The sequence below is a fragment of the Vibrio sp. 1159 genome (assembly GCF_033340395.1).
Lineage (GTDB): Bacteria > Pseudomonadota > Gammaproteobacteria > Enterobacterales > Vibrionaceae > Vibrio > Vibrio alginolyticus.
Window position 1 is genome coordinate 1 of the sequence record NZ_JAWOWL010000034.1, and the last position, 57671, is coordinate 57671.

Consider the following 57671-nt stretch of genomic DNA (forward strand, 5'->3'; position numbering starts at 1 on the left):
AGAAATACCTTGTAAATTAGAATACTCTAATTTGACGAAGTCCCTTTAAAAATGGGCATGTTTATGCGATTTCCCTGATCAGGATCTTAGCTTAAAATACTTTGTGATCCAGCAGGCCCAGCAGGTAATCACCGTAACCGGACTTGCGCAGTGGTTCGGCAATGCGGCGAATTTCTTCTTCACCGATAAAGCCCATGCGGTAAGCCACTTCGGCCGGGCTGTTGACCTTAAGGCCCTGGCGCTTCTCAATTGCGCGGATAAAGACCGCCGCATCAAGCAGGTCATCTAATGTGCCGGTGTCGAGCCAGGCGGTACCACGCCCCATAACTTCACCGTTAAGAGTGCCGGCTTGCAGATACTGCTCAATCAGGTCGGTGATTTCCAGTTCGCCACGTGGTGACGGCTTGACCCGTTTGGCGTACTCAACAACATTATGATCAAAGAAGTACACACCCGGTACTGCGTAGTTGGATTTTGGCTGCTGCGGCTTCTCTTCAATCGACAGTACTTTGCCATCGCAATCAAACTCGACCACGCCATATGAGGTCGGATCTGCCACGTGGTAACCAAAAATGGTTGCACCGCTGCCATACGCGTTGGCATTACGGAACGATTTAGCTAAATCATGGCCGTAGAACAGGTTATCACCCAGGATCAGCGCCGCTGGTGCGCCCGCCAGGAACTCCTCTGCCAGAATAAACGCCTGTGCTAAGCCGTCCGGCGAAGGTTGCACCACATATTCCAGCGATACACCCCACTGCGAACCGTCACCCAACAGGCGCTGGAAGCGGTGCTGCTCTTCCTGAGTGGTAATAATACAGATCTCACGGATACCGGCCATAATCAGGTTCGCCAGCGGGTAGTGGATCATCGGTTTATCATACACCGGCATCAGCTGTTTGCTGACCACCTGAGTAAGCGGGTAGAGACGGGTGCCTGAGCCACCGGCCAGAATAATCCCTTTACGTCCGTACGGATTAATCGGCGATTCGACGTTTAAATTCATAGTCCAACTGTTCCTTGCATGATTTTTTCAATGTCTTTTTTGGGGGAATTATTTCAGTTCGCGGATAGTCGAGACGATGATATTGCCAATGGCAAACAGCATCGCGGCGAGGGCGGCAAACAGAGAAATATTGTAAAATGCATCGGGGTATTTGTTGTCTTCCGGCTGTGTGGCCGCTTCGACCACCACCAGATACTTCAGCTGACGATAGGCTTCGATGCGTGATTTTTCCAGCGAGACCTGCGATGAGGTGTACGCTTGCAGTGCCAGCTCCATTTTGACTTTTAAGTCGGTATAGCTGGCTAGGATTTCACTCAGCGGCGTCACTTTGCCGTCTTCTTCAGACAGCTTGGAACGCTCTTTAATCAGCTGCGCTTTTAGTGCTGCCAACTGGTTTTGAGCCTGCACAACCTGCGGCGCATGCGCGCTCATGATTGCTGACAGTCCTTTCAATTCCGCTTCTTTGCTTGATACCTGCCCTTCCAGTCCGTAGGCAATCTGTTGCATTGCAATGCCTTCTGCGGTCGGATCCAGCAGGTTATAGCGCTGCTGAAAGTTCATCAGTTTGATCTGCGCCTGCTCCAGCCGCTGCTCGATGTTCTGATGCTCATGGGTAATAAATTTGAGCTGCGCTTCCGCCAGCTGGTGGCCAATCGAGTTAATGTACCACTCGGCGCGCTTGACGATGGTTTCAGTGAGCAGATGAGCAAACTCTTTATCAAACGCCTGGCTGTAGACATGTACGATGCTTGATTTAGAGTCAATATAAACCGTCAAATGATCCTGATAATACTGCAGGAAATCTTCCCGGCTGGCTTCATCGGGCATACTGCTGAACAAGTCAATAAAGGGCTGAGTGTAATGCTCACGCAGATTGAGCTTATCATCCAGGTAGCTCAGCATGTCGTTGGACAGAATGTACGCTTTCACCAGCTCAGTGTCTGACACCCCGCTGTTGGAAACCCCCAATCCGGATAGAATCACCATGGAGGCATCCATGGTCGCCATCCCATCCGGCTGCTGCACTATCACCTGTGCCTGGCTCTCATAACGATCAGTCGCCCAAATCAGCTGATAAAAGGCAAACAGCAGGGTCGGCGTCACGACTAACAGGAAAAAATGCGATTTCTTCAGCGCATTAAAGCAACGGCGCCAGAGCGGCAGTTCATCCATATCTTGCGCAGCGCTCTCCTTCTCACTGCCGTCTGCTTGTTGCGCCGAGCTCGATGCTTTATCTGCACCATCATTTTGCGGTGTTAATTTCGCTTTGGGCTCACTCTTTTCTGCCTGCTGCTTTTTCAGATTAGCTACCCGAAACAGAATTCTCTTAGACAAAGCCGGATCACTCGCTTCCAGTTGCTCCGCTTTTGCTGTCAGAAAATCGATACTGTTAAATTCTTGCTGCGTCAGATCTTGCTGTAATTGCTTAAACTTCTGCGCTGTAGTCTGTTCGCTCATTGATACTTCTTATAAAGTTTAACTGCGCCCGACGGGCGCTATCATTTATCATTTGCCATTTACGCCTGACGGCTGGTTATTCACTGGCCATGAGACAGCGACTAAAAACATATCGTCTACGATTAGCGGCTGATGGCCTGCTTCCAGCTGACGTGATAACACGCCAAAGCGAAAAAGGTCAGCACCAGAGTGGAGATATCGAGATAAAAATAGCTCACCCCTGCATACCCATACTGCGGATAAGCGGCATAGCGTGCCAGCTCCACTGCATGCAGTAGCGGGTTCCAGGTCAAATAAGGCCAATAGTCACGTGGAATATCCTGCAAACTGAAAAAGATACCAGAGATAAAGAAGATTGGTCTCATTGCCAAAGTGCGTAATTTATCAAGCTCAGGCACATAACACGCAGCCAGGGCAAATAACACGCCAATACTGGCTGAAATTAACCATACCCTAATCAAGATCATCATAATCTCTAGAGGGTCATTAATCTCAACGTCTAAGCGTAAAAAAAACGCAATAATCGCAATTACTAGTATCACAAACAGTTTGATCAAAATTTCAAAACCGGCAATGGCAATTATTGAGCTGATGGGCTGCACCTGCCGAAACGCATACAAAGGTTTATTCTTTTTAATTGACGCTGCCACAGAACCAACACAACCGAGAAATAACTGCACCAGGATCATACCGAACACCATAAAATAGAAGGTCGGTATACCATGGGTTTCACCACCATCCATTCGGCCGCGAATATAAGAAAGCATAAAGATAAAGGCCACCGGTGAGACCACACTCCAGGCCACGCCAAGCTTATCGTTCGATCTACTTTTAATTTCGCGTAAAAATATGGCGAAGATGACATCGCCCCACACTTTGAGCGTGGAGCGTTTTTCAACCAAGGCCATCGTTATCTGACCGCCACGTTGGCCGCCACTGCGATCTGGTAGATGATCTGCGTGATGTCTTTAACTGCCTGCATGGTTTTGGTTTCCACTTTCGGCAGCACCAGGATCTGATCACCTTTTTCAATCGGGTCTTTACTGTCAAATTCAACCAGACCGTTGGCGCGCACAATTGCGATGCGTTTGTCTTCCGCACGGTCGGTAAAACCGCCCGCCCAGGCCACGTAGTCATCGATGGTGGCATCTTTATTAAATACCACCGCCTGCGGCATCAGCACTTCACCGCCGATTTGTACCAGATCGGTTTTGTACGGAATAACAATCGTATCGCCCTGCTCGAGCAGGATATTGGCGATATTGCCATCATCAGAGACAATCACTTTACCCAGCGGCTGCACCTTACGGGCGCGCTCGGTAAACTGCATCACCATCTCCGCTTCTTTGGCGCGAATCGCCGCTTCGCCATCGGAGGACGCCGGCGCGGTAAACACGCTGCGCTCTAAACGATCCAGTGATTCATTGAGCATCTCTTTCTGCTTTTGCGCGACACTTTTACGCAAAATATAGATTGAACCATTATTGGTCAGTTCCGGGTCGATCGGAATATAACTGAGCAGTTCGTGCAGACGGGTACGTTTATTGACGGAAAAATAAGACGGGCCGAGGTAACTGCCGGTGACCTGAATGTCAATCACCTGCGGATGCAGATCGTCATTAAACATCACCTTATCGCCATCCTGTAATTTAAACTTCAGGAACTCTGAATAAGGCATATAGAGCGAAAACGGCCCCGTTTTCCGGTTACCCATTACACCAACGTGGCTCACTTTCGCCAGCGGACGTGAATACTGAGTCAGCATTTTGCCCGGCGTGACCGGTTCTTTGAGCTCAAACCGGAACGGGTTACGCACCCCGCCGGATACAGTAATCGCAGCCTTCTGCGGCTTGACCAAAATGACATCGCCATCTTTAAAGCTGACTTTGGGCATTTTACCGGTACGAATGAAGTCATATAAATCAATATCTTCAATCGGCTGATTGTCGCGTAGGACGACAATTTCACGGTAACTGCCACGCTCAGGGTCAATGCCACCCGCCCGGTTGAGATAATACAGAATGCTGTCGGATGCCATACCGGCATACTGGCCGGGACGAATGACCGGCCCGGAGAGGTAAATACTGACCGGCGTGGACGTTAATAAATTAACGTATACGCTGACATTATTGGTATAGACTTTCTTTATTTGCGAAGTAACATATTGATTCACTTCACTGGCACGTAAATCCTGAACTTTAATCGGACCGATATCTGGAATAAATATATTTCCCTGATTATCTACGGTGACCACGCTGGAATAATTAACTGCACCCCAAATCCAAATATTAATTTTATCACCGGCTGCGATCAGATAATTATCATTTAATCCGTCTGTCCGCTCAGTTTCATATCCGCCGGCAAATAAGTTTGCACCATAAGGGGGAGGCATATTCTCACCACTTGAGGGCAATAATTTACGTACGTCGGTTTCACCCGGTAGTAATAAGTTGGTGCGGTTTTCGCTGGAGTAAGTGCCCATCGCCAGCGCTTCATTCGGCGCTTGCTGGCCTTGTGCAGAAGTCGGAGCGATATAAGCAGATGGATCTGCCGCACTGCCACTTTGGTTGGCGGCATTCATCAGTAACGGGGATGCGGCAAAGGCAGCCATCGGCAGTAACGACACTGCACACAGCAGTCGTTTACTAAACAATGAGAGATTCATAATCATAACTTAATTGAGGACGCGTGCTGGACAATGTTCGGGACGAGGTACCAGGCGCGGATTTGCTCCGGGTACTGTTTTTTCTCAGCGCAGGCAACGCGCTGAGTCTTATCACCGGCTTGATCGTAGATGGTCAAGTCACGACAATCCTGGCCCAGGCTAGAGGTATAGCGGGCTCCGAGCTGAATGGAGTAATCGGAATTGTCGAGTTGGGTGCTGTCTGCCTGTTCCAGCTGGGAACGATATTTGGCGGGTAATTTTTGTCCGAGAGGCTGAATAGTCGCTGCGACTAAAGGAAGGCTTGCCTCAACCTGACGTGGCGCGCTGCTGCACGCCGTTAATCCCAGCATGCTTAGACAACATAGCACTATACTTTTGCAGAGAGTGCTTTTAGAGAAGGTTTTTTTATACATGGTTGGTCTGTACATGCTAATTACTGTGCGCAGGCACGCTACCGCCCATTGGCTTTTAGCGTTAACCACACAACGCACATCTCCATATCTTTTGTATTATTCCGTATTGCGTCCTAATGCGCTGCAAACCTTGAAGCATTAATCAAAGACTGCCTGCGTATTAGTGACGCTTCTATGAATAAGCCGTGAATCTTTGTTTACTAATTAGCAACTGCTCAATATATCGGCAATCACTAATACAAATATGAATAAACTGATTCATTCATAGGGGTATAACTATACATTTTTCCGCGCGAGAGTATAGCTTTTGTTTAAATTTTGACGCAAGATTGAACGTAAGTTGAACTGGGCTAACGCAAATATTTATTTTTACAAGGACAACCAGGATCTGATGAATGATCTTGAGAAAGAATACTTCCTGAATAAACAAGCTCTGCGTCAAGAGCATGAGTTAATTATCAGTGAAATTGCCAAGACTGCGGCACAGGATAGGGCTGACTATGAGCGTGAAGTGACCCAGGAGAGTTTGCGCAGTTATCAAAGCTTTGTCTCGGGTCTGGGCACTGTCTTTAGTCAGATTTCGACCATGATGTCGCAGTCTGGTGAAGATTCTAAAGCTCTGTTTTATGCCAACCAAGCTGTTGCGATTGCCAATGCGATTGTGAGTACAGAATTAGCAGCAACCAATGCTCTCAAATACAGCGAGAACATGACCCTAGCTCAAGCTCTTGTGTCTCAGGCTGCAGTTAGAACTGTTGGTTATGCTTCTGTCGGTATTATTGCAGGCCAGACGATTGCTGGCCAAGCTCATGACGGCATTGGTTATGTTCCTAAGAGCAATGAGGGTACGTGGCTGCTAAAAGAAAGTGAGATGGTGCTTAATCCAGCTCAAGCAGATAATTTTCGTTGGATGGTCGATGCTATGAGTGAAATGAGAAAGTTTCAAGGTAGCATTGCTGCTTCTGATACAAAACGACGTGAAAAGTCTATAAACGTTAACGTTTATGGAATAGACAAAAGTAGTGTTACAACGCAAGCTTCCGAAAACGAAGAATCAATAGATATTGATATTGTTGTCGAACATGCGGTTAAAAAGTCTCTTCAAGCTGTCTACTCTGATTTTGATAATGGAGGGCCAATTTCATCTTCATCGCGCGCGAGGTCTTGAGCCCATCTTGATTTTGAGTAGGTAAAAAAACAACTACTTTTATGAAGCTGACTCGCCAGCTTCCGTACGATTTACGTTTACTCACAGCCTAAAGTTTTTCCGCTAATACCCTTATTTCTGAGCCAGTGTAAGGGTATATTTTCCAGCCGACTAACTCTATCAATTTGACTCTATCTTCTTTAAATCTGCGGCCTGATCCTTCTACGCCCTTTTTACAAAAAAAATCTCTATCATTTTCCTTGAGAATTTCGAGTGAATATTTCTTTTGCGCGATGCAGGCCCCATCTGTGCCCAGTAGATACTTTACGAGGTACCTTGGTCCTGTAGTCCAAGACGATATTCTTTGTACCCCGCCATGCCAGGAACACGCCCCAGCCCCCAATGCGGAAGTATATGAACCATCATTACAAGTAGACCCCTGTGATTCATATTCAGGAGAATAAACTACAACTAAACCGACTACATTTGCATCATCATCTAGACCGAACTGGTACCTAACCGCATTGTAATCAGACCAATTAGGAATATCTGGCGGGTATACAAGTCCAGCTGACCTTAGCAAAGAGCACCCGGCTAAAAATAATGAGGTTGCAGCGGCAAGATACTTGAGCCTGTTTGTCATGTAGGTTATTCCCTGTGAGCGCATACAAGGAAACAAAGGTACCATATCTGTGATAATTTAGAGCTAACTTGGTATGGGAAGATGTACTGGGGAGGCTGTAGGATTGGGGGGGAAACCCGTGACATATGGTTCTAATGAACTATGGCGAGAAGATTTATCAACTGCTGTAGATTGAGCTGTGTATCTTACTGGCTTTGTTGCTTAAATCGATGGAACTAAATCAAGAAGCTACGATCTGATCGGCTACATCCATTAATCGTCGTAGCCTCATGCCTAAACCTCGTTACAAAACAACCAACTGGAAACAGTACAACAAAGCGCTAATCAACCGTGGTTCTCTGACCTTTTGGATTGATGAGGAAACGATAGCCGAGTGGAAGCAAAACAAACAAGGCAAACGTGGTAGACCACGCCGATTCAGCGACTTAGCCATTACTACTGCACTGATGGTAAAGCGCGTGTTCTCTATGCCATTGAGAGCGCTGCAAGGTTTTCTAGACTCAGTATTTAAACTGGCTAACATCCCGCTTGTAAGTCCGCATTACACTTGTATAAGCCGCCGAGCTAAGGATGTTGAGGTTTCATTTAAAACCACAACCAGAGGAGCAATACAACATCTGGCCATTGATGCCACTGGTCTCAAGGTTTATGGAGAAGGTGAATGGAAGGTCAAAAAGCATGGTACTGACGGGAAGCGCAGAGTCTGGCGTAAGCTGCATATCGCAGTAGATACAAGCACCCACGAAATAGTCGCAGCAGAGCTGAGTTTATCTAACATAACCGATGCCGAAGTGCTCCCCAACCTACTTAAGCAGACACGTCGTAAAATCATTGAGATATCAGGCGATGGCGCTTATGACACAAGGAATTGCCATGATGCTATACGAGTCAAGCGAGCGGTTCCGCTCATTCCGCCACGAGAAGGGGCAGCCTTCTGGGAACAAGGACACCCTCGCAATTTAGCAGTAGGTTGTCAGAAGATCTACGGCTCTAACAAGAAGTGGAAACAGCGTTATGGCTATCATAAGCGCTCGCTATCAGAGACAGCAATGTATCGAGTGAAGCAGTTGTTAGGTGGGAAATTAAGCCTGAGGAACTACAACGCTCAAGTTGGCGAGACTTACGCCATGATCAAAGCGCTGAACAAACTTACGAGGCTAGGTATGCCTGAAACTCAGTATGTTGTTTAAGAGTTAAGCACAATGGCGCAAGTATGTCTTATCTCTGAATTAAGCAACAAAGCCAACAAAGAAGGTAAACAAGGCACCAATCCGGAACAGCTGTTTGCAATGGGTTATGCCGCTTGTTTTGACAGTGCGATGAACCACGTTGCCCCAACGCTTAATTTAAAACCTACCAATTCTAGCACTAGCGTGGCAGTGGGCATCGGTCAAAAACCAGACGGCGCGTTTGGTTTGGATTTGGACATTACCATTACCGTTGAAGGCTTGAGCGAAGCAGAAGCGAAAACCTTGATTCAAAAAGCTCACGAAGTCTGCCCTTACTCGAATGCCACTCGTGGTAATATCGATGTACGTTTGCACGTTAAAGTGGTCAATAGCTTTGATTTATAATCTTTAGGGCACTGTTGCAAATAGAGATTTGAGTCGATGAAGTTCCTTTTTAAAAGTGCTTAGAGACCGAAAACCCTGTTGATTAGACACACAGGGGCCAATTCTACTTGATATCATAGATCAGCAAAGCATGACTGGTTCAATACTCGTAACGAGCCAGTTCCCGACTGACAGATGGTATGATCTATTTAACGCTCCCACGATTGCAGATGCAATTCTAGACCGACTTTTTCACAAGGCTCATTTCATTAAACTTAAAGGTGAGTCGATGCGAAGAAAAGGCCGATTAATACCGCTTAGTTAACTCCGACTTTTAAAAGGAGCTCAACAGCTCCTTTTTTCTAATTCCAACATGCTAGCAACCATATATAAAAATATATGATAAACGGGCACTTTTTATAAAGTTTGGGTGATAACTGCAACTAGTGGTACATGAATTTGAAAGTAGTGGATAATCAGTGAAATTAGTGGTCCACAGGTTTTGAAGTACTGGATGATTTATGAAATTAGTGGTCTCTAGGGGTGACAGTTGTGGTTCAGTGAAAATGCAACGAGTGGTAAGAAGAAAGTGAGCGTAGTGGTAAATTAGGGCGCGTTTTTGCAGTCGTATTGCTCACCTAAATCGACCTTTAGCTCACCAGCTCTTCGAAGGCCGGTCTTCCAGTAAACCGTAAACTCACCATCAATCTGCTTTGTTAACAGGGTTAATACCATCATATTTGTTTCTCCTATTGGTTATCTATTTTTCATTCTCCATGTTTTTTCAAATATGCAAGGCGCAAAAAAAGGGGCCGAAGCCCCTTGGATCAGACATGAACTTTCGGAAAGCCCATGGCACCGTAAACATTCAGCACATCATTCCAATCCCAACTTTTCACGCCAAGTGACGTTGGTATCGGAGGGATCAACACTTGTGTCAGAATGCCTTTTTGCCAGGCTTTTTTCTTGAGTTCATTCGCTGCATTCAGGCCGGTCTCAGAGAGATCGTGATCTGCCCAGATGTACAGCATTTTCACATTACTTGGTGGTTCAAACCTAGCCAGTAGCGTTGCATTCACAACCGACCAACATGTTTGTCCCGTAGCTCTGGTAACCGCTAGAGCTGTTTCGATGCCTTCAGAAACACCTAATACCTCACCAGGCTCACCTATCGGAATAGCACCACCAGTGATTGTTCTGTCACTTGGTATCGGCATCATCTTTTTAGGCTTTTCAACCGGCGCTTTGAATCCATCTTCACTTAGGTAGATCCGATGAAACGTGGCCGAACGCCCTTGCTGAGTAACGATTTTACCTAGCAGCGCTGGGTAGCTATCGATAAACAAGCCATCTTCATCATGGTAAGGCAAGTTTGGATGATACCTCAGCACCGAATCCCATTCAGGACGAAGCCGGATAACAATGCCACGACGATGCATGTAGTTCCAAACTGGTTGCGCACGAGTATCTGCAAGAGAAAACGTTTCTCCCCAGGTTTGATTCAAGCGATAGATAATCGCTTTGTCCTCTTCCTGCTTTTTAGCCTTCCAATCAACAGCGTTACTCGGTATTGGCCGAGTAGGCGCTTGTATTTGTCCGGGTTGAATACCTAGAACTTGGCCGATTGCTTCAATAGACTGAGCAAAGTTCCATCCATTAATCCAAGACAACAGTTCAAAGCCATCATGAAAGATACCGCAGGTGTTACAAACGCCACCTCCGGTATATTCAGCATCTTTGAACAGCCTAAAGCCATCACGACCGCCATGAACAGGACACGCCACATGACGGCCTTTTCGAGCAATAGCGGCATCAAGTTCTGGCACCAACGCCGCCAGTATTTGAAGCCATTGGCCATTAAGATATGGCCTTACTGTTTCAATTTGTAAAGGTAACGCCATATAACCTCCTTAAGTAAAAAGCCGACTCCTACCACAAGTGATAAAAGTCAGCTTAGGTCCTGCATTAGCCGTTCGGTTAATACAGGAACGTTAGTCAAGCTGGATACCATGTCGTCTTAATAGCCACATGATGGAGTCACGAAGCACATCAGGATCGACAACCGCAGCCATTGCGCAAACACGAAAGCAAAATGGCGTTAATTCGTCATTTTGAATCCACGACAACACATCCTTTCGCAATCGAGTACTGACACGACCGTCTAGCAATACACGGATCGCATCCAATAGAATGCCTTCGCGTAACTGCCAGATTTCCGTGTCAGACCAAGTGATAGGGGCATCATCAAACTCAAATAGAAATTCGAGCTGTGCTGATGTGTGCTGATGGGAATGCTTTTGTGATGTAGGAGAATGGGCAATGCGCCCATTCATTAAAGATAACCGCGTTCGGCAAGCGAAACGCAGCCCTCGGATGCGACCACAACATGGTCAAGCGTTCGAATATCAACAAGTGACAAGGCGTCACGGAGTCGATGAGTAATGCGTTTATCAGCTTCACTTGGCTCAGGATCACCCGATGGATGGTTATGAACCAATATCACTGCTGCCGCATTAAGTTCTAGCGCTCGTTTTGTTACTTCCCTTGGATACACGCTCGCCGCATCTAAAGTGCCTTTGAACAACTCTTCAAATCGAATGACGCGATGCTTTGTATCAAGAAACAGCACACCAAAAACCTCGTGCTCATACTCGTGCATCAGTGTTTGCAGGTATGAGAACGCCGACGATGGCTGTTCAATTTTGCGACCTTTACTCAATCGACCACGAGCAAGCTTGAGCGCCATATCTAATATATCCGCTTCGGTCACCTGCTCAGGAACGATGTAAGTACCGGCTTCTTCGCCAGCTAAGAACTTTCTGTTTTTCATAGGAGTCTCCAAAAAAAACGGAGACGAACCCATGCCCTGACGGGGACGGAATCGTCCCCGCAGGGTGGTAAAGTTGATGTGGTTACTGAACTAACAGTTGTTGTGTTACTTCGAATAACTCACGCTTCAGATCTTTGACGTCGTTAATAACGATGCTTTGAGGAAAGAATTTCTCAACACTGCGTGTTTGAATCCCGATCCCCAGCAGCTCAAAGCCACTTCGTCTGCAACGGTCAACAATGTCATGCGTAGCAGCCCAGTCATCTGGGTCACCATCGGTTAGCACTATCATTAGCTTTCGCTTCTGTTTTTGTGCCAACAGACTGCTTGCCGCAAACCACATCGCTTGTGCCATAGGCGTACAACCTCGTGGTTTTTGGTCAAAACAGGCGGCCCGATGTCGAACCGATTGCTTGGGCAATAACGCGATAGAAACTTCCTGATGAATACCAGGAAAATAACTGACCGCAGGTACAACACCCGGTATGCCTTCCAGTGCCATGGCCAAAGCCAAAGCGGCTTCATTAGCAACATGAAAGTACTTTCGATTACCTTCGCCAATGGGCTTACCCATTGAGCCCGATATATCGACAAGCAAGTGCACAGCAGCATTGGGCGCAATGCGAGGTTGCCTTTGAATAAACAATCTCGATTCACCTGCTTGTGAGGCGGCAAGACGATGGGTTGCAACTCGAATACCGTGCCGTTTGGCATGATTCCGATTGTCCTGACTGGACTGAACCATACCTCTAAGCCGGGCTCGAATTTGAGCCGACTCAGACGCCGATAAGGTCAAGATAGCCTCATCACCCAACATAGCCTGCTCTGCTTGAGGCAAACTGAGTGGTGTGACGCCCTGATGTCCTTCAGCTTGTTCCGACAACACTTCTGCCACTTGGGCAAAGGTATCGGGTTCAAACTGAGCGGCACTGGCCTCTAAGGCTTGTCGCAAATTGTCAGCTTGATCAGAGTTATCTGAATCCCCCGTTTCAGCAGCATCCCCCATTGCAGACGAACCTGTTTCTGGGGTTTGACTGTCACTACTGTTATTGCTGTCATTACTCGCATCTTGTCCAATGTCATTACCGCTATCAGCATCCGACTCATCCTGTGGTGGACGAGATTCTTCTTCCAACATGGCAACGATGGCATCGACAAGTTTCAGCACTTCACCTGTAGATGCCAGGCTAGGCACTGCTGTCAGCATGGCGCTTAACCGGCTCATCGCTGCGGCAGGAAAAAGTTGTCTCACTCTTTCATCAACCGCTTGATACAAAGACGTCAGCGCTTTCTGACCCAGAAAGTGGCATCTCAAGCGAAACAACAACCATGCTTGCAAATTAGATGCAGGCTCAAGCTGTTCAGGTACACACATTTGCTGTGTGTCCACCATGTACTCAATCACTTGCGAAATACTGCGCCGGATTCCGGGGTAATCCTTTGCCAATTCGTTTTCAATGCGAACGTCCTCAATGATATTGAGAAGTGCCTTACGAATCGGCTTGGACGACGCCTTCTGCACCATGTCAAAATTGGTATGCCGAATATGCGCCGCTTCATGAGCCAGATAACCCCAAGCTATCTGTTGATAGTGTGGGTCGTCTGGGTTTGCTGTTGGGATCACAATCCGATCACCATCGGTAAACGCATCTTGTCCTTGAATAAGCACCTTCACACCAAACTTTTCGCCATAAGCGGCGGCAACAATTGGCAGTGCGTTTTTTAATGGATGATTCATGGGAGTCTCCTAATCATTAGGGGGAATACTCCCTCAGCGGGAGCGTTTCCCCGCTGGGAATGTAAGTGTTTAAACCTGTGCTTTTAGCTTATCTAGGTCGTATTTTTGACCTAACCAAGCCACCAATTCAGCTGGACTCTCGTGCTGCTCAAATGACGTTTTAAGCTGGTCTAAACTCAGGATGTCATCCAATGTCAGACCGTACTGGTCTTGTAACTGAGTAGACACCTCGTGTTGATATTGCAGCCAGGCCCGCTCGTGAGCGGTTTGCTGCAATGCCATGTTTGGAACAAATACCATGGCCGTTACCCAAACACCTTGTGCGTCCGCATCTGCGATCAGCACAGGGTTCTTGGGGATCACGACACTATGTGTTGAGTACGACCGTTGTACTAACGTTCGACAACACGCCACTTCTGGTATCGATTCACTTTCAACAGCATCAGTCACACCACGAAAATGCGGTTCAAACTGGTTCAGTTGGCTGGGGTTATGGATGGTTGATTGCATAATTTCCTCTTACATAGTTCAGAGGACATGCGCCCTTCAGGGCAACATGCCCTCAAGGACGTTAGAAATAAAATGAGTTTGGTACAGTCGAACCAAGGTTTGGTCTGACGGTTGGTTGGGGTATTGCACGCAAGTTATCTGCCTGAGCAGATACTGGCTGTGCGGGTTTAGGTTCAGGTTTGGGCATCAGTTGTCTGATATCCAATTGACCTTCACCGTGCATTCTCATCTTGTCTGGATCAGACAAAATTAAAATGGTCGCCATTAGTTCGTGATAGAGATTGTCTGTCACAGGGCCGGTCTTCGGCAGACGAACAAATAAATTGTCCATCGCTTCAACCATCGGCTGAACTCGATGATCCAGAAATGACAAACCATCCAACTTGTCTCTTAATCGCTTGAGCGGATTAAGGGCTCGCTGACTGATTTGATTCTTGCCTGCAACGGAACGCTCAAACAGTTCATTGGCATCACGAGCCACCTCCCTAAAGAGGGTGTGTCCCATACCATTGACCTTGTCATCTAAGCCTCCAGCTTGTTCAGCTGGTTGCATTCGATAAATGGCATAATCGAACTGAAGCCGTTGTTCCACGTCTTCGACGGGTGACAGCGCACGCCGGATTGCATCTGCAAATTCCGGGTGTTTTGCAACCCAGTCAAACGTCACCTGATCATAGTTGTCCAAGAACAACTGCTTGCACTGCGCAAACTCCTGACCTATACGGTCAAGCTCTGGAATAATTTGATCAATTCGGTCTTCAGGGACGGCATAGCCACCTAAGAACCGCACACCGACTTGCTCACACAAACGCTGCGCTTCTTTCTTAAGCCTTTCAAAGTTCGCCAATGCCTCAGGGTCGCAAATTTTTTTACTCCCTAAGCTGGCAACATCCTTCGGTGGAAGTTGGCTGCCATTGGCTAGTCTGAAATCTTCAGGCCTTAGTTTTTTTCTACCGCTCCAGATGGAACAGTCGATGTGACAAATCAAAAGTTTGTCGAGGGTTTGAATACTCATAGTGCATCCTCATGCGAGATGGGGACGCACCACTCCCAACAGGAGCAATGGCCCCCGTTTGGGTGGTAGTAGTTGACGCGCTAATGGCAATACCACTATCAGAAATAGTAATTTTGCGAATCAGGCGACGATTGGTTGAGATCGATTTTCGCAGGCATTAAGTCCAGTGCTTCAGCTATCGGGCGAACCCGCTCTAAATCACTGCCTAACAGCCTCAATACATCTTTTTCCAACTTCAGTTGGTCAGATACTTCTATCCCTTCAGGACTCGCTACTGTGAGCGAACACAGTGGTGGTAATTGACGCTTAAAAGCCAGTAACAGCAACAATGGCCACGGGCCATCATCAGTGTTAACAATGCCAGCGCCTTCACCTGACACCATGCTGATTTGATTGGTACTAGGTAATCCGCTTTTGCAAAACCCTAATGACCATTCTCCAATCCTGACTTGGTTATCATCAATAACAGCCAAGCCATAGGCTTCAAGCAGCTTTGCCATATCGAACAACGCTTTTTGCGCCAGCGAGATTTGGCCATTGACGTCCTTGCGAGTACGAAACTCCCAACTGACGTTATTGGCGCACGCGACGCTATCAAGCGCATTTGATAGTTCAAATGGCCGCCCTTGAAGATCAATGCCGACTTGTCCAACAAATCGATAACCCTTGTTGATTTTCTCATTGATTCTTCGGTCTGCTTCTGCGTTAGGATCAGTCGAGTCAATCAATCGCTGCTGCGACAATTGACCGGCTTTTCCAAACCGAACTTCAATCTCCTTGGTATCTGATCCAACGTAAATGGCCCATTCTTTGGCTGTCCCATCAGAATGACGGCAACGGTAAAGAGCAAAGCACTTTTCCATCATCAATCCTCCCAGTGGTCACCGAAGACATCAGCGGCAATACGGTGAATGGCTTCACGTTGCTCCAACTCAGCACGAGCCGTCAAAGACCGAACCAGTGCATACTCCACTGCGTTAGGAGCGCCTTTAAAAGCAAGTGTTAACTTTGCCCAGCGCACCAAGGTCCGAGTGGACATGGTGATACTAAGTTCTGCACCGCCATCCGCGCCCCCAATAAAAAGACGACGAATGTCACCAGCCACTTTCACCATTTTTTGGCGAAAGACTTCTGGCAAGCCCGGCGCAACATTCTCCAGAATGGCTTCCTCTACAGAAGGCTCTGCATAGGTCGCTTCGATGATTCTAAAGCGATCAAGAAAAGCCAAATTCTGTTGGAGCACACCTTGATACAAGCCCGTTTGATCACCGCTGCCCGCACTGTTGCCGGTTGCGATAAAACGAAACTTGGTATGTGGCATGATGATCTCTCCGCCATTTTGTGCGATGATCAATGGGGCACCTTCCAAAATGTCATTGAGCCCAGCTAGTTCAGCAGGCTCAGCAAGATCCATTTCATTAATGATCAGCAAATGGCCATGCTTTACAGCCAGTGCTAGCGGTCCATACACAAAGGTCATGTTGCCATTAACCAGCGTGTGGTGACCGATAAGATCGGACAACTCCAATCGACCGTGCGCAGTAATTTGCTGAACAGGCCAATTCAATCGAGAAGCAACTTGGCAAATTAGCGAGGTCTTACCGCATCCCGTGGGGCCTGTAATATACAAACCGTCACCGTCAGGGTGAGACAAGAACGCCAATACGTCACGTAAGTCTTCTTTTCTAAAAACATACTCGTCCTTGCGAACGGGAATGTTTGGATGGGTAGTGTCGGCACCAAATCCTTCCAGAACGAAAGCATCAGGAGCCGGGACATTAAATGCTTGATTCACTTGAACCAAAAATAGAGATTGTTCAGTCATGGTAAACCTCATCTGTTTTGACGAGGCCCCATGCCCCAACAGGGAATGAAGTCCCCGTCGGGTAGTGTGTTGATTGTGGTATGGCTGTGTATGTAAGAGTTCAGCTCGCTCTATCATTCGTACCCAGCATTGGCTACGAGTGAAACTGCTTTCTGATGCACTCGATGTAAGTACATGAGAAAGGAGCCGAAATCGGCTCCAAGTGAACGTTAAAAGTAAAATGAGCTCGGCGAGTCACCAGGCAGAACCAGGTTCTCTTGCTCAAGGCTGATTTTGATTGGTGTTTCAACGGGCTGATCTGGCTTATTGGTGCTGATGCGCAACCGCTCTTGTGGCGCTTTTCGGTAAGCGGCTAAAACCTGTTCATCCAGCTCGCCTAATTTATCGGTGGCCAATTGCTTATAGTCCACCGTACCTGCCATCATGTAGCGGCTGAGTTTGACCCCAGCATAGTCGGCATGAGCGTAGTTACCCATCATAGCGACCAATTTCGACTGGGCGTCTCGCATTTCCTCTTTCAAAGATTTAATGTGATTTTCCAGTCGAACCACTTCGGCATGTGCTGAGCAATACTGGCGGGACAGCGATGTCCAGCGGTATTGGGCTTCACCCTTGGGAACAAAACAATCTTGTTCAGGGCATTTTGACGGTTCTTTTTTGGTCTGTACTAACCCCCAAAACTGAAGCGCTGTTTCTTGCAATTCAGTTAAGAACGCCGCGTCTCGTTGTATTTCAAACTCAATCAGTTGATCCTCATAATAGAATACCAACCAACCACGCGTGCTATTGGCGACCAGTATTTGATGCTGTACTTGTACCCAATACAACTGGTACGCCTCGCTTTGTTCTCGGTGAGCTTGCACATCCTCAAAAACTGACTGGCAAGGACATTTCAGTTCAACGGGTTCGCCCGCATCGTTGATGCCATCAAAGCTGGCTCGAAAGATTGCGTTATGATCGGCTTCTGCACATAACGGCAGAAGAAAGTCATTATGCGCATTCTCAAATGCTCGCCTTGCTTGAGGCTCCAACCGTATACCGCGAAGTACATTAGGATTATTCGACAGGTCTTCCGGTAATACGAATCCGGTTTTTTCTGCCCATAATCGCCAAGGTGTTTTGTAGGGTGAACGCCCCATAATAATTGGGGCTTCAGATGCCGTAACCCCTGCAATGCGCCACTGGTGCCATGCAGGAGTACGTTGTGATAGGTCGATAACCTTCATATTGCCTCCTTTGAGGGGAGACTCCCCCTAAGGAGAGAACTCCCCTTCAGGGTTAAGTGGTTACTTTGCAGCTTGTGCTAACGCTGTTTGGTGCTGAACAACACTTGCTTGAACCGAATCAATTGCCGCTTTACCGGCTTGAATCGAACCTAAGACAAGGGCAACAACCAATACCAAGCGAAAAAGTGAGGCTGATTTAGTCATGGAAGATCTCCAAAAAAAGACGAGACCTTCCCCCTGACGGGAGAATAATCCCGCCAGGGTTAGTAAAATGAATGCGTGGCGCTAAGAAGCTAAAGGCTGTGTGAGCGCTTTGGCTGCTTGTTGCTGTGCATTAAATATTTCTTGTTTCGCAAACGTCAGTTCAACACCTTGAAAATGTTCATTGGCATATTCCAATGCACTATTCCAAGCGTTTGAAGCTTCCGCCCGCTCGATAAGCTTGTAAACAAGCCCTCGGGTACGATCATCAACTTGCTCGGGTGGAATCACCAATGGCTCAACAACGTGTGTTGCTTGGCCTTCGATAATTCGCTCCGCTTCGTCTTGATCGAAAATTCCCACAAAGCCAAACGCAATGCGGGAACACTGGATCATGGATTTATGCCTTAGCATTCGCTTAGTGTGCGTCTGCCATGGACCATCCACACGGTAAGGGCCATTTTTGCCGTTACCTTCAAAAGGCGGTCGATAGACTTCATCCAGGTACTCAGTGATTTTGACTGGGTGCGAACGGTCGCGCCGATAGATAATGCATTCCATCCATTCCGGGCATTCTTTCGCGCCATCCAGTGAGACTTTGGTTTCTGAAGTCTTGAACTCCATGCCATCAAACTGGTCGTGTTGATTGATGATGCGAGACCATCCATCGACACCTACCACTGGAATAATTCCAGCTTGTTTATCAGGGAACGCAAAAATCTCTTTGGTGAAAGGGTTCAAGCCGTACTGATCTGCAACCACCAAGAGCGCCATCATCTGCTCATTGGTCGGTGCACTACCGTCACGTTGCTTGAATGCTGTTGCTTTTAGGGTATCGAACAGTTTGTTTGGATCGACACTAAAGCGCTCAGCAAAGCGTTGGATTAGCTTTGGTTTTTCCATTATGGACTCCGACAATCAAAGTGGGAGTCTGCCCCTGACGGGAAAGTACTCCCGGCTGGGTTAAAGCGTTCTTGCTCGGTTAAAAATCTGGTTCAGGATAAGTTTGTGCCCAATTAGCTTGGGAGCTTGCATCATCCGCCGCTGATGGCTCAGATGCTTTGTTCACACTATCCAGAAGCAGAAACTCGTCCGCGTCCACTTCGGTCAATCGATGCTTAATGCCATCTTTCTCCCATGAGCGCGTGCGCTGAGGCCCTTGAACAAAAAGCTTCGCTCCTTTTTGGATTAAATCTTTTGCCCTTAGCCCTAACTTAAATCCACCACGATCTCGAAAAACGACCCGATGCCATTCCGTATGCTCTTTGAGCTCATTGGATTGACGGTCGCGCCATTTCTCAGAAGTGGCCAGCGAAATGCTGGTCACCAAATCACCTGATGGATAGGCTCGCGTCTCTGGCTCAGCGCCAACGTAGCCTATGAGTGTTACTTGGTTTTTCATGATGCTCTCCTCGTCTTAGTTGAACTCTGTGCACACATTCGCTTCTACCCTGCTGGGCAAAGAAGACTGACGACGCAGATAGGTTGGTATTTCGAGTAAAGCCATGTCGTACTGATGTGGCTCTTTGTAAAACGCAGATGTCAAACGGGGCATACCAGGAGCTTTAGGCACTGCCATTGGACGACGTTTTGGTGTTGGTGTGAGCAATCGCTTGATTTGAGTAAGTACAAATCGAAACGAGCGCACGCATTGACGAGCAAGCAATCGCAAAAGCGACCAGCTCAGTTTTGCAAGCAACATAATGCCTGCGATTTGGATAATAAATCCGAAGATATATTCCATTGGTGACTCCTTAATTTGGTTGTGAAGGAGTCACCCCCAACTGGGGAGAACTCCCCCAGTTGGGTGGTGAAAAGACGAACCGCAAGGCACGCATGGTTAAACATGTAAAAACATGCAGGCTATTTGTTTAAAGAGGCTAGCTACCTCTTAGTACCACTGAGAAAACTCAACGGCGGGCTTCCTTTGAGCTCATGCTCTCAGGCGCATATATCACTGAAGCAGATCAGCAATATTTGATAGTCAGTGTAACCGTCTTATCCAGACAGGATAGTCAGAAAGATGCTCAATTCTTCCACCTAGCTGAAAGGCCATCACCGCACAGAGGATTAGGCTAGGGACTGATTATTGTCATATCAGGAGCAAAATCTTATGGCCCAAGCAAAACCTAATTACTCAAAACCCATCTTTGAACAATCATTCACAATTAATAGCTTACAGGCGCAACGTGTCGTTGACCGTGTTTTTAGACGGACGGTCAGTGCGCTTTACGGAATCGATGTCATCCTGCGCATCATTGGCGATGAGAACGAAATTGATGAAGTGGAAGATATCATTAGCCAGTTGATCGAGGATTGCGCTAAGGCGGTAGACAACGAACAAGCTCGTTTGGACAAATTGATGGAGTCCAACGGCATCGATGAAGTACCTGACTACACCGACCCGATTACCTTCAACGCAAAAATAAGCTCGCCTCAGGTTGGCCAGTTTGTCGGCTTAGTTCGCAAACTCGATGCGTTAATGATCTCAATGGACACACTCTGGTTATCGAGCGTGCTTAGCAACAAGCAACGCGTTGATGGCAACTACGCATGGCAACAGCGCATTATCAAACTGGCTCGACGCATTATTGATATCGAAATTCGAGCACGAAAATCAGCCCAAGCTAAGGGTAAAGAAGCAGAAGTTGAACAAGCGGTGCCGTCAACCGATGACGATATCACTGAAGAGGAAACAGATAACCCCACCAACTAGCCAACCAGGCTCCCATCACACAGCCCCTCTTGAAGGTAACACCGATCAGTTAAGGCATTGATCAGTTGAACGATCCTACGGATGGTTAACAATACCCTCAGTACACTAATTGCTGAGGGTATTTTTTATGTTGGCTCACTGGCTGATTGATGTCGATACGTTTGCTGCACCAGAATCACTGGCTCTCTTCCAAAAAGAACTCCCGCTCGAATGGATAGAGCAAGCCCTTGATTCTACCAATAAAGCCAGCATGAGACGGCGTAAGTTACCCGCCGAACTTGTCGTTTGGCTAATTGTCGGTATTGGCTTGTATCGGGATAAACCCATCACGGAAGTTTTAGATAAACTAGGCCTCAAGCTTTCCAACCACTTAGGGGATTCTGTTGCACCAAGTGCTATTCCTCAAGCGAGAAAGCGCCTCACCGCCCAACCTTTGGAAGCGCTTTTTAAACTGACAGCAGCCCATTGGACCCAGCAGGAAGATAGCGATGACAAATGGTTTGGACTGAGTTTACTTTCTGTCGACGGCACTCAGTTCAGCACCCATGATACCGCCTGTCTTGCAGAGCACTTCCAATACATCAAGTACAATGAAAACCACCATACTGAATACCCGATTGTTCGATTATGTGCCCTCACATCGCTGCGAAGTCGTTTATTACATGATGTTGTCTTTGGGCCCAGCTCGACAGGAGAGGTCTCTTATGCCAAACAGCTGGCCGCTTCAGCCCCCGCTCACTCCCTGACGATTTTTGACCGCTGTTACCTCAGTGCCGAGTTGATGATTAATTGGCAACGGCAACATACGACGAGTCACTGGATGACGCCGATAAAATCCAACACGCAATATGAAGTGGTTGAGCAACTGGATAAGGAAGGGCGAGACCTTTTAGTGGAAATGAAAGTGTCAGCCCATGCTCGGAAACAAGACCCAAGCTTGCCGGAGAAATGGCAAGCCCGCCTTGTCCTGTACCCTAAGCCAGAACAACCTAATCACGTCATAGGTGTTCTCACCTCCTTAACGAGTCTGGAATATGGTACGCAGTCATTACTGGATGTGTATTTTGAACGATGGGAAATAGAGAACAGCTACGGAGAGATAAAGCACAATATGCTCGAAGATGAAGTGCTGCTACGAAGTCAGTCTGTGGAGGGGGTAATACAAGAAATCTGGGGAATATTGATAGCTTACAATTTGGTTCGCCTGGAAATCAGTCGTATTGCGAGAGAGGCGCAGGTATCGCCATTGCGTATAAGTTTTATGATGGCATTGAGAGATATTCAGGATGAGCTGATGTGGTGTGCGATAGCCTCCCCCGGCTCCATCCCGAGAAAGCTAAGGGCCATGCGGGAGAGAGTTAAACGCTACATACTGCCCCAAAAAAGAAAACGGCCCAAAGCAAGGACCGTTCGTATCAATAAAACTCGCTACCCTGTTCGCTCTAAACACCTTAAGTGATAGGTGTTACCTCTTGAAGGGGCTTTTTCAAGATACGACGCAAGGCTTGCGCTGCATATAACTATTCAAGCATTGGTTATATACCCGTGATCATTGAAGATGCTTGATTTTCGATAGAATCAGGATCATGCTACGAACCATGAAAATTACACTGACTCCTCAACAGAAACTGCAACTCGAACAAATGCACGACATTGAACGTGATAGTCGAGTTTGCGACCGTATTAAGGCTGTTTTGCTGGCTTCTGAAGGCTGGAGTCAGACTATGATTTCACAAGCTCTTCGTATTCATGAATCGACCGTTGCTCGTCATCTCAGCGACTACGTTCTTTCTGAAAAACTTAAGCCTGAAAATGGCGGAAGCCAAAGCAAGCTTTCTGCTACTCAAACCATGCACCTAATCGAGCATTTGACTGAGAAAACCTATTCTCATACGCATCAAATTGTCACTTACGTTAAAGAGACATTTGGACTGGATTACACGGTTTCTGGTATGAATAAATGGCTTCACCACAATGGTTTTAGCTACAAGCAACCGAAAGGCGTACCACACAAGTTTGATGAAGCACAACAGCAAGCATTTATAGAGGCTTATGAAGCGTTAAAGGCAAGCTGTGACAAGGATGAATCGATAGTCTTTATCGACGCAGTTCACCCAACACTATCAACAAAAATATCTCATGGCTGGATACGAACTGGTCAGGATAAAGTGATTGAAACAACGGGTAATCGTAGCCGATTGAACATTATTGGCGCACTGAACTTGTCGGATATTGGAGCAACCATTGTTCACAACTATGAGAGCATTAACAGTGAATCGATTGTTCGCTTTTTCTGTGAGTTAAGAAAGAGTTATCCCTTAGCTCATAAGCTTCATATCATCTTGGATGGTGCGGGATATCACCGCAGTGACTTAGGTAGAGTAGGTCACTGGCTTCGGCACAACCCTTATCCAGCAACCCCTCTTCAATTCCGTGCATGAGGTTTTCCCTCACACGGCTTTCACATAAATGTTCACCTGCTCACCTTCGCAGTTTTCATCTTCGTCGGTTGTAGATACACAAGACCTGCCTTGTGTAACTTATCCCATGTATCTTGCGCAAGATACAGGCTCCGACGTTGACTTCGGCTTCTTGACCATCGATAAAAGCGTGCCACCAAAAACCAATCCATCTTGAAGAAGACCTGTCGAGGATAACCTACTTTGCCAAAGTAATTCTTCCAGCCTCTTACTACTCTATTAACCCGCTCAACGAGCTGATCTAGGGTCAGAGACGTTCTATGCTTCACTATGCTTCGCAACTTATCCTTATACTTCTTTTGGCTCTTCTTCGATGGATAGATCTTTACGTAGTTGGTGTGCTGGATGAAACCCACTATGTACTTGAAAGTGAACCCTAAGAAGTCAAATTCATTTCCTACTTGGGTCATATCTACGATGTGAGTTTTATCTTCATTGAGCTTTAGTCCTTCCTGCTCCAGCTCATTCTTTATCCAGTCCTGTTGGGCTGAATTGAATGGCGTTTTCGACAGGATAACAAAGTCATCTGCATAAGAAATTATCTTGCATGGTGTCTTTGTCGCAATCTTCCGACAAAAGTCATTTAGGTAAATGTTTGCCAATAGTGGCGAAATCACCCCGCCTTGAGGCGTGCCGATAGGGTTTCCCACTATTCGGCTCTTTCCTTTTGCTGTTGGCTCACTTATCGGCGCTTTGAGGAATAGCTTAATCAGTCTTAGTACTGCCCTATCCGTCACTTTAGACCTTACCTTATCCAGTAATCGTGAATGTGGTATAGTGTCGAAAAACTTTGATAGGTCAGCATCATAGACTTGCTGATACCCTTGTTTCAGATAGCCATTAATGCATATCACTGCGTCTTGTGCACTGCGCTTAGGTCTGTAACCGTAGCTATTACAGTGGAAGTGAGGCTCGAAGACTGGACTTAGCACAAGCGTGCATGCCATTTGTACAATGCGATCTCTGATACTTGGTATGCCCAAATTTCGAGTCTTACCATTGTCTTTTGGTATTTGCACTCTCTTGACCGGCAGAGGTCTGTACCTGCCTTCTACCAGCTCCGCTCTTAATGTTTTGATCAATTTACCAGACGTTTCAATGCTATTTAAGTCCTCAAATCTGACACCATCGACTCCCGCCGCCCCTTTGTTTGCTTTACACAAATAGAAGGCATCCCACAGGATGTCGAAACGACAAATTTTGTCATACAGACTATAAAATGCTTGGTCTGGCTCCTGCTTTGAGCGCAGGTAAAGTTTTCGCTGAAATTCTCGAACTTTATTTGAAGTGCTAGCCATTCGGCAATCTCCTGCTGAAATTTCTTTAAAAACGTCATTTATGTTTGGGCCCCTTCCCTAGATGAGGTTATGTTGTCCTCATCATCTTTGGTACTATGGGCTCATCCGACTGCCTATTGTGTATACACTGAGAATTTCGAGGTCCCCTCTTATATCTCTGCGCTGGTGCGCGACTCTCACAGCAATAGGCTCTCCCACGTTTACTCAACATCCTTCAATGCATGCCATCTTGTATTACACCGGGAAACCACACAGTTGCCTTCGCTAGTTGCTTCACTGTATGTGGCAGGGTTCGTATACTCGGAGCGACTCCCCATTTCCACTTGCGTGACGATGCTTAACCAAGTTCGCTTAATGCTACGGCCTACATTGCGTCTCAACGATTTCTCGTCTTTGTCACTGGGCTTCATATCATGCTGTTGCCATCATGTATGCCAGTCAGACTTCTAGGTGAACTAGCAATTTCCTAGGTAGGGACTTTGCACCCTACTGGACTTAACCCATTGTTTAGGTTAACGTTCTGGGCTTATTATGCCATTTAATCGCTTGGCTGCGTCTCTTGCCCAGAGCAGTGTTGAGCACCTCGTGGCGCTCCCGAGATTCCGCAGCCAATTTAGGAATAAACTGCTTCATACAGAACACCAAGAAGCTTAAGCAGCCGAGTCTGATGCTCTTGAACACCCGTTATGAAGCTTTGGCCGCCAAATTCGAGTGTGTCGATACCTTCGAATTTTAAGAATACCCAACGTGCCGTCGGTTTAGTTGTCGTCTTGTTCTTTACCATGCTAGGAAAGAATTCCTCGGTCTTAGTGAGACTCTCTCGGATTTTGTGCTCTAAGCTTGCGTAGACGAGTAGGCTCAGCGTCATGATCATCAGTAGTGCCTCGATTCGCTGAGGTTTCTTCAGGAAAATTGATGATGTTAAGAACTCAGGGCTTTTCAAAAAGCGAAAGCCGCGCTCGACCTTTTGCTGAGACTTGTAATGTTCAAGCAATGCAACCATTGTTAGGTCGGTGTTGTCAGTATCGTTGGTGGCGAGAATAAACATACCTACTTTAAGCTTGGCCAGTTTCACCTTTTCTAGATCGGTATAAGGCGTAGCATCTATCAAATAGCGGTATCCCGTCGGCTTTTCATCTTTCTTCGGCCGACCACGACCTGAATAAATTGGCTCTTTAACGATGGTTGATTGCGCGAAGCCAAGCAAATGACACTGGTTGGCGAAGTCGCTCATTGCTTGCTCGGCATCCACTGCGCAAGCAAACTGCTTTTTCTTTAGTTGTCCCAGCGCTTTCAGCTCTTTGGTGATATTTTTGTCTAAGTTCTTATAAAACGTTACCTGTTCTCGCTTGGTTGCTTGTTCACTATGAATCAACAGCCACTTCTGAGATACCGAGCCATAATCAGCGTCAACCCAACAACCCGAGTAGCCATTGCCGATATGGCTCAGCTGCTCTGGCTCAAGGTTCATTAAGGCCTCTTTGGCTGATTTAATGGTCATTGGAACACGCGTAATAAACTTCTGTTGTTGCTCATCCAGTGAACGAATGCCACGGAAAAGCCAGCTACCGCCTGAAGTAGAACAACAGGTGATGCCGCAATCTATGACCTTATCCCGCGCTATTTTCTGGCTCGTTACCGGTTTGGTGTTGCTGGTCGCGAGCTCTCGCATTTTAGTGTGGGGAGCGGTCAATATTGCTCAGGAACTGGGTGTCAGTGAACTGACGATTGGTCTGACGATTGTCGCTCTGGGGACTTCATTGCCGGAACTGGCGGCATCGCTTGCGGCAGCGCGTAAAGGTGAGCATGACTTGGCTGTCGGTAACGTGGTAGGCTCAAACATGTTTAATTCGCTGGCCGTGGTCGGTATTGCCGGTGCCATTGAGCCGATTTCCGATGTTGGAGCGGAAATTTTCTGGCGTGACTGGTCATCGGTCCTGTTCTGTACGGCCTTGCTGCTCTTCACTGCGGTAAAAATTGGTAAAGCAAAAACTATTTCCCGCCTGGAAGGGGGAGTGTTCGTTCTGTGTTATTTAAGTTATAACATTTACTTGATTCAAGGCAGTGTTGGTTAGCGCTGCTTAATGCTGGTGCCTGGTTGAGATATCCGGGTACCGTTTTACAACATCAATAACCCGTTACGGAGATAAAAATGGAGTTACTCGTCAGCTTTTACGAGACACATCAGGCGTTGATTCTGGATATCATCCAGAACTCAATTTTAACCCTGCTTATTTTAGTGATTGCTTCTATCGCATCAAAACTGATGCGTGCCGGTATTCAGAAAGCCATTATGAAAGTGAGCAATGGTGATGAGATTGTCGCGTCTCTGATGTCTAAAGTCGGTGGTTATATTGTCTACATTCTCGCTCTGGTCATTATTCTCGACCTGTTTGGTGTCAATACCACCAGTTTGGTTGCCTTAGTCGGTGCGGCCGGTTTGGCGATTGGCCTGGCATTAAAAGATACCCTGAGCAATATTGCTGCGGGGATTATGATTTTGTTCCTGAAACCGATAAAAAAAGGTGAATTCGTTGAGTTTGCCGGTTACAGCGGTACGGTAAAAGATATTGGTTTGTTCACCTCAGTATTTGAAACCGGTGACGGCCTGTATATTTCCAGCCCGAATCGCACCGTCTGGAACGCAACCATTCGTAACTTCAGCCGTAACGGCCGTCGTCGTATGGAAATCGTGGTAGGTATCTCTTACGAGGATTCAATTGAAACCGGCCTGAAAGTGCTTCAGGATTTAGCGCTCAGCCATGAAGCAGTCATGCTGGATCCGAAACCGCAGGTGATGGTTCAGATGCTGGCGGACAGCTCAGTGAATCTGCAACTACGCGCCTGGTGTACCACGGATAAATACTGGGAAACCTACTGGAGCATTCAGCGTCAGGTGAAAGGTAAGATTGAGGAAGCGGGTATGACCATTCCGTTCCCGCAACGTGATCTGCACATTACGATGACTCAGCCTCAAGCGCAGGAATTGCTGGGTCAGAACAAGGCCTGATGCTCAGCCATTAGCGTTTAATGCTACATAAAAAAGCCTCGCAGTTATCACTGCGAGGCTTTTTCGTATCAGTGTCTCGTCCTGAAATGTGTTTACATATTGATGACGAGAGACTGAATAGTCACTTTGTCAATGAGTGGCTCCGTTACACAAACTCGGACACGGAGCCTGCCCATTGTCTTTTAAAGTAAACCGTTATTTGGCTTTCTTAACCCGCGGTTCACTCATCAGGCCTTTAATCAGCGATATTGTCGCTATCAACAAGACGATAGTGAACGGGAAGCCGGTTGTTACCGCCATCGCCTGCGCCGCAGCCAAACCACCACCCAGCAGCAATGCTATCGCTACTAAGCCTTCGAAGGTACACCAGAACACGCGCTGTGGTGTCGGTGCATCCACTTTACCGCCGGCAGCAATGGTATCGATAACCAGCGAACCTGAATCCGATGATGTGATAAAGAACACAACGACCAGTACGATACCGATGAATGATGTAATTTCATGCAGAGGCATAACTTCAAGCATTTCGAACAGTTTCAATGGCAGGTCTGCGTCCATCACGGCTTTATAACCATCGTTGACGTATTGACTGATCGCGGTACCACCGAACGCCGTCATCCAGAACACACACACGGTTGACGGAACAATCAGCACACAGACGATAAACTCGCGTACGGTTCGGCCACGTGATACACGAGCAATGAACATACCGACGAATGGTGACCATGAAATCCACCACGCCCAGTAGAACGATGTCCAGCCTTGAGAATAGTTCACATCTTCACGGCCAAATGGCATCGACAGTGCAGGGAAGTTGGTCAGATAAGCACCGATATTATCGAAAAATCCGAGCAGAATCGCGGCTGTCGGACCGATGACTACCACGAAAAACAGCAGCAGTGCAGCCAGCAGCATGTTCATTTCTGACAGGCGTTTTACGCCGCCATCAAGGCCAGCCAGTACAGACAGCAGTGCAAATGCAGTGATCACAATGATCAGAATAATTTGCGTGGTGTCAGTCAATGGGATATCAAACAGGAAGTTTAACCCGGTCGCAGCCTGAGACGCGCCGTAGCCCAGAGATGTCGCCAGACCGAAGACCGTCGCCACAATTGCCAGAATATCGATGATATGACCAGTCAAGCCCCAGACTCGTTCGCCAAACAGCGGATAGAACACTGAACGCATAGTCAGTGGTAACCCTTTGTTGAACGAGAAAATAGCCAGTCCCAGAGCCAGCAATGCGTATATTGCCCAAGGGTGAAGTGCCCAATGGTAAATCGTCGCTGCCATACCGAGCGAACGTGCGGCTTCGGTATCACCCATCGCACCACCCAGTGGTGCCCAGTCGGTACGCACACCATTTTCCAGTGTGGTGCCGCCCAGCGCGGTAGTGAAATGGGTCATGGGTTCAGAAACGCCAAAGAAGACCAGGCCAATCCCCATGCCGGCCGCAAATAACATCGCCAGCCATCCTGAATAGGAATAATCCGGAGTGGCATCGGTACCGCCGATTCTGACCCGGCCTAACGGTGATATGGCCAGTCCGAGACAGACGACAACAAAAATGTTACCTGATAACAAGAAGAACCAATCAAGACTTGAGGTGAGCCAAGATCTTAAGTGAAGAAACAGGGGTTCGACTTGTTCGCGAAAGATTAGGGTTGCAAATACAAAGATGACAATCGCTAAGCCTGAGACGGCGAAAACCCGGTTATGAATGTCCAGGCCAAACGGACCGACGGAAAGAACGACGTTGTCCTGACCAACGGTATAATCCGTATCGATTGGGTTTGCTTTGCCACTAGGGTGGGGAACACCACCGTTATCGCTACTCATTTTCTCTCCATTGTTGGTTATAAAAATTCACTAGATGTCGTGAGAAGCTAAGCACTCAGATAATGTGAGTGCTTCTCTTTTTCCAAGAAAATGATTTAGGTCATTTCCATTGGATATAAAACTCTCCTAATATAAAAAAATACCCAGTTAGTACTGCCATAAATCACCATCTGAGATGGAAAAAATAATGAAAAACATGGCATTAAAAGGACCTTATTATTGTCCGTTATCTTACTGGTTGCAACCTCCGTTGCATTGGCCAATTTCGCCTCTTACTACGAGCAAAAACCTCTTTGACTAAGAGTATTATGGCTCAAAGTAACAGTTTTGTATTGGAGCAAGCGGAAATGATCAGCTCCTACATCGATGAGAAAGCCGGCGGTGTGAGCAAAATTGCCCAACAGTATAAAAACCAGCCGATGACAGGCTCTGCCGATGAACTGATTAACCAGACCAAGTCTCTGGCTAACGCGCTCAATCTGGAGAGCGCAGCGCGCTTCCTGTATCGAAAAAATGCAGGGCGGTACCGTATCCGCGGATTTGACCTTATCGTTTTTGAACGACATGGTCAAAACGACTATCTCGAGTGCGGTGGCTGTGATCATGAGTGACAACACGACATTGCTGCCTTCATCGTCGTCTGTTACTAAAAGTGGCGACAAAGTTACGGATTATCCTAGGCTTAAGAAGCCGTGCTGAATGCTGTTGGTAAACAGAGCTCTGTGTTTGACTACACTCTTAACGGGTAACCCAAAATCTTGTTCTCACATGTTATTAATGTTGGGGACAAAAATGGTACTAGGCAATTGGCTTAGACCGTTCGATTGCCTTTGCTCAGTTCGATGGACCAGAAACAATGCGATCCTTGCGACGGTTGTTGCCACGATAGTTTGCGTGGTTATCGCATTTTCTTGATCAACTTTTTTATCGTCCGATTATTTCTCTGCGCGATACGATCGCTAACCTTTCCAGTAGCAACGGTGACCTGGTTCAGATCACCTTTGATTCATGCTGACGAGACCTCTCATCACAGAAATGATGAACAAAGCCTTCGCTGGTGTTGGTTAGTGGCAAGTGATGACCTTGTCTATGAGCAAATACTTTATTCGCGCTCGACCTCATCAGCGAAAAAGGTCATTGATGAAGACTATGCAGGCATTGTGGTCAGCGACCAGTGCCCTAGCTATAACTGGATAGCCGCAGACCGTCATCAGTTATGTTGGGCACATGTGAAGCGTAACCTTCAGCAAATGGCGGATTATAGTGGCGGTGGCCACACCGCTTATATTGGCAGACATCTTTGTTTGCTGACGAACGCCATTTTCCATACTCGGCATCGTTATGAACAAGATGAGTTAAATTATGCGCTATACTTACGAAGAATGCGTAGGTTGCAGAAATCGTTCGATCATTGGTTGAGCAAAGGGACTGATGTCATGGTCAAGCGATATCGGGGGCGATGCAAGTTACTGCTCAAACATAGAGAGAGCTTGTGGGTTTTCCTCAAGAAAGTGTCAATCCCCTTAACCAATAATGAAGCTGAGCGATGTATTAGAGGTTTTGTAATCCAAAGGAAAATCAGCTTCGGAACGACCTCGGATGCAGGCGATAAATTCCGCAGTAGGATACATACCCTCATCGAAACCTGCAAAAAACGTGGCTTGTCGGCAATGTCAGTGTTGAGTGAGATCATCACGGCTGTTGTGGCGAAGAGACCGTACCCCAACATCTTTGATCTATAGGCTGTTCCCCCCGTTAATATCGAGTCAAGTTACCTTGGTGAACGATTACGTTTTAAGTCCTAGCTTATCAACGACATGCTCTGCAATCGCTTGATAAAGTGCGGAGACATCTGCTTCATATAAAGCATCTAACGTGCGTCCGAGTACATCGTCCGTTAAATGGTGAGCTTCAATATCTTTAGCAAGCAACTTGGCAACAGGCTTCGTCTCGAAGAAGTCAGAAAACATATGCAGCGTTCTGCTGTGAAAGCCAAGACCATTGAGAATCATCGCCAAGACCGCATCGCCATGTGAAACGTTATGATCCGAGTACTTGGGAATGACGCGATCAATAATACCAGGTAAGCCGATTTCATGGCAGAAAGCAGCGATCAGCCCTAAGTGATCTAGGCGTTTAATGACAGGTTGAGCAGCAGACATAATAAAGTGACCGTTAAATAACAGTAATAGATCAAAACTGGGGATCGCGGTCAAGAGGTCTGTCGCACTAACATTTGTAAACGATCACTGGATCACATTGTTTTAATTCTGAAATTGGCTGCGGAATGACGGACTTAGTCAAAGATGCGGCGTTTGTCCTGAATATTGAACTGCATTATCTTCCACCTTACAGTCCAAACCTCAACCCAATCGAGCGGCTATGGAAACTAATGAATGAGAAGTCGAGGAACAACGTTTACTTCAAAAGAAAACGGGACTTCAAGGCGGCAATAGACCAATTTTTTGCAGTGACTCTTCCAGAGATCGCAGGCTCCTTGACATCTCGAATTAATGATAATTTTCAGGTTCTCAAGCCAGCATCTTCAAGTTGATTCGGTATATATGATTTTTGTAAGCGTGGTAGTTATCAAGTACCTGATGATAAAGCATTGCCGACTTTTTTCTTGCGGCAGGATGGAAGGCATTGATGAAGACAACCCCGTCATTAACATGCACTCGTTCGCTAACTTTTTTAAGCTCAGGGAATACGTAACGTTTAACTTGATTATATGTGCCGCAAAGCACAACAATGTCAGGGTTAATCAACTCAATTTGCCTTCGAACAAAAGGGGCAAATTCTTTGGCATGGGCGTCAAATGATTTTTGGTCGGTTCGCGCACTTCCAGATGTTTTCCTTATATTTATGTATGCAATATTCTTAACTGCATTTTTTTCATTTAATTTAGCATCTCTCAGTGACGGCACAGCCCCATCATATTTTTGAAGTCCGTAAGCCCAACGCCCCACCCGACGAAGAACCTTTCCTCGCCACCATCCACTTGCCTTCACCTCAATAGCTCTATTAATAGCGTTGACAATATTTTGCTTTGCTTCATTTGTTTCCTTTAAAACAAACAAAACTTTTTTACCACAACTATCCCAGTCCTCAGTTGAAATCACTCCATCGTAGTTGAAATACCAATCCTTCGGGAATGCCTCTGACCATGCAACCATTAACTTATCAAGACAGTCTATTTCTGAAACATATTTATCATCCATAGGAAAACTCAGGCTGGTTCTTATAAAACATCATTTGGATAGATGAGTAGTTCCATTAGGTAGCCATTCAATATTTAAAGTGCCACCACCGAAACGTACAATCCCTTCCTTTTTCGGAAGCACGTTACATTGACCTCGGTATTCTATGAAATTATCCAGAAGTTCAAGCAAGTGTAGTTTGAAGCCTGACTCGGTGACCTGATCAAAAATGTCATCTTCAAGAGTCCAAGATGTTCCGCTTAGGCGGTCTTCGTCATCTTCCGCACGAAACACTACCTCACCCGACACCTTCACAATGTCAGGGTGTTGTTTTGAAAGCATAGCCAAGCGAGTAGCTTCAAAATTTTGATCGAAATTAGGCACTATTAATTTTCCTTTTATCATAAATTTGATATATGCCAGACTATCAGCTTTTCCTTTTTGCAGCAGCCTCCTAAGTCTGAAAATAGTAAAAACTCAGAGTAGGTTGCGTACACGCTGAACAGATAGTATAAAAGACACAAAGTGCCAAATTGGTTACCTTAAGGCAAATTACGCTCATTAAAGTAACCAAAATGGAACATTATTGGCGCAGCTATTTTAGAAGGACGTGCTCAATTATTCCCCGAAATTTCTTCCGTCGCCTCCTGACGCAGTTTCTGAGCATCCATTCCGTTTAGCCTTTCAATAGCTCGGTCTGCGGCACTTTGACGGCTTCCATCCACGTTTAGCGTACTTCCTGAGCCTGTGAGTCGTTCCAGATCCAGTGACGGTACTTCGGGTAGGTTGCCCGTGATCGATAAGATACCTATCCATTCATCCAGATTGACTTGGCTCCAATCCACCTGGTTTAACTGACTAGCGGTCAAACCTTCACAGTTTGGTGACTTGGCACTGCCCCAGCCAAGGCCCAATTGCGGACGTACTTGTTCCTGAATGATCCGTGAAAGCGGCGAAGTAAAGCAGCAATATGATTGCCGTTTCTCAACACAGGCACCTAAGAACTTAGACTTGCAGTAAGAACCTACATAGTGGCAACTCTTCAATACTCGCTTGGCGTTCATCTCAAACTCACTCTGCTCACATTTCCAGATAAGCTGAATGAGGATCATGGTGACTGAATAAATCATGTAGGCCGTCATAACCGTACTCAGAACCGCGCCCGCAGCGCCACCCAGCGCGAAGTTACCACCCGAAACAACACCATCGGCTCCAACCGCGCCACCAACGTTACTAAACAGTGCCGATTGCGCCCCCGAACCAAAGGTAGTTCCTACCCATTCAGCCGTTTTGTTGGTCAACACCTGCATGAAGCCAGTCGCAGCTTGCTCCGCTCCCGCGCCAGCAGCCGTTGATGGCCCAGCCCCCATGAGAGAGTCCCATGCAGACACAAAAGGCTCTTTGACCGCACTCCAAGTGCTCGTGATTGGCTCCCTGAGCGTATTCCAGGAACCATAGATTGCCGACGACGGATTCATGGCCATGACTGCCGTATCAAGCTTGTTAACCGCCACTATCATCGTGATGTAGTCCGATAGCGAAATGCCACTTGGCTTTTCACAGCAATCCACTATACCTCCAACGGCTTTTTTGCACTGGCCAGCATTACCTTTAAAGATCGTACACTCAACGTTATCTTGGCCATCAGCTCCCGTACAAGACATATCATTGGTCATAAACTGCGCCGCATTAAGCATCGCTGCGGCTTCTGCAAAGTTAGCCTGCTTGATTGACTCTGGCTCTAAACAATCTGTGCCCATACAGCGAACTGGCCCCTCACAGTTGTATTGAGTTTCCATTCGTGCATTTTGCACTTCAACGCTTTGTCCACAGTCATACACCAAACTTTGGATATAGCAGAAGCCTTCATGACCAGCCCCGCCTTCAGTGCATTCGGTTCTGACATACTGGCAGGACGGGTTTTGCTCTAGCGCGGCACACGTATTGGTGGTCGTGTTTTGTCCGTTATTGACGATGGTTTGTGTATTACCATTGGCATCTACCCAGCTATCTGAGCTGCCCATATTGAACTCTGGATGAGCAGTCGAAGCATTGTAGGTCGCTCTTGCCCTCCAGCATGAGAGCCCCAGTCCATCAGAACTGCCGCGACTGGTTAAATGAGCAGGAGACGAAACAACCGCCGGATAAAGGCTTCCAAGATTGGCCAACTCGCCACTTCCAACCGATAACCCTTCAATTCGTTTTGTGCCCGTATCCAAACACTGCCACTGCACCGCAGTAAACTGATCCGTTTGCATCAAGCACTGGTCTATGCCCGGTTCACTTGATTGATGAACAACGTCTTGCTCTAAGTACTTGCCGGAGAAGGTCAAGGAAGCACTCAGTTTCGCAGGAGCCAAGCACTTCTGAACTTCTCGGCTGCAAGTATCGAAATCGACTTTGTTCCAGCCGGAATCGCATCTGGAACGAGTGACTTCCTGAGGTTCATGCCACGAAATAATCGAACCATTGACGACTTTACACAATGAGCCAACCAAGGTTCCTTTTGGACAGGTCATTTCAGGGTATTTAATGGACGGTTTCGTCTCAGTCACCGTCTCCTTATTGCCCGTCAATGAGAGTGTCGTTTTCCAACCATTTGCCTTTGACGGCGACTCGGTGATTTTTATCTCAGTATTTTGATTATCAAAAATCCTCAGTGTCGCGTTTCCAGTTTGCATAGTACTGCTGTGCTGTGGAACAAAACTGAGCGTTTCAGAGCTAAAGCAACCGCGCTCAATGGACCAGCTTTGTTGATGGGTTTCAGCGGATACACGTCGCTCTAACTGACACTGAGTAAGCGTGCTGATCTTCTCGCACACCTGGTAATCCGGTACATGCTTGGTTTCAGTAAATGGCGTAATCGTCTGAGTAGGCTCACAGGCCTCAAAACTACTCGGCATAAGGTTGGATACCACGCACTTTGGATCGCTGGTTTGCAATCCACAGTCATAGGTATCGGTAAAACGCATGCATTCACCTTTATCATTGGTTTCTGCACATTCTGACGACATGAAGCCACAGGAAGGATTCGCTTCAAGCACTTGGCAGGCCTGATTTTCAATCCCCTTATAGCTTTCGTCATCCACACTCACTTGTACACGCCGACACAAAGGCGATATGCCAGCCACTGGGCTTGGGGCAAAGTAGGATTCACAAACTGAAACACCATTGACCACCGTACATCCGTTGGTTGAGGACGGCTGATCCGTGCATTGAATGCTGTAGTCTGAAAACTTCGTCGGGATATCCGCTGCTTGTTCGATACAGGACTGTGGTGACCAACTATCATTCATCACCACCTTGGTTGGATCAAAGCGCACCTTGATGCGTGCATAGCCCTCACCACTACCCGTTACCGATACGCGAATTTTTACCGGCACTTCTAAACCTGGTTCTACCGCTTTTAGCTTGGCAGTGAGATCGGTATTTGGATTGCGCTCCCAACTGGTACTGAGCTCGCAGCGACCTGCCGTTTCTGGTGGAAAGTTATTGTTCGGTCCAGACCATACTTTCTGATCGCCAAGCCAAACTTGCATGTAGTCATCCCATTTGGCGTACTCAAGAACGGCTGAGGTAATCGCATCGGGGTTCACGACTTTGAGTGTGATGGCCTGTTCGAACACTTTACAACTGCCACTCCAGTAGTTGTCACCAATTCGTCCTATCCAAACCTCAAGACACCCCTCACCACAAGAGCGAAGGTTCATCGGTCCGGAAACATGCTCAATAATGCCTGCCGTGTAATCGTGAGTAATAGTGCAGCTGTTAACCGCTGTATTGAGCCTGTCACATTGCTGGTAGTTTGGGCTTCCTTCACCTTGAGACTCACAGCCTGGGAAGCTTTGTGTTAATAGATTTGGGTCAGTTTGAACCGCATCGGTTAATGCCCAAAGGGGATCATTGACCATATCTGGCCGAGACCTGTCTTTGATCTGTTGTAGCGAACGAAATGCTTCACCCGTAGCGCCACTTTCGGATGCCATGCTCTCTTGGCGCTGTGTCCCCAATTGATTCATGCTGGCATCAGAGCCATAAACGCCCGTTAAGACATCCAATGAGCCCTGATCCATACCAGGGAAAAGCTCTTGCAAGTTAATGGACTCATTACCACTGCCATTCGGCACCGACAATGTATTGCCATTGAGTGCGGGCATCGTCCAGTTTTGCAGCAATTGCTTACCTTCTTGTTGTCCGCTTAGACCGGATTGGCGCTGCACATCAGCGGCCACACCATGTAAGGGCAAGCACGCCATAGTGATAGATAAAATACCCGCTAACACTCGGGTAAAAAATGTTGGTTTCATAGTTAACCTCCCGAGTTACAGCAGTCTTGCCAGCGCCACAAAATGTAGAGCGCATCTTCTCCGGCACCGGGGATCGTTCGCCACTCTCCCCATTTCATGGTGCTTTCACCGATGACATGCGCACTTTCAGTTTCTGGTACAGGAAAGAACATACTCATCTTGTATTGGGATTTCGGCAGCATGGGTTCGATAACAGGTCGGCATAGAGCACTGTTCCCCATTGTTCGCCTTGCAAGACCACGCCTGTGTTGAGCCGCGATTGCACGCGCCGCTAAATGGCTGGTATTTTCTGCTAATGAGCCAAAGGCTAAGGTGTGGCCTGATAACGGGTAGAGATGGCCCCAACTGCCAGCACACCAAAACAACTGGTCGATGGGTTTACCAAGCCTTGATGAGGCTGCGTCAGCGGTACAAGCCGAAATAGCCAATGGATTAGCAACAGCAGCCGCTTCAGGCTGAGTAAAAAAGGCCAGTTCATCATTCAGCCATGTTGGGTCCAATTCCGACAAATACATCAAGTCAAAGTCCATGTAACCATCGGCATTGCAATTGCCATCCATGAACAAATCGAGCATGACCAAAAGCGGAAAGGCGTAATAATGGTAATGGTAGAAAGCGAGATCACCGGTATCGTATTCACCTTCACCATGACCACCTTGCAGTCGCCTATCACCTAACGGTAAACGAATCCCTCCCAGGGAAGGCGAACAACCCGGAGTTCTGACCAATTCAATCAGACGAGCTGGCTCCCACATGCTGGTAACAATACCTGGCCTTGGCACGCCTAAGTTGTCGTCACATAAGCAAAATGACTTGTTTGATGCGCCGCTTGGGACATTGCCAGAGCCAAGAGGAAGACCGGCAACCCGGATAGGAAAAATGCATGACCAGCAAACATCCGTCAGCAACTTGCCCGATAATAAACCCGCGTCTGGGCAGGTCAGTTCGGCTTTTGCAGGAATAGATGCGCCCAGGACAAGCATGACAACGAGAGTACGCAACCGACGATACGTATTATTGAGCTTTTTCATGAACAAGCTCCTTTGCTGGAATTTCTTCTATTTCAAACGCGAGCCCCTTTGCTTGAACAAACGATGGGGTGACTTGCAAATCAAAGCGCTGCTTTAGCGAGGCATTGAGAAGATAAACCGGACTGTCCAATGTCTTTTCTATCGCATTGAGGCTATTCCAACCTTGAGTACGGTCGAGCTGCGTGGTGATAAGCGTAATGCGGCGCAGTGTCCTATCTTGCGTCTCAAGCCAATGCGCTACTGCGTCCACTTCTTCAGCGTTCGACGCATTAAACACCACAAGCTGCTGAGTAAACGGCAAGGCTTTTAGCGGGTTAATACGCGTTCCTGCTGGGATCAATGTTCGGCCATTGGCATCCAATAGTGGCCGCTGTATGACGATGGTTGGATCAACCATTCTTATCCGATACTGCGTGGCTTTGGGTAATTCAGTAAATGTTTGGCGAGACCAGAAACGCTCAATGGCTTTTTTCTTTAATGCGCCCAGGTCAAGCGACTGTAAACGCTGCATCGCCACTTGCATCAAATCCGGTTCTAAAATGGAATGAATAGGACCACGTTGACCCAATGAACCGGTATTGCCTTTTTCAATTTGACGCTGCAACCAGTCCTTGCTGTAAACCCCTAGTGCACTTGCAGTCACCTTGTCATCTTCTATTCGGAAAATGGCAGGCACGCTAGTCACCCGCCAGTGCACAAAGGCTTTCGGATCGATTCGAACATGAGGAACAGGACCAAGCCCCGTCATCAGCGTATGCCAATCACGGATAGCCGCCCCCAAGGTCTTTCCTTCAGGAATTCCCCGAAACAACACAATAGCGCCGGTAGCACTGGCCTCTTTAAATAGCTGCTTCAGTGAGGAATCCCCCAGTGAGGACGACGCAAATATCAACCATTCATCGCTGTGTTTGAGCGACACAGGTTGTTCAACCGGTGCAAAAGGCTCAATAAATTCAGATGAGCCATGCACAGCACTTTGTAAAATGCTGCGGCTCATTTCGACGATCTTTTTGTCTTCGTCAGACAACAGAAAAGGCTCTTGTGCCCAGGACACTTGAACCCAAGACAATGGAGCAACCAACAAAAATAAGAGACATAGTCTTTGCATCATCTACCTCCTACCAAAGCGGCCAAGCGCGACCGACAATCTGCTCGCGCTTAACGGCATTCCAATAGCGGGAGTCGAAACTCGTTGCAGCCTCGCCGGAAAACCAATATTCGTTTTCTTGCAGCGTCAATGAGCGGCTAAATTGTGATTCGGCCACACCAAGACGCTGGGCTAATGCCATGCCGGTAGAGACTTCAGCACCGTTCACCAGCACATGATCAGGCGTCACATTGACTTCATCCCCTGGCATCCCTGTTAGGCGTTTCAGCATCCGAGTACCGTCGTTATATAACGGAGCGAGTCCTTTTGAGTGGAAGGCATACAAACCATCCTTAACGGGCTCTTTATTCCATAGGTCAATCAGATACACCGTGGTATCAGGCAGGCAGCGCTCTTGCTGGGTATCAATACCTATTCGGTAGCGCATCATGGCGTAGGTGCCTACCAAGGCCATGATTAACGCAAGAACAGTCAACCGGATGAGGTATGGCCGCCAAGGCATTCTTTTACGGAGTATCTGCATGAGACACCTCCTTTGAGCCTACTGGCACAAATACGGAATCATCAGCACCCACCACCGCTTGGGCATCCAGCACGATAAAACCGGCTTTTTTTAACTTTTCAATTTGCTGATTGGTCTGAAGCAACCTGGACTCGATGTCTTGTTCGCTGGCATTGGGGCCCAGTGACAACACCGCCTCCCCAAAATCCACGACTGCAATGGGCGTACTTAACGCCAACTGGCTGTGGATGGGTTCGAGTGTTTTCATTAAGAGCCAGCTGGTCATTAAACCGCTACCAGCAATAGACAAAGTAATAGAGGCCATAAATGGCCAAAGCGTGGTCTTATTCATCAAAGCCTCGCTCCTTCAACAACTGAGAGATGGCATCAGCAACAGAAAGGCCTTTGCGCGTTAACTGTTTAATCGCGTTTACATCTTCTGCACGGGACGAGTACAACAGCTTGTGAAACGGATCGACGATGAGGCGGCCAATCCCGGTGCCCATCTCGGTAATAAAGAAAATTTCGGAATAGACACCAGTGACGGTATGAACCGTTTTCAGGTATTCATAGCCGCCTTCACCTAGTGGCAAGCGGCCTTCTTTTTTGAGCGCGTTGATGGTTTCAGCTTTTTGGCCAAGCAGGTACATATTGGCCGAGTTTTCAGCGATGGCTTTACCTGTAGGGCTGTCGTATAAATCGTTCACCGACTGCGTTACCGTTACAGCACTGCCGCCATATTTTCGAAATCGACGGTAACCCGTCTCAATAAACTTACCGACATCACCTTGAGTCAGCAGATCCCAAGCTTCGTCAATGAACACAATCTTGCGACGATCCCGCTCACCTAAGTACATCTCTTGTTGGATTTGGTAGATAAGCTGAAGCAACACCACTTGTTGTAGGTGCTTGCGTCCCTTGAGCTCTTCTAACTCCAAAACGGTGAAACGGTTTTTGAAGCGAATATTGTTGTGGCCATTAAAGAAGCGGCCATATTCGCCTTGTGTCGTAAACGGATAGAGCTGCTCACCCACGTCTTGCACACGACGGTCATCGTGATTTTTTAAAGCCTCTGCCACATCATCAACCAACATAGCACGACCTTTTTTCTCCCACAGTTCACGAGTCTGACGCTTTAGGTTGGCCATCTGAAAATCGGTTAATGACTGCGTAGGTGCGGCCATTGCGGCCAATAACCCAACCAGTACATCCGCTTCTTCGTCATAGTCCTCAACGATTTCAAACGGATTCAAGCAAATGCCACTATCCCGCCCGAACTGTAAGAACTCTCCGTCATAAACTTCACACAGCTTTTCATAAGAGCGGCCAACATCAATCACCCAGCATTGCCCGCCTTCAGATAAGTAGGAGGAGATGATTTCGTTCACCAGGAAAGACTTGCCCGACCCTGATTGCGCCGCGATGCAACAGTTGTAATTACTGCCCGAGTCATAAAGGGACACACTCATGATCTGGCCATTACGGGAAACAAAGTTAATCACTGGCGTGCCCGTGCCTTTCCAATCCGCAAACAAAGGCAACAGAGGGATCACATGCCGTGTCGCCATGGTCTTGAATCGAAACAAGTCGTTCATCGCTTGGCGATCAGCACCAAATGGTAAGGCATTCAGGAAAATGGGCAAACAGAAGTACTTGTCTTCCATCAGCTCAAATCCGAGTTCTTTGAAATAAGTTCGAGCATTTGAAACAGAGCTGATGGACGCCTCTTCCGTTGGTGAAAACAGCGTTAAATTCATATTTGCCCGAATAGGGCGATCACCTTCTTGCAAGGCTTCAAAAAGAACATCAAATCCCTTTTTCTTGGCTGCAAGCACCGGCACAAACTTCAGCATCGGACCATAGGCCTGATTGACTGCCCATTGTCGTTTGGTCTCTAAGCGAGAGCGAATGCTCTCAGCTGAAGGAAAGTGAATAGTGACATTTAGCAAAAAGCTGCCACGTAAACCGCGGCTTCCAGTCATCATGTCGCCCGCAAAACTTGCAGCATGGCCAAACCAGATCCGCTCAGGCAAGCGCTTAAACGATAAGGTTTTAACTCGGTAATCGCCCAGCATCAGACCTTGGCTATCCACCTTGATAGCCCGGTCATAATCCAACACTTGCTCTCTAAGTGGTTTATCTGCCTCACTGCGGATTGGTGATGGATTGCGCCAAGATGCATCTTTTCCCCAGTTAAGCTGCGCACTTAATGCCGCGAGCCAATTTCGGTCAGTCATCTCAGTGACGCGAAAACCAACCGTTGCCAGCGCTTGCGAGAAAGAAGCCCGAAGCGCGGATGCTCGACTCAACTCACGCTCCGTCGGTATAGGACTTTCCAAAGGCAATTTGCAGGTGACGATCAGTTGAAAGTTGCGTACCTGAGTCTGGGTCGATTCTTCTATCGGTTGAACCGTGCCCCCATCGAGGAAATCCGCACGTTTGCGTATCGACGCCCTGAGCAATGGATCGGATTGACGATGCCGTAAGCCCATCATGCGCTGAAGGTCGGTTTGAATATCAGGCGAGGCGTACAGGCCAAATTGCAGCAAAGTGTCTTTTGGCCAGTCGTTGTTGAGAAGAACATTAACCCTGTCTGCAACAGACTCATCACCACCCGGCAATGGGTCACATAGAAAACCAAAGCCAACACTCTGGTCTTCCATGAAAAACAGTTGCTCATCGTCTGAATAGGCCAATACTGGCAAGAGCTCTGAAGCGCGTTGCCCTGAATACAGAGAGGCTTTCATCTAAATCCCCTCCAACCAAGCAGAAAGGTCATAAGGACGGCCTCGGCTGATGCGACCATCGTTGGCGACAATGAAAGGCACACCTTGAATGCCCAGGATTTGAGCCGTCACCAGGGTACGCTGCATTGGCTCTAAGTTGCAGGCATCATCCTGTTCTAGGTTACCAATCCGGCCATTGAGCAATGCATCGGTGGCCGCTTTCTTGTCACGCGCACAGCCAAGCTGGCGAACCTGACGCTCTGAATCAGGACCAAGCACTGGCACAGGGAGAATTTGGAAGGTGTATTCTTTGGTTAGCGGTAAAGCTTGTTTCAAAAGCTCATGGCAGTGCGGGCATCGTGGATCAACAAAGACCACCACTTTCTTTTTGCCTTCGCCTAAAGTCAGTGGGTTCAAATCATCCATTTTTAAGCCAAGGCGACTTAAGTCCAGCGTGTTTCCCGCTTCTCGAATTTCTTCAAGGCTGGTAAGCGGCTTTTTGGACCAGGCATCATAGAGCGTGCCATCAATGACAAACCGGCCACTGTCTGACATGAAAACAATACGGCCATTGCTTTCGACCGCTTTCATACCCGTGACAGGTAAAGAAACCATGCCGTCAATTTTGCCAACGGGCGACACTTCAGACACAGGTTCAGCTTGAACCAATGGAGACAGCGCAAGCGCCAGAATAATTGGAGATAGTTTTCGCATGAGGAGTCCTCGTTAATGTAAATCGAGGCTCCAGTCTATGCAGTTGTCCTATGTGGACTCGGTTAGATAGATTGAAGAATTGGATGCCTTGCTAGGGTGCCACGTGTTGTTACGCACTATTTGTAAAGGTATAGCTTTCATCTAAATCCCGCGAGAAACCCCGTCCTTCTAGGGAGGGGAGCAGTCAATCTGCCAGTCTTACAGACTTCCCCTCTAGTCATCTGGTTTAGCTGATTCATTTTTTTCATACCCTAGGTGTTAATTTTTGCAATGTTTTAAACCAAAAAGGGCTACATACACTCGAAAACCAACTGACCTACTTTCAAAGTTTCATGCCCAACAATTCGTATATCCATTGACTACACGGAAAAGTCATTTAAACTGTGTATTAAATAGATATACAGAGGATGGTGTCATGGCTACAAAGACAGCGCCAATCAACATGCGAGTACTGCCATCGGTAAGAGACATCATCGATGCCGCAGCAAGTTTAAAAAAAGTCGATAGAACTGTATTCATTCAGCAGGCAGCGCTCAATGAAGCGCATAGTATACTGGCAGAACAGCGGGATTTTGTTCTTGAAGCAAAGGCTTTTGAAGCGTTTGATAACGAACTTCGTGCAAATCCACAGACTCTTGAAGGCATGAAAGATCTGTTTAAAAGGAAAGCGCCTTGGGAATAAGCGCACCAACACTACTCGCTGATGAGCACCAAATTAATGCCTTTCAATGTGGCATCGAAGAACTCGATACCTGGTTAAGAAAACAGGCGTTAAAAAGTCAAAAACGGGGAACTGCGAGAGTGTATGTGGTCAATGACACTGACGCCCATCAAGTGGTCGGGTACTATGCCATTGCCATGGGATCAGTTTCCAGAGAGCAAGCTTTTAGTTCATTAAGAAGAAATAGTCCAGATCCCATTCCCATGGTGATTCTAGCCAGACTTGGAGTAGATAACGCCTATCAAGGTCAAGGCATTGCGGCAGGTCTTTTAAAAGATTGTATCATTCGCTCAGTACAAGCAATGAACGCTGTCGGTGGAGCAGGAATCTTAGTCCATGCTATTGATGGTAGTGCGCAAACGTTCTACAAGAAATTTGGCTTCAAAGAATCGACGTTTGATCCTTTAGTACTCATGGCAAGGATCTGCGATATCGAAAAATCATTGTCGATAGACTGAGATGACGGCTCCCCTTTCACAAGAGAAGCCGTCAATATTATCAGGTGCCCAGTAAAACGGCGCTGATCGCTGGAACTGCTGTGCCAATGACTTCTTGAGTACTGGCAACAACAGGTAAAGTTGCAGACATGACACTTTCAACGACTGTTGGCGTATTGTAGAGACCCATACCGCCACCAATGCCTAAGGCAAAAGCCATCAAGCTTTGGCGAGCGATACCGCCCACAATACCCACCAGTACCATGGCTCCCGCTACGATCCGTCCCAAAGTACCTTGGGTCCAGTCTTTTAGGGTATCCCACACATCGGTGAAAGCATCACCACCGGTGCCCGCAAATGAGGGCTCCGAAATCATTAACGCCATTAAACCAAGCGCACTAATAGTCATTAGGCGCTGAGTTTGAATGGTGCGAACTGCATTTGTCATTCGTTAGTTTCTCCGTAGATACTCAAGTTATCGCGCTTACCATCAGCTCCCGCTGAGGCTGAATCGCTTTGAGTCTGAAGTGGACGTAGCACTGGCGAAACCGTTCGAGGTGCGGACACCCCAATATCCCACCGGCGCGGTTCAATTTCGGTAAACACGTAGCTGGATAAATTCAGATCTCCACGGTCATCCTCCCAAGGCGCAATCCAAATCCGCATCACCCTTGAAGGAATGCGAATAGGTGCAGATTGCTGCGTCTCGGGTAATGCTGGATGGCTCAGCAGTCCTGTCTCTAAATCAGATTGTGAATACCCAGAGGGAGCACCAATTCGAGTCGCCACAGCATCAATCGTCTTGGGTGCAGCGCCATTACTGGTAAGCTCATAGACTTCACGAGCGGATAAACAGCGCACACCGTCAGGCATACCTGGGCATCCATATTCACTACTCCCAAGACTCAATGAACTACAGCCAGACAATAAGGTTGAGCCGACTGCCAATAAAAGTAATCCAGCTTTAGACCACTGTTTTGACTGGTGCTTTGGGTTGTTCTGCATTGATGTCGTCATGGTTAACTCTCCTCTGGATACACATGTTATTGTCTGAAACGGACTTCGATCGGTTAGCAACATGCAGGATTTTTTCATCTTCTTGCACCTCCCCCTTGCGAAGTGGCCAACGACAACGAGGCACCACGAGTGACTATGACTTCAATTTTCCTTGCAGCGTCTACCTCTATGACTGGGAACATATTTTCAGCCATGTCCAAATAGAACTTGGCCACTCGATCCAATGCTTTACCAGTGCCTTTAATCGCAGCACCTTGTAATGCTTCTTGGCTCATGACTTGCTGGTACAGCTGAGTATCACCGGCATTACCCGTCTTAATCGTCGGAACAGGATTCACATCAAATGCGCCTGCCAAGCCCTGAAGGAATCCGGCCATCATCGATTTGGCCACCAGCTGGCCTTGTTTCGACACTAATCGGCCACGAATACCGGCTTTGCCGTCTTCACCCACGGCATAAGAATCCAGTCGTGTTTCAATGACGCCACCATCTTCTCTCACACATGAAATGGTCTCGCCTCGCAAATAAGCACGCTCAGAGCTCAAATCACCGTAACCTGCGGCGATCAAGAAACACTCTTTGATATCCGCTCTAAATCGGTTGGGTAAAATGGCTTCCTTTTGAATCCTCAGCAATGCAGGAAAAGGCTCGCGTCTTGCGGACTCGTGAGTAGGAGCATCCAAACCTGTGATCAAAGTACCTGAGATGATGCTGCCCGCCGGTAGATACAAAGGCGGCGCTTCTTGCACAACAACCTCTGTTTCAGCAACCACTTCAGGCTCAATCATACGAATCGTGATTGGCGGCAATGGAACATCTCGTGCTCGTGTACCTTGGCCATTGGCTGGCTGCTGATAGAGCGGATCAGGCAGCGGCGCATTGGCAAAATAGTCGTCTGGGTTAGACGGCAGAGGCTTTTCGTCTTTGGGTAATTCCATGGCAGATAAAGGCACTTCAAAACGGCTATTTGTGCCTTCAACTGCTGCATCACCTCCTGCGCGAACATTATCAAGTTCCGCTCTAAGGCGGGCCAGCTCCGCATTGACCTCACTTGGTATAGAAGGCGAACCTGGGCTTAGCCGTCCTGAATCGACGTCACGTCGCAAGCGCTCAACTTCACGACGTAACTGTTCATTGCGCTCACTGAGTAGTTTTACGTTCGCAGCCAAACTATCGACCCCAACATCACGAGTATTGGTATCCGTAAGAATGTGCCGGATCGTTTCCTGCCGGTTCCGACTGCTTGAGCCATCGTCAGGATTAGGTGAAAACACCATCACCATAAGAATGAGACCACCAGCAATACCAGCAACCGATAGACCCCGCTTCATGTTCGGGCTCATTTGTTCCCATTGTGCTTTCATCGTTACTTACCTCCCACAAGAAGCGAAGGTCGCTGACTTTCCACTGGTTCTTCACGATGATTGCGAACAACCACATACAACTCAGTCTTTTCACCCGGCAACAAGATGTTGCGAGGCCAGTAAGCGCTTGCCACTATATCTGGTGCATGACAGGCTATTTCACTGGCTTCTATCGGCTCATCGGCAAAGCTTTCAACCAGTCCTACATAGACGGTGAAGTAATGTCCCGTCACAATTTGCCCCTGCTTAAAACCAAACTTTAAGCCCGGCTGAAAACATTTCGGGCTTGTGTCAGTTTGGCCAGCTAAACGGATGTCATAGCCTTGTGGTAACTCATTTAGTGCAAGGCGTCTGAGTAAATCACGTAAGCTATCGACGTATGGCTGAGCCGTTTCCCAAGTAGCGGCTTTTCGGTTCACGACGCCCTTAATAGGCCACTGCTGACCATCAATAGCTAAAGTGATTTCACGCGGTGGAATACGACGAGGTACTAAGGTGACTGATAATGCGGGCGCTTCCTGACCAGGCGGTGTGATGTAAAGTGAAACCGGTGATTCTTTGTCCGTGGCCACATATACAACATTCCCCTTGATTTGCGTCTGAGCATCACTGGTTGTTCTCACCTGAGGCGATTCAAACGGCGTCACAATCCGATTCAGATGGCCAAGTGCTACAGGGATCAGTTCATTAACACCCGGTGTCATCAGTAGCGTTGTTGGCACATCCGTTGAAACCGTATTGGTTTGAACCGGTGGATTTGCAGTAGCAGACTGCTTCATCACACTGGCTGGCACAATCGGCAATTCCACGTCTGCATACGACGCTTGAGATAACAGGACGCCACTCAAGCTCATTGCGATTAAGCTTGGTGTCATCCATCGACTAATTTTGGTTCGCATCATTCACCCTCCGGTTTTGCTCTTGGGTCAACTTTTCACGAACGCGCTTCGTTCTAGCTTGCCCCTCATACGTATCCATCCAACTGAGCTTTGGACGGTATTGCTCAATATCGATGTCAAACTCATAGGTGCGAGTTTGGCGCTGCTCATCTCCAGATGGCCCAGAAACCAAGGAATAACCGGTCACAAAGACATGGCCGGTTTCATACTCATACTCCACTTGTCTGGGTTGGAATTTGAGCGTGACTCGGTCTTCTCGGATTTGCCTTGCCTGAATTTCCAGTGCATCGACCACTTGCTGGTACACCGCTGGAGAAAGTAGCGGCTCAATGGCAACCCGGATAAAGGACACATTACCCGGCGTCACGTTGCCCATAAGCTCAGCCAGGTAGAGCCCCCAGGATTCAAGGTAAGGTTGAGTGGCTTGGTTTCGTGACACTTCAGCCGTTTCAGACAAGGTTGGTGGTTGAATAGCTACCACGGTATTGCGAGAAAATGCCGCTACCGCAAGCAGCAAATTAGATAGCACCAGCACTGCAATCAGGAACCGCTGCCATCGGTTCTCTAATTGCGTGCCTTGCCATGATTTTAAAAACACGTCGAACTTCACGGCAGATAGCTCCTGATAAATGGGTTAGGGATCGTCTTGGCTTTGGTTGGCAACAGTCCAGCCCAGTAGATGGCGTGAAGAATAAAACCATCAGGGCGACCATCACGAAATCGCCGATAGAGCTTGGTTGTCACCAACCCCAACAGGCATAAAACCAAGGCATTACCGGTAAAAATGCCGATCACTAGCCCCAACAGAATGGGAGCCATCTCATCGGCGCTCCAAAGCAGGAAGTGCGGCGGGTCATCGATATAGGATGGAATACTCACAGGTTCCATAGTCACTCCTCGTTGTTTGAATTGAGAAGTGAAGAATGCCTTGGGATTGGCAGGTTCAGTGGTCAGCTAGATGCCGAATTCTTGAAGGTTTTGAGGTGGCTTAGTGATTCTGTACTTACAATCAGATTGATATCGCAACCTTAAGGGTTACAATTAGTGCACGATAATTGGCACGTTACATTCAGATTTAACAGACGTGATGCGGAAATTGTTAACTGCGAGGATTATCACTATGACTATACATAACCCTGCTCACCCTGGTGAGATATTAAAAGAGTTGGTCATCGAGCCGCTGGAGTTGACGATTACCGATGTTGCAGAGCACTTAAATGTAAGCCGTAAAACCCTATCCAAGGCATTGAACGGACGAGGTGCAATAACTCCGGAAATGGCCGTACGCTTGGAACTGGCTTTTGCTAAGCCCACTGCTGACCACTGGTTGCGCCTGCAAAATGCTTATGATTTATCAGCTCTCAGAAATCAAAAGACAACGCTGAAAGTCCAATCTTATGAACTAGCTTAGGGGTAAAATTAATGTCTCTAAAAACATTGAAAGAAAAAGCACTTAAAAATCCTAGTGTTGTACGGAAATATCATAAACTAAGTCGCGAATTTGCTCTCATCGAACGGAAACTTACACGCAAAATCGCTCGAACACGCAAACCTTAAACTAGCTGAAAACTGTCGCTAGTTATATTGGCGTATTCTCTCAATGTTCGTATTTTTAACTCACGTGCGCCAGTTTATACCGAGTGCTCCGCCCCCCGGCTTCACTTTTTACCAAGCAACCAAGCTCGACCAACGCCGCTAAATGACGAGATGCGGTTGGCTTACTCACTTTCGCCACTTTATGGTATTGCGACGTATTAATGCCTTGGTCAAAATCCCCATCAAGCATTCGATTGAGCACTTTTACTTGTTCCGAGGACAGTCGCGTTTGATCGACATTTCGCCAGAAGTTTGTTTTAAAAACCGTTTGGTCGATTTCTTCGAGCACATTGGTGAATGTTTCACCTAAGGTGTTTAAAAACCACATAAGCCACGCGGTAATATCAAGATCACCTTTCTGGGATTGCTCTAATATTTCGTAGTAGCTTTTACGGTTGGCTAAAATCGCCACTGACATTGCATAGAAACGGACTGATTGACGCTCAGCCTGGGCCAGCGCCAAATCAGTGAGTAAGCGGGTGATCCTGCCATTGCCGTCATCCAAAGGGTGGAGCGTCACGAACCAAAAGTGCGTTATCGCAGCCCTAAGCAAAGGGTCTAAAGCGGGGTCCTCACGAGAGTCATTAAACCAGCGAATAAACACGTCTAGTTCTGACTCAAGCACATCTCGGCTCGGTGCTTCAAAATGCACCGTGGGTTTATCTATTCTTCCCGACACAACCTGCATTGGCTCGTCCCCGCGCAACTGCCCTCCTATAACAGGATTGAACAAGGTGTAACCCTCAGGAAACAGTCGTTTATGCCACTGCAATATTCTTTCAAGTGAGAGCAGCGAGTCTAAATTCTCCACCGCATCTAACATTATTTCTGCTAAGCCATCAGTGCGTTCAGTAGTTGGAAATGGTTTTTCTTCAGAAAGACCAAGCTTATTGGCCAAGGACGAGCGAACAGAAAAAGCATTGAGCTTCTCACCTTCAATGGCACTCGAATGAATAATGTTCGCCAATAACGTGTCTAACATACTTTGCTTTTGGTCTTTAGGTTGGCTCGACATCTTGCCCAACAACATTCCTTGGTGAAAGCGAATGTCGCGTAACTTGGGTTCAATGACTTTTTCATCCCAGATAAAGTTCGGCCAGTCAGCTTGTTGCCAGATCCACATCTTGTCGCCTTTTGATTTAAATAACAGTATATTCAAATCATAGCATGATTCGAATCAAACCCACAATCGAATCAAATAATGACAGGAATAAGCCAGATATTCATATCATCCTGTCTTGGTGGCCATTAACCGAGGCCTCAAATCTTCTTCTGCAAGTGGCTTAACGCCAACCCTGCCATCAATGCCAAGCCGATGATCAGCGACGGTAACACCACCGGTGGAATGGCCAGCGGGGCGAACAATCCCATAAACAGCAAAATGACACCTGAGCCCAGGATAATCATGCTGTAGCGGTGAATGATAGGGCTCGAAAAATCAAAGGTTGTCTTCTTAATCTTCCAGGTCATTAAGCCATCCCACAGCGCCGGTAACATGAGAATAAGCGCAAAAGGCAACCAGACCATCAGCAGAGCAAATCGAGTGAACACTTGGTACAGCACATCAAAAAATGCCTGAATGCGGTCTTCTACCCAGACAAACCAAAAGCCTCCCATGTTCTCCATCCCTTTAGAGCGCAGTCGTTGTTCTTCAGTGGGGATTAGAAAATCACGCACAGATTGCTCCATCTGTGTATCCACAATCCATGACTGATACCAGCCATGGCTAGTTTGACCTATCCAATAGCTTGTTTGAGCGCCCAATTGATTTTGGATCATCTGCTTTTCTTTACTAATGACCCGGCCAGTCCAATCACCGGGCACTAACACGCCAATGGCAATAATCTCCAGCATCAGTGCCAGACACAGCAGCCAAACCGACTTATGCTTGCTCATGCCAAACATCCTCTTCTACTCGCGCCAGCATGGCTGCAACGGTTGGCGTCATAATCCGGGCTTTAATCACTTGTTGAAGCCGCTTTGTCGATGTATGGCCACTGACATAACGCACATCGATGTGTCCTTCAGCCAGATACGCCATTCGATTTGGACGATTACGAATCCAGGAGTAGAAATACACACCATCCACGGCGGCCCACTCGAAATGGTCAGGATCACGCAGGCGAATCCCCGTTAAAGAACTGGCGGCAGTCCAGGTCAGTGCCTCAATGAAATGCCACAGGCGTACACTGTCATCATCACAACTGACTTCTTCATAACTGCCCAAGCCATTACACAGACACAAATCAAAGATGGAATGGCCATCTAACGTGAGCGCATCTGTTAAATAGTCCGCCAAACAGTGCACTGAACCCAACGCATGAGGCCAGTCGGTTTCAAGCAGTCTTAAAGCTTCCTTGAACTGAGGGTTATGTTGCTGCCACTGAGCGAGCATTTCTTTACTGGTAAGTGTTGTCATTTTCAGACAGACAGAATGATGCATACAGACTCCTTATGCTGCCTGTGTAGAGCTGGTTAAAATAGGAATGCGACCTTTGATCACGCGGCCACCTGAAAGCTTGGCGATGTACTCTAGGTTTGGGAGCTGGCCTAATAACTGCGGTGGAAACATATCGCCTTCTTCCTCCATCAAGCGTTCGCCATGATTGCCGGTAAATAACGCGGGGCTGTCCGAGTTGGACGACATACCTTGAGTTTGCATGATGTACTGCAACCGAGTCTTAGGCAGATTGTCGGTAATGTACTGCTGAGTTTCGGCATCCATCACCCGAAGAGCTATCAGGTTGTTGATGTTACCTAACACCTGGCGAGCCTTAGCTTCACTGCCTGTACGAGCTGCAAAGTCAGCAAAGGTCTGAGTAGCAATCACACAACGCATTTTTGCGCCACGGCCTTTGTTGAGCAGTTGAATGAAGGGATCGTTGACGACTTCAGCCGCCTCATCGATGAAGATATTTACGGGACGATTTTCAACACCATAGTTATAGCGGTCACCGGCTACGGCGGTGAGATCGGATAAAAGCAACGAACCAATGGCGCTGCCAACCATGGCGTCGGTCAATGAATCCAAGCCGATATACGCCACTTGGGCATTGTTGATAATACGGCCAGAATCCGTAATTAACCGGCTGTCATCCACATCGTTTGCAATCGGTGATAGCAATGGACCTAGTTCACTTGATGTGAGCATATTGAGCACCGGCATCAATGAAGCCACCATCTTTGAATAGTGGGTTCTGTCATGCTCAAACATACTCAATAGCCCCTCTAAATCAGTATTGGCGGCAACGGGCTGAATGCGTTCGTAGTAGAAAAGCAGCATCGCCATGGCTTGTTTAGCCAAGGTATTGGCCTTTTCGGTAAAGCGCTTGATCTCCACACTAAAATTGGGATACACCTGCTCCCCCCAGGCTGTGACGGCTTTTACTACCAAGCCTTCTGGGCCACCTTCCAAAAAACGCCTCAGTGTTTTCAGATCAGGGCGTTGTGACGTAAGCAACAGACCTTGCACTATGTTATTCAGTGCCATTTGGCCAAAGGCTTTAAATGGATCAGCACCGGTTTCAGATGGGATTAATGCCGCAATTCGGCTGGCAATTTCAGTACCCCGGTTAAAGTTTCTCAGGGGATTAAGACGTACTGAATGCTCTGGAAAACCCGGATGAAAATACACAAAGCGCTCAGGACTACCGGCGGCAATACAAGCTCGCTGTGCATTATCCTTAAGTTCCTTGTCTCCCTTAGGGTCAATAATAATCACGGCTTCATTACGCAAAATGGCCTGAGTGATCATCGCATCAAAGCATCGGGTTTTCCCGGCACCGGTCGTGCCGACAATTAAGGTGTGCCCCTCAGTGTGACCAACTGGCTGGTACACATCTTCTTCTTTGGGCTCAACACCATGAATCCAGGTCGAACCCATTTGTTTGCCGTGACCTTGGTTAAGCAAGGTTTTCTTATCCCGCTTTAGGATTTCATAAGCGCGTTGGGCATGACGTTGATCCCACTCAAAGCCATACCCTAACCACAATTCATCAGGATGTTTTGCCATTACCTTTTGCAAATGCGACAGCTCCATAAAAGCCAAAGGTTTGCCTTTTAGTCCCTTCTGTAACTTATGAAGACGGTAAGCCTCAGGCAGGCGATACAACGCCATGCCCGAGGAAATACCTGTCATCCACCAAAATGGCTCAGGTGGTAACTCAGTGAGTATTTCTGCTGCAATTGCCCCAGTTGCCCCAACTAGCCAACCTGCTGCTGCCATGGCTTCATAGTTCGTGCGCCAGGGCATCTCATATGCGTTTTCTTTCATTCATGCTCCGCAAAATAACCGTTTACAATCCGCTTAACTTCAAATGGATTAACGTTTAGCGTGAGCGGTAAACAGAACCGTTTCCCCCTCATCAAACTGGCATTCGTCACTGGCCGAGATCCCCCGAAGTAGCTGTCCGGCTGGAATACCATGCTCATTGGCGACTTGGCGTAAGGTTTGAATCGTGACGCGAATACCATCGGCACTATGATCCACGTCTGGGTAATCACCATCGGTCAGTAAGATGGGCAAATCTTTCACAAAACTAACCATCTGTTGCCGCTGCGCGTGTTTGGGGTCTGTACTTGAGTTCGCATTGGCCGCAATCGGCTTTTGCTTACGCTCCGCTCTTGTGGCGGACTCTTTTGCTTGGGCATTGGTTGTCTCAGTTCGACTCGGACGCTGTGAAGCCTCTTTGTTCTGAATTGCTGCCGCTGATTCTGTGTCGTGTTTGGAGATGTCAATCAGTGCAGTAAGCCCTTTAGAAATCGATACCTTCAGAAGTAACCCTTGCTCCTGAACGCCATCTTTCGTAGTAATAGTTCTAGCCTTACGAGTCGGGTTTGCGGGATCTAATTCAAGCCAATCTAATCGACTGAGTTCAGCAAGCAGTTTTCGGGGTGTACACCAAGGTCTTACGGCATCGGGATAGCGGATCAGAAGCTGTTCACCAACCATAATCAACGCACTGCTGGCCTCTGGGAGCCACGCCAAAGATTCAGGGAGATTCAATGCCTCTGCATCTTGCTGGTTTACGTTATTTGAGATAGCACCATCATATGAATTGTTAGGCTTTTCGCATTCATCACCTGGAGCATTTTCAGTTGCCTGAAGGTGATTAACATCACTGGCAAGACGAAGTTCATCATCTTGGTCGGACGATTTTGACGATGGCGACTCAGCCGAATTACTGAGTTCGATTGATGATGACGCTTCAGGCAAGTCTGAATGCTCACTGGAGCGACACTGTGGCTCTGCTTGTGTTTGCTGTGTTGCTTCCCATTCAGATTTGCTAAACAGTGCCACGCTACTTGGCACATTCGAGCTGAACAATAAATCGGCCTCAACTATATGCAGCATAGGTAACCAGATTGGCGTGTCGTCTTTGATCAGCACTTCAGGGGCAAGGCTTTCATATCGCTCATTTGAGGCGGATTTAGTGGCCAATCCTCGCTCAATGAGGATGTCCGCAAGAGTATCGGGATCTCTTGGAATGCCAGGTATCTTGTCTTTGGCCAACAGCTCAATGATGTCCTTAGCCGCGCTTTTCCAAACCAGGTAAAGATGGGTTGATTGATTCGATTTTCGTATCCAAACTCTGGCGTCTCGCTGATTGACCAGCCACTGGGAACTGGCAAGTAATCGCCTCATGGCATCAAGTAGATAGCGTTCGACTGGGACACCAAGGGCATTGTCGTCAACGGAAATTCGTTGAGCTTTCAGGTCTCGCTGGACACTGGTTTGGTCAGCTTCAATAACCAATTTAGACAGGACATGCTCGGGATCGGTATTGCCAATTGCTTCCAGCATGGCTTGCAAAATCTCTGGGCCCGGCTGGGTTAACCAGGCGAGCAACTCAGGTGTCATCACCCGGTTTAACACCAGAATTGAAAATTGCTCGTGCCGCTTGCACCGTCCGTCGCGCCAACGAATGAAATAGCGTTCAATGCTGTTGTTAGTGGTCCACTGGGATAAGGTTTCTAAAAAAGGGTTCCACTGATAGCGTCCATCTTCGTCTGTGATGGACAAATCTGAAACAGGCTTACCAATATCATGGAACAAACCGCCAAGAGCCGCCGCGACACGCCACCTTGGTTCAAGCTCTTTTTTCTCAACCGGTGTGCCACTGGCAACAAAGATGATCCCTTCAGCTGCTTGTGCCGCCCAGAAAGCAACTTCCAACGAATGACGTAATAAACCACCAGCACCACTGTGATGATGATGCTCAGAAGCTGGCAACAAATGAACATAAGCAGCAAGATGATCAATGCAGGGTTGAATCAGCCTTTGAAAATCACGCTGATTAAAGCCTATTACCTGGCGCAGTTTGGCAATTAGCTCGTCTTGTGTGGACTGCAAATCCTCGGGTGATGCAGCTGGCAACCCCTTTAGGAATGGCGGGTAGCGTGGGATTTCTGCATCCAGTTGCGATGACAGCTCTGGTAGTGCTTTGGTTTGAAAAAATAGGTTTTTGAACATAGTGAACCTCCAACACGATAGTGTGAAGGTTCACTAACAATTAGGATGTTAGATAGTCGCAAGAAACATGCACTTATCTGTAGCGGTGATAGAGCTAAAGACTTAAAAACCAGTCTGGTTCAACTGTTACTTTTTCAACTAACTCTGTTTTAACGCCTAAACTAAGTTCCTTGAGTTTATCAGCTAACTGATCACCATCGACCAAGTCAATCGGAGCAACGCCATCACGGTTGGCTTCTTCAATGGCAGCTTTTGTAAAGCTACCTGTAGTGATAAACATCCCACGATCAGCTCTACCAATGGTTGCGCCCCTAAAATCACGGATCTCGGGAGCCCCAACGGAACCTTTGTACTTTTTACACTGAAAAGCGATATGAAAGCTCATCAAACCGTTGATTCGGGCAATTCCTTTGCCATCGATACCACCATCACCCGTGCGACCAGTCACTTCAACATGGATAAAGCCTGATTCTCTCAATAACCTCTGTGTTAGTCGCTCAAACGCATCCGGGCTCATTTCTTCAATTAGCACATGATGCAGTTTTTCACGCCAAAGCATAGCCTCTTCTGGAGAGTCATCGGACGACAGCTCTGGAGTAGATGTCGTAACACCAGTCTGTTCAGGCTTGCGGTCCAGAGCTCTAACAAAGTTGACAATTTCTCTGCTATCAATTTCCGGTTCCTGTCTATCTTTATCTGTAAGTGCCCAAACGCCACGAGATGAGTTTTCAAGGTATCCAGCTTTCTTCAGGTAGGTTCTAGCCCATGCTAATCGATATCCAACTTCAGTTTGGCTACTTTTTTCAGGGTTGTGCAGAACAGCCAAAGTACCCTCATCAAACTTCTCAAGCTCGACAACTTCTTCGTATATCTCGTCGATACTGCCTGAGCCGCCAAGGTTAACTAATGCCTTTATTAGCGGGAGCATAAGCTGATCAAATGTGACCATTATTTTCCTCCTGGAAACTTTTTCGTAAAAACAGCGACCACTCTCTCACTGAGATAGTTGACTCAACCAAGTTAACAGTGCAAAGCGAATGAGATTGGCTACTCATGACTCTTCCATTACTCCATCAAGCATATCTACTACATCATTTAAGAGATCATCAGCCTGAGCAAAAATAAACTGCTTTAAAAACTGATCGATGCGAATATTGAGCTTAAAGGGTGGAATGCTTAGGCCATCTAATTTTTCAAAATAAACTTTGGCTTTTGCCTTATCAACAGTGTCTTTAAGCGCGTCAAAGCGACCGAAATTATTAAGGTTTTTCTCATTAACACTATCGTTTAATAAGCTAATAAGCTGGCTTTTATCTAAACCTAACGCATTAACAATGGCATTAATCTGGGCATTTTCAGCATTGTCTTTGTAGGTGTTGATGTAATCTCTGAAAGTATGGCCTTCTATTAACTTTGCATCGCCACGCTGTAAATCATGTAAGAAAAGCTTGGCGTATTTTTGTTCAGCTTGCGTCAGTGAAGAAAATGACTTGTGCAGTTCGTTGAGCGTAAGTTCAATGCTGGCTTGATCATTATGCTGATTTAGCTCTTTTAAATATTTATCGAAGCGACTATTCATATAATCGGCATCAATCTTTCCAGTATCAATTTCCGTCAAATAGCCACTAATGTCAAAAGGCACATCGCCGCCACCAGCACCACCACCATCACCTTTTGATGCGAGCTCTTTATAACGCAGCGCAAGGCTCAGGTAGGTTTGTTCATTAATGGCGAGAGTAACCTCATGCTCAGTGCCATTTTCGCCTGTTGAAGCGTCCGTCGTGAATGTATAAACCGACTGCTCCCAATGTAAACCTTGTACCTTCGCGGCTTCTAGATGCTGGTTAAATACTTTAAATAGTTCAGCAAACTTTGCGCACACCTCAACATCTTCTGGCAGTTTTTCAAAATTTGTCACACCGGCACTGATGAACAACTCGGTAATATCACCGAATAGTTCATTCATTGCTTCTAAGTTACTTTCTAGCCTATCAACAAATAACC

At 47.3% G+C, this 57671-nt stretch carries 55 protein-coding genes and 5 pseudogenes (1 of these 60 running past the window's edge); 15 read left to right on the plus strand and 45 right to left on the minus strand.

Features of this window, described 5'->3' with window-relative positions; genetic code table 11:
• Positions 1-91 precede the first annotated feature (91 nt).
• The 4 genes from rfbA to R7127_RS20855 form a co-directional block, all read right to left on the minus strand.
• Positions 92-1006, minus strand: a complete 915-nt coding sequence (gene rfbA / locus R7127_RS20840; protein WP_318148520.1) for a glucose-1-phosphate thymidylyltransferase RfbA — start codon at positions 1004-1006, stop codon at positions 92-94.
• Positions 1007-1054: 48 nt separating this feature from the next.
• On the minus strand, positions 1055-2464 hold the full coding sequence (locus R7127_RS20845) for a lipopolysaccharide biosynthesis protein (protein ID WP_318148521.1): 1410 nt from the start codon (positions 2462-2464) through the stop codon (positions 1055-1057).
• A 122-nt stretch (positions 2465-2586) separates the two neighbouring features.
• The gene (locus R7127_RS20850; protein ID WP_318148522.1) at positions 2587-3372 is read right to left on the minus strand and encodes an ABC transporter permease; all 786 of its coding nucleotides are present in this window, start codon (positions 3370-3372) and stop codon (positions 2587-2589) included.
• Positions 3373-3374: 2 nt separating this feature from the next.
• A complete protein-coding gene (locus tag R7127_RS20855; RefSeq protein WP_318148523.1) occupies positions 3375-5129 on the minus strand; it encodes a polysaccharide biosynthesis/export family protein in 1755 nt (584 codons plus the stop codon).
• 804 nt (positions 5130-5933) lie between these two features.
• On the opposite strand from R7127_RS20855, the gene R7127_RS20860 reads away from it, so the two are divergent.
• Positions 5934-6710, plus strand: coding sequence for a hypothetical protein (locus R7127_RS20860; protein WP_225468053.1), 777 nt, complete (start codon positions 5934-5936; stop codon positions 6708-6710).
• 88 nt (positions 6711-6798) lie between these two features.
• Here the strand turns inward: R7127_RS20860 and R7127_RS20865 are convergent, their stop codons facing one another.
• A complete protein-coding gene (locus R7127_RS20865) occupies positions 6799-7332 on the minus strand; it encodes a hypothetical protein (protein WP_225468054.1) in 534 nt (177 codons plus the stop codon).
• Between the two features lie 269 nt (positions 7333-7601).
• Between R7127_RS20865 and R7127_RS20870 the strand changes: the two genes are divergently transcribed.
• The 3 genes from R7127_RS20870 to R7127_RS27095 all read left to right on the plus strand — a co-directional run bounded on the left by R7127_RS20870 (position 7602) and on the right by R7127_RS27095 (position 9210).
• The gene (locus R7127_RS20870; RefSeq protein WP_225468055.1) at positions 7602-8522 is read left to right on the plus strand and encodes an IS5 family transposase; all 921 of its coding nucleotides are present in this window, start codon (positions 7602-7604) and stop codon (positions 8520-8522) included.
• A gap of 12 nt (positions 8523-8534) precedes the next feature.
• Positions 8535-8906: an Ohr family peroxiredoxin gene (locus R7127_RS20875; RefSeq protein WP_225468056.1), complete on the plus strand. Its 372-nt coding sequence runs from the start codon at positions 8535-8537 to the stop codon at positions 8904-8906.
• Positions 8907-9006: 100 nt separating this feature from the next.
• Complete coding sequence (locus R7127_RS27095) at positions 9007-9210, plus strand: ATP-binding protein (protein ID WP_225502365.1); 204 nt, start codon at positions 9007-9009, stop codon at positions 9208-9210.
• Positions 9211-9491: 281 nt separating this feature from the next.
• On the opposite strand, the gene R7127_RS20880 is transcribed toward R7127_RS27095, so the two are convergent.
• From R7127_RS20880 to R7127_RS20945, 14 genes are all read right to left on the minus strand, one after another.
• The gene (locus R7127_RS20880; RefSeq protein WP_263856008.1) at positions 9492-9623 is read right to left on the minus strand and encodes a hypothetical protein; all 132 of its coding nucleotides are present in this window, start codon (positions 9621-9623) and stop codon (positions 9492-9494) included.
• Positions 9624-9712: 89 nt separating this feature from the next.
• Positions 9713-10786 carry a primase-helicase zinc-binding domain-containing protein gene (locus tag R7127_RS20885; protein ID WP_225468057.1) on the minus strand — a complete coding sequence of 358 codons (1074 nt, stop codon included), beginning with the start codon at positions 10784-10786 and terminating at the stop codon, positions 9713-9715.
• A gap of 90 nt (positions 10787-10876) precedes the next feature.
• Positions 10877-11218 carry a hypothetical protein gene (locus R7127_RS20890; RefSeq protein ID WP_001014426.1) on the minus strand — a complete coding sequence of 114 codons (342 nt, stop codon included), beginning with the start codon at positions 11216-11218 and terminating at the stop codon, positions 10877-10879.
• Entirely contained in the window at positions 11218-11715 is a 498-nt protein-coding gene (radC, locus tag R7127_RS20895; RefSeq protein ID WP_000797298.1) for a RadC family protein, read from the minus strand. The genes R7127_RS20890 and radC overlap by 1 nt, the downstream gene beginning before the upstream one ends.
• Positions 11716-11797: 82 nt before the next feature.
• The gene (locus R7127_RS20900) at positions 11798-13453 is read right to left on the minus strand and encodes a VWA domain-containing protein (protein WP_001016318.1); all 1656 of its coding nucleotides are present in this window, start codon (positions 13451-13453) and stop codon (positions 11798-11800) included.
• A gap of 69 nt (positions 13454-13522) precedes the next feature.
• On the minus strand, positions 13523-13963 hold the full coding sequence (locus R7127_RS20905; RefSeq protein ID WP_001192022.1) for a hypothetical protein: 441 nt from the start codon (positions 13961-13963) through the stop codon (positions 13523-13525).
• A gap of 61 nt (positions 13964-14024) precedes the next feature.
• Positions 14025-14978, minus strand: coding sequence for a DUF3150 domain-containing protein (locus R7127_RS20910; RefSeq protein ID WP_318148524.1), 954 nt, complete (start codon positions 14976-14978; stop codon positions 14025-14027).
• 98 nt (positions 14979-15076) lie between these two features.
• Positions 15077-15844 carry a hypothetical protein gene (locus R7127_RS20915; RefSeq protein WP_318148525.1) on the minus strand — a complete coding sequence of 256 codons (768 nt, stop codon included), beginning with the start codon at positions 15842-15844 and terminating at the stop codon, positions 15077-15079.
• The gene (locus tag R7127_RS20920) at positions 15844-16803 is read right to left on the minus strand and encodes an AAA family ATPase (RefSeq protein WP_318148526.1); all 960 of its coding nucleotides are present in this window, start codon (positions 16801-16803) and stop codon (positions 15844-15846) included. Before R7127_RS20920 ends, R7127_RS20915 begins: the two co-directional genes overlap by 1 nt.
• A 209-nt stretch (positions 16804-17012) precedes the next feature.
• Positions 17013-18029 carry a YqaJ viral recombinase family protein gene (locus R7127_RS20925; protein ID WP_225468064.1) on the minus strand — a complete coding sequence of 339 codons (1017 nt, stop codon included), beginning with the start codon at positions 18027-18029 and terminating at the stop codon, positions 17013-17015.
• A 60-nt stretch (positions 18030-18089) separates the two neighbouring features.
• Positions 18090-18233, minus strand: a complete 144-nt coding sequence (locus R7127_RS20930) for a hypothetical protein (RefSeq protein ID WP_015066581.1) — start codon at positions 18231-18233, stop codon at positions 18090-18092.
• A gap of 81 nt (positions 18234-18314) precedes the next feature.
• A complete protein-coding gene (bet, locus tag R7127_RS20935; protein ID WP_225468065.1) occupies positions 18315-19133 on the minus strand; it encodes a phage recombination protein Bet in 819 nt (272 codons plus the stop codon).
• A gap of 79 nt (positions 19134-19212) precedes the next feature.
• Positions 19213-19632 carry a single-stranded DNA-binding protein gene (locus tag R7127_RS20940; RefSeq protein WP_005398028.1) on the minus strand — a complete coding sequence of 140 codons (420 nt, stop codon included), beginning with the start codon at positions 19630-19632 and terminating at the stop codon, positions 19213-19215.
• A gap of 15 nt (positions 19633-19647) precedes the next feature.
• On the minus strand, positions 19648-19974 hold the full coding sequence (locus R7127_RS20945; RefSeq protein WP_005398029.1) for a hypothetical protein: 327 nt from the start codon (positions 19972-19974) through the stop codon (positions 19648-19650).
• A gap of 369 nt (positions 19975-20343) precedes the next feature.
• Here R7127_RS20945 and R7127_RS20950 point away from each other — a divergent pair, with 369 nt between their 5' ends.
• The 3 genes and pseudogenes from R7127_RS20950 to R7127_RS20960 form a co-directional block, all read left to right on the plus strand.
• The gene (locus tag R7127_RS20950; RefSeq protein ID WP_005398030.1) at positions 20344-20946 is read left to right on the plus strand and encodes a hypothetical protein; all 603 of its coding nucleotides are present in this window, start codon (positions 20344-20346) and stop codon (positions 20944-20946) included.
• 127 nt (positions 20947-21073) lie between these two features.
• Complete coding sequence (locus tag R7127_RS20955) at positions 21074-22405, plus strand: IS4 family transposase (protein WP_065274336.1); 1332 nt, start codon at positions 21074-21076, stop codon at positions 22403-22405.
• 127 nt (positions 22406-22532) lie between these two features.
• Positions 22533-23321, plus strand: a pseudogene (locus R7127_RS20960) (IS630 family transposase); the annotation flags it as partial.
• Positions 23322-23419: 98 nt separating this feature from the next.
• On the opposite strand, the gene ltrA reads toward R7127_RS20960, so the two are convergent.
• The gene (gene ltrA / locus R7127_RS20965) at positions 23420-24724 is read right to left on the minus strand and encodes a group II intron reverse transcriptase/maturase (protein WP_225468105.1); all 1305 of its coding nucleotides are present in this window, start codon (positions 24722-24724) and stop codon (positions 23420-23422) included.
• 613 nt (positions 24725-25337) lie between these two features.
• Positions 25338-26273, minus strand: a pseudogene (locus R7127_RS20970) (IS1634 family transposase); the annotation flags it as partial.
• On the opposite strand from R7127_RS20970, the gene R7127_RS20975 reads away from it, so the two are divergent.
• Together R7127_RS20975 and R7127_RS20980 are read left to right on the plus strand one after the other, a co-directional pair.
• Positions 26272-26799: a sodium:calcium antiporter gene (locus R7127_RS20975; RefSeq protein ID WP_022591086.1), complete on the plus strand. Its 528-nt coding sequence runs from the start codon at positions 26272-26274 to the stop codon at positions 26797-26799. The pseudogene R7127_RS20970 and the gene R7127_RS20975 overlap by 2 nt on opposite strands.
• 77 nt (positions 26800-26876) lie before the next feature.
• Entirely contained in the window at positions 26877-27734 is an 858-nt protein-coding gene (locus R7127_RS20980) for a mechanosensitive ion channel family protein (RefSeq protein WP_004729635.1), read from the plus strand.
• A gap of 195 nt (positions 27735-27929) precedes the next feature.
• On the opposite strand, the gene R7127_RS20985 is transcribed toward R7127_RS20980, so the two are convergent.
• Positions 27930-29573 (minus strand): BCCT family transporter, encoded by a 1644-nt coding sequence (locus R7127_RS20985; RefSeq protein WP_005396859.1) that lies wholly within the window; start codon positions 29571-29573, stop codon positions 27930-27932.
• Between the two features lie 308 nt (positions 29574-29881).
• Between R7127_RS20985 and R7127_RS20990 the strand changes: the two genes are divergently transcribed.
• On the plus strand, positions 29882-30184 hold the full coding sequence (locus R7127_RS20990) for a hypothetical protein (RefSeq protein WP_213870761.1): 303 nt from the start codon (positions 29882-29884) through the stop codon (positions 30182-30184).
• Between the two features lie 384 nt (positions 30185-30568).
• Positions 30569-31315, plus strand: a pseudogene (gene tnpC / locus R7127_RS20995) (IS66 family transposase); the annotation flags it as partial.
• 48 nt (positions 31316-31363) lie between these two features.
• Here the strand turns inward: tnpC and R7127_RS21000 are convergent.
• Positions 31364-31735 (minus strand): annotated as a pseudogene (locus tag R7127_RS21000) (DUF4277 domain-containing protein); the annotation flags it as partial.
• Positions 31736-31866: 131 nt separating this feature from the next.
• Between R7127_RS21000 and R7127_RS21005 the strand changes: the two are divergent.
• Positions 31867-32127, plus strand: a pseudogene (locus tag R7127_RS21005) (transposase); the annotation flags it as partial.
• Here R7127_RS21005 and R7127_RS21010 read toward each other — a convergent pair.
• The 9 genes from R7127_RS21010 to R7127_RS21050 all read right to left on the minus strand — a co-directional run bounded on the left by R7127_RS21010 (position 32105) and on the right by R7127_RS21050 (position 43161).
• Positions 32105-32794 (minus strand): hypothetical protein, encoded by a 690-nt coding sequence (locus R7127_RS21010; RefSeq protein WP_005396850.1) that lies wholly within the window; start codon positions 32792-32794, stop codon positions 32105-32107. The pseudogene R7127_RS21005 and the gene R7127_RS21010 overlap by 23 nt on opposite strands.
• Before the next feature lie 30 nt (positions 32795-32824).
• Positions 32825-33157 carry a hypothetical protein gene (locus tag R7127_RS21015; protein ID WP_065274332.1) on the minus strand — a complete coding sequence of 111 codons (333 nt, stop codon included), beginning with the start codon at positions 33155-33157 and terminating at the stop codon, positions 32825-32827.
• 230 nt (positions 33158-33387) lie between these two features.
• Positions 33388-37080 carry a conjugal transfer protein TraN gene (gene traN / locus R7127_RS21020; protein WP_225468079.1) on the minus strand — a complete coding sequence of 1231 codons (3693 nt, stop codon included), beginning with the start codon at positions 37078-37080 and terminating at the stop codon, positions 33388-33390.
• Positions 37081-37082: 2 nt separating this feature from the next.
• Complete coding sequence (locus R7127_RS21025; protein ID WP_318148527.1) at positions 37083-38111, minus strand: TraU family protein; 1029 nt, start codon at positions 38109-38111, stop codon at positions 37083-37085.
• Positions 38095-39219, minus strand: coding sequence for a TrbC family F-type conjugative pilus assembly protein (locus tag R7127_RS21030; protein WP_272166220.1), 1125 nt, complete (start codon positions 39217-39219; stop codon positions 38095-38097). The genes R7127_RS21025 and R7127_RS21030 overlap by 17 nt, the downstream gene beginning before the upstream one ends.
• A gap of 10 nt (positions 39220-39229) precedes the next feature.
• Positions 39230-39742, minus strand: a complete 513-nt coding sequence (locus tag R7127_RS21035) for a S26 family signal peptidase (protein WP_175542028.1) — start codon at positions 39740-39742, stop codon at positions 39230-39232.
• Positions 39726-40073, minus strand: coding sequence for a plasmid-related protein (locus R7127_RS21040; RefSeq protein ID WP_071701358.1), 348 nt, complete (start codon positions 40071-40073; stop codon positions 39726-39728). The genes R7127_RS21035 and R7127_RS21040 overlap by 17 nt, the downstream gene beginning before the upstream one ends.
• Positions 40066-42468 (minus strand): type IV secretion system protein TraC, encoded by a 2403-nt coding sequence (traC, locus tag R7127_RS21045; RefSeq protein WP_272166213.1) that lies wholly within the window; start codon positions 42466-42468, stop codon positions 40066-40068. The genes R7127_RS21040 and traC overlap by 8 nt, the downstream gene beginning before the upstream one ends.
• On the minus strand, positions 42469-43161 hold the full coding sequence (locus R7127_RS21050) for a DsbC family protein (RefSeq protein ID WP_065274326.1): 693 nt from the start codon (positions 43159-43161) through the stop codon (positions 42469-42471). It abuts the gene before it with no gap.
• A 415-nt stretch (positions 43162-43576) separates the two neighbouring features.
• On the opposite strand from R7127_RS21050, the gene R7127_RS21055 reads away from it, so the two are divergent.
• Positions 43577-43843: a DUF1778 domain-containing protein gene (locus R7127_RS21055; protein WP_032481064.1), complete on the plus strand. Its 267-nt coding sequence runs from the start codon at positions 43577-43579 to the stop codon at positions 43841-43843.
• On the plus strand, positions 43834-44340 hold the full coding sequence (locus R7127_RS21060; protein WP_065274325.1) for a GNAT family N-acetyltransferase: 507 nt from the start codon (positions 43834-43836) through the stop codon (positions 44338-44340). The genes R7127_RS21055 and R7127_RS21060 overlap by 10 nt, the downstream gene beginning before the upstream one ends.
• A gap of 40 nt (positions 44341-44380) precedes the next feature.
• Here the strand turns inward: R7127_RS21060 and traA are convergent, their stop codons facing one another.
• The 6 genes from traA to traL form a co-directional block, all read right to left on the minus strand.
• Positions 44381-44767, minus strand: a complete 387-nt coding sequence (gene traA, locus R7127_RS21065) for a TraA family conjugative transfer protein (protein ID WP_025586954.1) — start codon at positions 44765-44767, stop codon at positions 44381-44383.
• On the minus strand, positions 44764-45336 hold the full coding sequence (locus R7127_RS21070) for a TraV family lipoprotein (protein ID WP_162780823.1): 573 nt from the start codon (positions 45334-45336) through the stop codon (positions 44764-44766). The genes traA and R7127_RS21070 overlap by 4 nt, the downstream gene beginning before the upstream one ends.
• A gap of 74 nt (positions 45337-45410) precedes the next feature.
• Positions 45411-46700: a TraB/VirB10 family protein gene (locus R7127_RS21075; protein WP_318148528.1), complete on the minus strand. Its 1290-nt coding sequence runs from the start codon at positions 46698-46700 to the stop codon at positions 45411-45413.
• 2 nt (positions 46701-46702) lie between these two features.
• On the minus strand, positions 46703-47599 hold the full coding sequence (locus R7127_RS21080) for a type-F conjugative transfer system secretin TraK (protein ID WP_065275059.1): 897 nt from the start codon (positions 47597-47599) through the stop codon (positions 46703-46705).
• The gene (locus R7127_RS21085) at positions 47583-48209 is read right to left on the minus strand and encodes a TraE/TraK family type IV conjugative transfer system protein (protein WP_000667170.1); all 627 of its coding nucleotides are present in this window, start codon (positions 48207-48209) and stop codon (positions 47583-47585) included. Before R7127_RS21085 ends, R7127_RS21080 begins: the two co-directional genes overlap by 17 nt.
• Complete coding sequence (gene traL / locus R7127_RS21090; protein WP_000433891.1) at positions 48206-48487, minus strand: type IV conjugative transfer system protein TraL; 282 nt, start codon at positions 48485-48487, stop codon at positions 48206-48208. Before traL ends, R7127_RS21085 begins: the two co-directional genes overlap by 4 nt.
• A gap of 232 nt (positions 48488-48719) precedes the next feature.
• Here traL and R7127_RS21095 point away from each other — a divergent pair, with 232 nt between their 5' ends.
• The gene (locus R7127_RS21095; protein WP_065274322.1) at positions 48720-49010 is read left to right on the plus strand and encodes a HigA family addiction module antitoxin; all 291 of its coding nucleotides are present in this window, start codon (positions 48720-48722) and stop codon (positions 49008-49010) included.
• Between the two features lie 201 nt (positions 49011-49211).
• Here the strand turns inward: R7127_RS21095 and R7127_RS21100 are convergent, their stop codons facing one another.
• The 7 genes from R7127_RS21100 to R7127_RS21130 all read right to left on the minus strand — a co-directional run.
• A complete protein-coding gene (locus tag R7127_RS21100) occupies positions 49212-50318 on the minus strand; it encodes a Fic family protein (protein ID WP_272166216.1) in 1107 nt (368 codons plus the stop codon).
• A 137-nt stretch (positions 50319-50455) separates the two neighbouring features.
• Positions 50456-51091 (minus strand): DUF4400 domain-containing protein, encoded by a 636-nt coding sequence (locus tag R7127_RS21105; protein WP_029627967.1) that lies wholly within the window; start codon positions 51089-51091, stop codon positions 50456-50458.
• A complete protein-coding gene (locus R7127_RS21110; protein ID WP_065274320.1) occupies positions 51078-51638 on the minus strand; it encodes a conjugative transfer protein in 561 nt (186 codons plus the stop codon). The genes R7127_RS21105 and R7127_RS21110 overlap by 14 nt, the downstream gene beginning before the upstream one ends.
• Positions 51639-51647: 9 nt before the next feature.
• Positions 51648-53468 carry a conjugative transfer system coupling protein TraD gene (gene traD / locus R7127_RS21115; protein WP_272166217.1) on the minus strand — a complete coding sequence of 607 codons (1821 nt, stop codon included), beginning with the start codon at positions 53466-53468 and terminating at the stop codon, positions 51648-51650.
• Between the two features lie 48 nt (positions 53469-53516).
• Positions 53517-55667: a MobH family relaxase gene (mobH, locus tag R7127_RS21120; protein WP_318148529.1), complete on the minus strand. Its 2151-nt coding sequence runs from the start codon at positions 55665-55667 to the stop codon at positions 53517-53519.
• A gap of 94 nt (positions 55668-55761) precedes the next feature.
• Complete coding sequence (locus tag R7127_RS21125; protein WP_318148530.1) at positions 55762-56616, minus strand: restriction endonuclease; 855 nt, start codon at positions 56614-56616, stop codon at positions 55762-55764.
• Between the two features lie 102 nt (positions 56617-56718).
• Positions 56719-57671: the end of a type I restriction endonuclease subunit R gene (locus R7127_RS21130; protein WP_272166218.1), read on the minus strand. 2287 nt of this gene lie beyond the right edge of the window; 953 of the gene's 3240 nt are visible here — the last part of the coding sequence; its start codon lies off the right edge, out of view — the gene reads right to left on this strand; the stop codon is at positions 56719-56721.

Bases quoted from the DNA above. Each gene is read 5' to 3' on its own strand.
- R7127_RS20860 (WP_225468053.1), top strand. From the start codon at position 5,934: ATGAATGATCTTGAGAAAGAATACTTCCTGAATAAACAAGCTCTGCGT.
- R7127_RS20990 (WP_213870761.1), top strand. From the start codon at position 29,882: ATGGCTCAAAGTAACAGTTTTGTATTGGAGCAAGCGGAAATGATCAGC.
- R7127_RS21105 (WP_029627967.1), bottom strand. From the start codon at position 51,091: ATGAGCAAGCATAAGTCGGTTTGGCTGCTGTGTCTGGCACTGATGCTG.
- R7127_RS20870 (WP_225468055.1), top strand. From the start codon at position 7,602: ATGCCTAAACCTCGTTACAAAACAACCAACTGGAAACAGTACAACAAA.
- R7127_RS20915 (WP_318148525.1), bottom strand. From the start codon at position 15,844: ATGATGGAAAAGTGCTTTGCTCTTTACCGTTGCCGTCATTCTGATGGG.
- R7127_RS20865 (WP_225468054.1), bottom strand. From the start codon at position 7,332: ATGACAAACAGGCTCAAGTATCTTGCCGCTGCAACCTCATTATTTTTA.
- R7127_RS21110 (WP_065274320.1), bottom strand. From the start codon at position 51,638: ATGCATCATTCTGTCTGTCTGAAAATGACAACACTTACCAGTAAAGAA.
- R7127_RS20885 (WP_225468057.1), bottom strand. From the start codon at position 10,786: ATGGCGTTACCTTTACAAATTGAAACAGTAAGGCCATATCTTAATGGC.
- traN (WP_225468079.1), bottom strand. From the start codon at position 37,080: ATGAAACCAACATTTTTTACCCGAGTGTTAGCGGGTATTTTATCTATC.
- radC (WP_000797298.1), bottom strand. From the start codon at position 11,715: ATGAAAAACAGAAAGTTCTTAGCTGGCGAAGAAGCCGGTACTTACATC.
- R7127_RS21100 (WP_272166216.1), bottom strand. From the start codon at position 50,318: ATGTGGATCTGGCAACAAGCTGACTGGCCGAACTTTATCTGGGATGAA.
- R7127_RS21070 (WP_162780823.1), bottom strand. From the start codon at position 45,336: ATGACGACATCAATGCAGAACAACCCAAAGCACCAGTCAAAACAGTGG.
- R7127_RS20850 (WP_318148522.1), bottom strand. From the start codon at position 3,372: ATGGCCTTGGTTGAAAAACGCTCCACGCTCAAAGTGTGGGGCGATGTC.
- R7127_RS20920 (WP_318148526.1), bottom strand. From the start codon at position 16,803: ATGACTGAACAATCTCTATTTTTGGTTCAAGTGAATCAAGCATTTAAT.
- R7127_RS20890 (WP_001014426.1), bottom strand. From the start codon at position 11,218: ATGAATGGGCGCATTGCCCATTCTCCTACATCACAAAAGCATTCCCAT.
- rfbA (WP_318148520.1), bottom strand. From the start codon at position 1,006: ATGAATTTAAACGTCGAATCGCCGATTAATCCGTACGGACGTAAAGGG.
- R7127_RS21030 (WP_272166220.1), bottom strand. From the start codon at position 39,219: ATGCAAAGACTATGTCTCTTATTTTTGTTGGTTGCTCCATTGTCTTGG.
- R7127_RS20845 (WP_318148521.1), bottom strand. From the start codon at position 2,464: ATGAGCGAACAGACTACAGCGCAGAAGTTTAAGCAATTACAGCAAGAT.
- R7127_RS21125 (WP_318148530.1), bottom strand. From the start codon at position 56,616: ATGGTCACATTTGATCAGCTTATGCTCCCGCTAATAAAGGCATTAGTT.
- R7127_RS20940 (WP_005398028.1), bottom strand. From the start codon at position 19,632: ATGAAAAACCAAGTAACACTCATAGGCTACGTTGGCGCTGAGCCAGAG.
- R7127_RS20975 (WP_022591086.1), top strand. From the start codon at position 26,272: ATGCCACGGAAAAGCCAGCTACCGCCTGAAGTAGAACAACAGGTGATG.
- bet (WP_225468065.1), bottom strand. From the start codon at position 19,133: ATGGAAAAACCAAAGCTAATCCAACGCTTTGCTGAGCGCTTTAGTGTC.
- R7127_RS20945 (WP_005398029.1), bottom strand. From the start codon at position 19,974: ATGGAATATATCTTCGGATTTATTATCCAAATCGCAGGCATTATGTTG.
- traA (WP_025586954.1), bottom strand. From the start codon at position 44,767: ATGACAAATGCAGTTCGCACCATTCAAACTCAGCGCCTAATGACTATT.
- ltrA (WP_225468105.1), bottom strand. From the start codon at position 24,724: ATGGCTAGCACTTCAAATAAAGTTCGAGAATTTCAGCGAAAACTTTAC.
- R7127_RS21080 (WP_065275059.1), bottom strand. From the start codon at position 47,599: ATGCGAACCAAAATTAGTCGATGGATGACACCAAGCTTAATCGCAATG.
- traC (WP_272166213.1), bottom strand. From the start codon at position 42,468: ATGAAAGCCTCTCTGTATTCAGGGCAACGCGCTTCAGAGCTCTTGCCA.
- R7127_RS20900 (WP_001016318.1), bottom strand. From the start codon at position 13,453: ATGAATCATCCATTAAAAAACGCACTGCCAATTGTTGCCGCCGCTTAT.
- R7127_RS20855 (WP_318148523.1), bottom strand. From the start codon at position 5,129: ATGAATCTCTCATTGTTTAGTAAACGACTGCTGTGTGCAGTGTCGTTA.
- R7127_RS21025 (WP_318148527.1), bottom strand. From the start codon at position 38,111: ATGAAAAAGCTCAATAATACGTATCGTCGGTTGCGTACTCTCGTTGTC.
- R7127_RS21055 (WP_032481064.1), top strand. From the start codon at position 43,577: ATGGCTACAAAGACAGCGCCAATCAACATGCGAGTACTGCCATCGGTA.
- R7127_RS20905 (WP_001192022.1), bottom strand. From the start codon at position 13,963: ATGCAATCAACCATCCATAACCCCAGCCAACTGAACCAGTTTGAACCG.
- R7127_RS20985 (WP_005396859.1), bottom strand. From the start codon at position 29,573: ATGAGTAGCGATAACGGTGGTGTTCCCCACCCTAGTGGCAAAGCAAAC.
- R7127_RS20880 (WP_263856008.1), bottom strand. From the start codon at position 9,623: ATGATGGTATTAACCCTGTTAACAAAGCAGATTGATGGTGAGTTTACG.
- R7127_RS20955 (WP_065274336.1), top strand. From the start codon at position 21,074: ATGTTGGCTCACTGGCTGATTGATGTCGATACGTTTGCTGCACCAGAA.
- R7127_RS21095 (WP_065274322.1), top strand. From the start codon at position 48,720: ATGACTATACATAACCCTGCTCACCCTGGTGAGATATTAAAAGAGTTG.
- R7127_RS20875 (WP_225468056.1), top strand. From the start codon at position 8,535: ATGGCGCAAGTATGTCTTATCTCTGAATTAAGCAACAAAGCCAACAAA.
- R7127_RS21010 (WP_005396850.1), bottom strand. From the start codon at position 32,794: ATGGATGATAAATATGTTTCAGAAATAGACTGTCTTGATAAGTTAATG.
- R7127_RS20925 (WP_225468064.1), bottom strand. From the start codon at position 18,029: ATGAAGGTTATCGACCTATCACAACGTACTCCTGCATGGCACCAGTGG.
- R7127_RS20930 (WP_015066581.1), bottom strand. From the start codon at position 18,233: ATGACTAAATCAGCCTCACTTTTTCGCTTGGTATTGGTTGTTGCCCTT.
- R7127_RS21040 (WP_071701358.1), bottom strand. From the start codon at position 40,073: ATGAATAAGACCACGCTTTGGCCATTTATGGCCTCTATTACTTTGTCT.
- traL (WP_000433891.1), bottom strand. From the start codon at position 48,487: ATGGAACCTGTGAGTATTCCATCCTATATCGATGACCCGCCGCACTTC.
- traD (WP_272166217.1), bottom strand. From the start codon at position 53,468: ATGAAAGAAAACGCATATGAGATGCCCTGGCGCACGAACTATGAAGCC.
- mobH (WP_318148529.1), bottom strand. From the start codon at position 55,667: ATGTTCAAAAACCTATTTTTTCAAACCAAAGCACTACCAGAGCTGTCA.
- R7127_RS21035 (WP_175542028.1), bottom strand. From the start codon at position 39,742: ATGCAGATACTCCGTAAAAGAATGCCTTGGCGGCCATACCTCATCCGG.
- R7127_RS20950 (WP_005398030.1), top strand. From the start codon at position 20,344: ATGGCCCAAGCAAAACCTAATTACTCAAAACCCATCTTTGAACAATCA.
- R7127_RS21050 (WP_065274326.1), bottom strand. From the start codon at position 43,161: ATGCGAAAACTATCTCCAATTATTCTGGCGCTTGCGCTGTCTCCATTG.
- R7127_RS20910 (WP_318148524.1), bottom strand. From the start codon at position 14,978: ATGAGTATTCAAACCCTCGACAAACTTTTGATTTGTCACATCGACTGT.
- R7127_RS20980 (WP_004729635.1), top strand. From the start codon at position 26,877: ATGGAGTTACTCGTCAGCTTTTACGAGACACATCAGGCGTTGATTCTG.
- R7127_RS21075 (WP_318148528.1), bottom strand. From the start codon at position 46,700: ATGAAAGCACAATGGGAACAAATGAGCCCGAACATGAAGCGGGGTCTA.